The 57,671-nt window shown below is 33.1% G+C and carries 35 protein-coding genes (2 of these 35 cut by a window edge); 16 read left to right on the forward strand and 19 right to left on the reverse strand.

The genetic code is table 11. The annotated features are described in order from the left end of the window. From tgt to PG912_RS08175, 9 genes are all read right to left on the reverse strand, one after another. Positions 1-309, reverse strand: partial view of a tRNA guanosine(34) transglycosylase Tgt gene (tgt, locus tag PG912_RS08135; protein WP_275687135.1) — the start only. It extends 822 nt beyond the left edge of the window; 309 of the gene's 1,131 nt are visible here — the first part of the coding sequence; it begins with the start codon at positions 307-309; its stop codon lies beyond the left edge, outside the window. A gap of 124 nt (positions 310-433) precedes the next feature. Further along, complete coding sequence (gene rluF, locus PG912_RS08140; RefSeq protein ID WP_275687136.1) at positions 434-1,321, reverse strand: 23S rRNA pseudouridine(2604) synthase RluF; 888 nt, start codon at positions 1,319-1,321, stop codon at positions 434-436. A 65-nt stretch (positions 1,322-1,386) separates the two neighbouring features. Continuing rightward, the gene (locus PG912_RS08145; RefSeq protein WP_275687137.1) at positions 1,387-2,334 is read right to left on the reverse strand and encodes a PorP/SprF family type IX secretion system membrane protein; all 948 of its coding nucleotides are present in this window, start codon (positions 2,332-2,334) and stop codon (positions 1,387-1,389) included. Positions 2,335-2,336: 2 nt separating this feature from the next. Continuing rightward, positions 2,337-12,335: a T9SS type B sorting domain-containing protein gene (locus PG912_RS08150; RefSeq protein WP_275687138.1), complete on the reverse strand. Its 9,999-nt coding sequence runs from the start codon at positions 12,333-12,335 to the stop codon at positions 2,337-2,339. Beyond that, entirely contained in the window at positions 12,229-12,828 is a 600-nt protein-coding gene (locus tag PG912_RS08155) for a hypothetical protein (RefSeq protein WP_275687139.1), read from the reverse strand. Before PG912_RS08155 ends, PG912_RS08150 begins: the two co-directional genes overlap by 107 nt. 145 nt (positions 12,829-12,973) lie before the next feature. Further along, complete coding sequence (locus PG912_RS08160; RefSeq protein WP_275687140.1) at positions 12,974-22,843, reverse strand: hypothetical protein; 9,870 nt, start codon at positions 22,841-22,843, stop codon at positions 12,974-12,976. Beyond that, positions 22,828-23,985 (reverse strand): hypothetical protein, encoded by a 1,158-nt coding sequence (locus tag PG912_RS08165; protein WP_275687141.1) that lies wholly within the window; start codon positions 23,983-23,985, stop codon positions 22,828-22,830. The genes PG912_RS08160 and PG912_RS08165 overlap by 16 nt, the downstream gene beginning before the upstream one ends. A gap of 91 nt (positions 23,986-24,076) precedes the next feature. Continuing rightward, positions 24,077-25,903 carry a PorP/SprF family type IX secretion system membrane protein gene (locus PG912_RS08170; protein WP_275687142.1) on the reverse strand — a complete coding sequence of 609 codons (1,827 nt, stop codon included), beginning with the start codon at positions 25,901-25,903 and terminating at the stop codon, positions 24,077-24,079. A gap of 2 nt (positions 25,904-25,905) precedes the next feature. Further along, positions 25,906-28,014, reverse strand: a complete 2,109-nt coding sequence (locus PG912_RS08175) for a T9SS type B sorting domain-containing protein (protein WP_275687143.1) — start codon at positions 28,012-28,014, stop codon at positions 25,906-25,908. 314 nt (positions 28,015-28,328) lie between these two features. On the opposite strand from PG912_RS08175, the gene cmk reads away from it, so the two are divergent. Both cmk and PG912_RS08185 read left to right on the forward strand, forming a co-directional pair. Further along, positions 28,329-29,018: a (d)CMP kinase gene (gene cmk, locus PG912_RS08180; RefSeq protein ID WP_275687144.1), complete on the forward strand. Its 690-nt coding sequence runs from the start codon at positions 28,329-28,331 to the stop codon at positions 29,016-29,018. 36 nt (positions 29,019-29,054) lie between these two features. Then, positions 29,055-29,477: a thioredoxin family protein gene (locus PG912_RS08185; RefSeq protein WP_275687145.1), complete on the forward strand. Its 423-nt coding sequence runs from the start codon at positions 29,055-29,057 to the stop codon at positions 29,475-29,477. Between the two features lie 72 nt (positions 29,478-29,549). On the opposite strand, the gene PG912_RS08190 is transcribed toward PG912_RS08185, so the two are convergent. Then, a complete protein-coding gene (locus PG912_RS08190) occupies positions 29,550-30,587 on the reverse strand; it encodes an RluA family pseudouridine synthase (RefSeq protein ID WP_275687146.1) in 1,038 nt (345 codons plus the stop codon). 16 nt (positions 30,588-30,603) lie between these two features. Beyond that, complete coding sequence (locus PG912_RS08195) at positions 30,604-31,179, reverse strand: PASTA domain-containing protein (protein WP_275687147.1); 576 nt, start codon at positions 31,177-31,179, stop codon at positions 30,604-30,606. A 144-nt stretch (positions 31,180-31,323) separates the two neighbouring features. Between PG912_RS08195 and PG912_RS08200 the strand changes: the two genes are divergently transcribed. The 8 genes from PG912_RS08200 to PG912_RS08230 all read left to right on the forward strand — a co-directional run bounded on the left by PG912_RS08200 (position 31,324) and on the right by PG912_RS08230 (position 38,839). Next, complete coding sequence (locus tag PG912_RS08200; RefSeq protein WP_275687148.1) at positions 31,324-32,298, forward strand: D-alanine--D-alanine ligase; 975 nt, start codon at positions 31,324-31,326, stop codon at positions 32,296-32,298. Between the two features lies 1 nt (position 32,299). After that, entirely contained in the window at positions 32,300-32,644 is a 345-nt protein-coding gene (locus tag PG912_RS08205) for a DUF3024 domain-containing protein (protein ID WP_275687149.1), read from the forward strand. A gap of 36 nt (positions 32,645-32,680) precedes the next feature. Continuing rightward, the gene (gene coaD / locus PG912_RS08210) at positions 32,681-33,133 is read left to right on the forward strand and encodes a pantetheine-phosphate adenylyltransferase (RefSeq protein ID WP_275687150.1); all 453 of its coding nucleotides are present in this window, start codon (positions 32,681-32,683) and stop codon (positions 33,131-33,133) included. Between the two features lie 12 nt (positions 33,134-33,145). Continuing rightward, positions 33,146-34,156: a M14 family metallopeptidase gene (locus PG912_RS13685; protein WP_333780642.1), complete on the forward strand. Its 1,011-nt coding sequence runs from the start codon at positions 33,146-33,148 to the stop codon at positions 34,154-34,156. After that, a complete protein-coding gene (locus PG912_RS13690; protein WP_333780643.1) occupies positions 34,141-34,890 on the forward strand; it encodes a hypothetical protein in 750 nt (249 codons plus the stop codon). The genes PG912_RS13685 and PG912_RS13690 overlap by 16 nt, the downstream gene beginning before the upstream one ends. Before the next feature lie 73 nt (positions 34,891-34,963). Further along, complete coding sequence (locus PG912_RS08220) at positions 34,964-35,482, forward strand: RNA polymerase sigma factor (protein WP_275687151.1); 519 nt, start codon at positions 34,964-34,966, stop codon at positions 35,480-35,482. A gap of 70 nt (positions 35,483-35,552) precedes the next feature. After that, on the forward strand, positions 35,553-36,479 hold the full coding sequence (locus tag PG912_RS08225) for a FecR family protein (RefSeq protein WP_275687152.1): 927 nt from the start codon (positions 35,553-35,555) through the stop codon (positions 36,477-36,479). 368 nt (positions 36,480-36,847) lie between these two features. Continuing rightward, positions 36,848-38,839, forward strand: coding sequence for a TonB-dependent receptor plug domain-containing protein (locus tag PG912_RS08230; protein WP_275689030.1), 1,992 nt, complete (start codon positions 36,848-36,850; stop codon positions 38,837-38,839). Positions 38,840-38,874: 35 nt separating this feature from the next. Here the strand turns inward: PG912_RS08230 and PG912_RS08235 are convergent, their stop codons facing one another. Next, positions 38,875-40,050, reverse strand: coding sequence for a GlmU family protein (locus PG912_RS08235; protein WP_260585453.1), 1,176 nt, complete (start codon positions 40,048-40,050; stop codon positions 38,875-38,877). 222 nt (positions 40,051-40,272) lie between these two features. Here PG912_RS08235 and PG912_RS08240 point away from each other — a divergent pair, with 222 nt between their 5' ends. Genes PG912_RS08240 through PG912_RS08250 form a run of 3 tightly spaced genes read left to right on the forward strand, consistent with a single transcriptional unit; the run spans position 40,273 to position 41,893 of the window. Continuing rightward, a complete protein-coding gene (locus tag PG912_RS08240; RefSeq protein WP_260585452.1) occupies positions 40,273-40,659 on the forward strand; it encodes a 6-phosphogluconate dehydrogenase in 387 nt (128 codons plus the stop codon). Next, entirely contained in the window at positions 40,649-41,197 is a 549-nt protein-coding gene (locus PG912_RS08245; RefSeq protein WP_275687153.1) for an acyl-CoA thioesterase, read from the forward strand. Before PG912_RS08240 ends, PG912_RS08245 begins: the two co-directional genes overlap by 11 nt. 3 nt (positions 41,198-41,200) lie before the next feature. Then, the gene (locus tag PG912_RS08250; protein WP_275687154.1) at positions 41,201-41,893 is read left to right on the forward strand and encodes a cyclase family protein; all 693 of its coding nucleotides are present in this window, start codon (positions 41,201-41,203) and stop codon (positions 41,891-41,893) included. A gap of 58 nt (positions 41,894-41,951) precedes the next feature. Here the strand turns inward: PG912_RS08250 and PG912_RS08255 are convergent, their stop codons facing one another. The 6 genes from PG912_RS08255 to rpmH form a co-directional block, all read right to left on the reverse strand. Further along, positions 41,952-43,274: a TolC family protein gene (locus tag PG912_RS08255; protein ID WP_275687155.1), complete on the reverse strand. Its 1,323-nt coding sequence runs from the start codon at positions 43,272-43,274 to the stop codon at positions 41,952-41,954. Between the two features lie 15 nt (positions 43,275-43,289). Beyond that, positions 43,290-46,448, reverse strand: a complete 3,159-nt coding sequence (locus PG912_RS08260; RefSeq protein ID WP_275687156.1) for an efflux RND transporter permease subunit — start codon at positions 46,446-46,448, stop codon at positions 43,290-43,292. Between the two features lie 3 nt (positions 46,449-46,451). Then, on the reverse strand, positions 46,452-47,582 hold the full coding sequence (locus PG912_RS08265; protein ID WP_275687157.1) for an efflux RND transporter periplasmic adaptor subunit: 1,131 nt from the start codon (positions 47,580-47,582) through the stop codon (positions 46,452-46,454). A 30-nt stretch (positions 47,583-47,612) separates the two neighbouring features. Beyond that, positions 47,613-48,104 carry a MarR family winged helix-turn-helix transcriptional regulator gene (locus PG912_RS08270; protein WP_275687158.1) on the reverse strand — a complete coding sequence of 164 codons (492 nt, stop codon included), beginning with the start codon at positions 48,102-48,104 and terminating at the stop codon, positions 47,613-47,615. A gap of 78 nt (positions 48,105-48,182) precedes the next feature. Beyond that, a complete protein-coding gene (carB, locus tag PG912_RS08275; RefSeq protein WP_275687159.1) occupies positions 48,183-51,035 on the reverse strand; it encodes a carbamoyl-phosphate synthase large subunit in 2,853 nt (950 codons plus the stop codon). A 103-nt stretch (positions 51,036-51,138) separates the two neighbouring features. Further along, entirely contained in the window at positions 51,139-51,300 is a 162-nt protein-coding gene (rpmH, locus tag PG912_RS08280; protein ID WP_058884776.1) for a 50S ribosomal protein L34, read from the reverse strand. Positions 51,301-51,529: 229 nt separating this feature from the next. On the opposite strand from rpmH, the gene PG912_RS08285 reads away from it, so the two are divergent. Together PG912_RS08285 and yidC are read left to right on the forward strand one after the other, a co-directional pair. Beyond that, positions 51,530-53,143, forward strand: coding sequence for a CTP synthase (locus PG912_RS08285; RefSeq protein WP_275687160.1), 1,614 nt, complete (start codon positions 51,530-51,532; stop codon positions 53,141-53,143). Positions 53,144-53,367: 224 nt separating this feature from the next. Further along, positions 53,368-55,203, forward strand: coding sequence for a membrane protein insertase YidC (gene yidC, locus PG912_RS08290; protein WP_408648386.1), 1,836 nt, complete (start codon positions 53,368-53,370; stop codon positions 55,201-55,203). Positions 55,204-55,282: 79 nt separating this feature from the next. Here the strand turns inward: yidC and PG912_RS08295 are convergent, their stop codons facing one another. Next, the gene (locus tag PG912_RS08295; protein ID WP_275687161.1) at positions 55,283-56,290 is read right to left on the reverse strand and encodes an isoaspartyl peptidase/L-asparaginase family protein; all 1,008 of its coding nucleotides are present in this window, start codon (positions 56,288-56,290) and stop codon (positions 55,283-55,285) included. A gap of 224 nt (positions 56,291-56,514) precedes the next feature. On the opposite strand from PG912_RS08295, the gene PG912_RS08300 reads away from it, so the two are divergent. Beyond that, positions 56,515-57,671, forward strand: the beginning of a protein-coding gene (locus tag PG912_RS08300; protein WP_275687162.1) for a TonB-dependent receptor domain-containing protein. 1,285 nt of this gene lie beyond the right edge of the window; 1,157 of the gene's 2,442 nt are visible here — the first part of the coding sequence; the start codon lies at positions 56,515-56,517; its stop codon lies beyond the right edge, outside the window.

The raw sequence follows: 57,671 nt of genomic DNA on the forward strand, positions 1-57,671 counted from the left end.
TCCTGAAAGTGAATATACTTGATATCCACCACTATCTGTTAAAATATTTCGATCCCAGTTCATAAACTTATGCAAACCTCCTGCGGCTTCTAAAGTTTCTAATTTAGGGCGTAAGTATAAGTGATAGGTGTTTCCTAAAATTATATCTGGATTGATCTCGTTTTTTAACTCTGATTGATGCACACCTTTTACAGTACCTACTGTACCTACTGGCATGAATATTGGAGTTTCTATTGTTCCGTGATCGGTTGTAATAACACCAGCTCGTGCTTTACTTTTTGGGTCGGTTGTTTTTAAGTCGAATTGCATAAGTGGCAAAGATACGCTTATTTAAGAATTGGAAAAGTAAATAAAATCATAATAATTAGTAAGTAAATAGTTGTTGTGTAAATTTTACATTTATACTTACAGCAACTTTCTTTATACAGGCTTTTTATTTACGTTTACGTCCAAATTTTTGGTTAGAATTTCTTTTTGTTTTAGGAGAGTTTTTTCTAAAAGTTGCACTTTTTTTATTAAAGTCATCTTGTTTTTTTACTTCCTTTTTCTTTGGTTGTTTTGGCTTTTTTTTCTCAACAACTGTTGATGCTTCCTCTGTTTTAGATGAATTAGCAATCATCTCATTGATTTGCTTCATTTCATCTTCGGTTAGTTCACGCCAATCTCCCGTACTTAATTTACCCAAAGCTACATTCATAATACGCTCACGTTTTAACTTCGTTACTTCGTATTCTAAATATTCGCACATTCTACGTATTTGACGATTTAATCCTTGGGTTAAAATAATTTGAAACGTAAAATCGTTTATTTTTTTAACCTTACATTTTTGCGTTACGGTTCCTAAAATAGGAATTCCATTTCCCATTCTTGTAATAAAATCGTCTGTTATTTTTTTATTCACCGAAACAATGTATTCTTTTTCGTGATTGTTTCCGGCGCGTAAAATTTTATTAACAATATCACCGTCATTGGTTAAAAATATTAGTCCTTCAGATGGTTTATCTAAACGACCAATAGGAAATAACCTTTCTGGATGGCCTACAAATTTTACAATATTTTTTTTCTCTTTACTATCTGTTGTACAAACAATACCTACAGGTTTATTTAAAGCTATATATAAGGTTTTAGGTTTAGGTTCTAATAAACGACCATCTACTCGCACCTTATCTCCTTTAAAAACTCTATTACCCAATTGTGCAACATTTTTGTTAATTGTTACTCTACCTGCTTGAATAAATTTTTCGGCATCTCTACGAGAACAGATACCTGTACTACTAATAAATTTATTCAAATTGGTTGAAAGTTGATTCTTGTTTTCCATTACTGCAAAGAAAAAGAAAATCCTCAAGTTTTAGCTTGAGGATCTTATTATATTATTTTGTTTTTTTAAAAAATCATCATTTTTTGGGTACAACGTGCTAAACTAGGTCTTCTTTCATAATCAAAACCAAGTGTAATCATGTGTGTACCGTAATTAAAATCTTGTGTTTTATTCATGTTTACACTAAAACCGTATGACATGTATAAGTTATCTTTTTTTAACCCTACCAATGGTGCAATTGCATTGGGTACAAAAAACTGATCGTTTAAGAACGTATAACTTAAACCTGCCCAAACATAACCATCATTAATTCCTTTTCTTACTTTAACATTCATATCGGTTCTCGATCTTTGATCTGCCTCATAATATTCAATAAACATAGACGGTTCAATTTCTATTCTATTACTAAACTTTGCAATAACATATGAACTAAAAAGAGTAAACCTTCTTAAAGATTCTGGCTCATTGGTTGTTAAATTATCTACTTTTTTATTTAGTAAATTATTTGCATTTGCACTTATACTAAATCGTTCGTAACGATATAACAAACCTACATCAAAATTAGAATTTGTAACCGATCTGTTAGGAACTCCTTGCCCTGAGTTATTATCAGAAGTATCAATACCAAATTGAGTAAAATTATAACTAATACCGAATGATAAAAAACTATCATGAAAATTACTTAACGTTAAGTGACTTGCCAGCGATAACTTGACTCCTTTTTGAGTGGTGTATCCATTTTTATCATTAAAAAAAGTAATACCTCCTCCAAATCGATCTGCTAAACGTGCTTCTACCACTAACGATTGTGTATCAGGTGCATCTTCAACACCTATCCATTGGCTTACCCCATTTAATCTAATTTTTAAACCACTACCAATACCTGCATAACTTGGAGATATTAAAAACGGATTATCTGCCAGGTGACTTATATACTGAGGCAAATTAATTTCTTGAGCTGATAATTTTACGCTAAAAATTATGATGCTTATTGCTATTAATATCTTTCTCATTTTTATCTGTATAATGTAAAGTGACCCATTAGTTTTTTCTCTTCTCCTGATAATTCATTATAATAAATAGTATACCAGTAATCTCCTGCTGGTAATGGTTTACCATCGTAAGTACCATCCCATCCTTGTACAAAACCTTGATAACTTGTAATCTTACGAGCATACCTATCAAAAATTAACACTCTAATATTGTGATAAGGTTCTACGTCTAAAGGATACCAGTAATCGTTTATTCCATCACCATCAGGAGTAAATAAATTTAGTATCGTAATTGATACATAAACACCGTTAACCGTTAAGGTAACTTCACAACCTCTTGCGTCTCTTACTGTTATGGTATACACTTTTGTTTGTAAGATTAGGAACTCATTCTCTTCTCCATAATCAACACCATCTACAGTAAAGTTATAAGGTGGCAACCCAAAATTAACGTCTGCTATTAATTTATTCTTCTGAGAATCATCAATAGTCATTGTTAATGCTTGGATATTATTAATATCTATTGGATCACTCATCGAATTTTCTGAACATGTAGATCCTACAAGTCTTGCAGAAACATAGTAACCATTCCCTGCTGCAACATCTATAAACTCACCTGTGTTATTTGTTGCAACTGGATTACCTAATCCATCATATAACGTATAAGACATGTTATTCTTATATTGATCGGCAACAATTGCTTTAATTATATTTCCTGTCGGACAAGTATATTCAAAATCAACGGTTAATGCCAAGTCTACTGGAGTTCCTGTAGTTAACCTAATTGGTGCTGGTGCATTACAATTTGCACCACTATCTCTTACCGTAATATAATATGCTTCACCACCAATAATACCTTCAGCAGCTCCTAAAACAACTGTATTTGTATTATAAGGTGTTGCCAACTCTACATTATTAATACTTATAAAATAAGGTTGTAATCCCCCTTGTACATCCAAAGTAATAACTGGCGTTACGTCATTAATACATGCTTGTTCAGCTACAGATGTTAAAGTTGCAGTAAACTCTGCTGGTTCTGTAATTATTACAGGTATTATTTCTGTACATCCCAACTTATCTTTAACTGTAATTATATAAGAACCTGCTGCTAAATTACTAAATACATTATTGGTTACAAATTTAATTGCTGGGTCTGAACTAATATTATATTCATAGCCTGTTAAGTTTCCTCCTGACGCTAATACCGTAATCGTACCATCATTACCGCCATAACAAGTTACATTGGTATGTGTTTCAGCTACAGTTAATAGTGCTGGCTCTGCTATTGTAGCTGGGCTTGTTACCGCTGTACATACAACATTAAACCTATTAGTGCTTCTTACTCTAATATGATAATCACCGATTCCTAAACCTGTAAATGTATTTGAACTTTGCCAAGGTGATACTACAGTACTACTAGGGCTTTCCTCTAATTGATATTCATAATTACCAAAACCTCCGGTTACATCTGCAGATAAAACTCCGTTATTATCTCCATTACAAGTTACAAACCCTGATATTACATTTAATGTAGGTGTTAATGTTTCATAAGCATCAATACTAACCGCAACATCATCTACACAATTATTAGCATCACGTACATAGAAAACGTGATTTCCTGCGCTTACACTTGTAAACGTATTACTTGCTATATAAGTAACGCCGTCATCACTAAACATATAAGTACCTGTTCCACCTGCACCTGCTAATTCAACGGTTCCTGTTGAAACTGCACAAGTAATATCTGCAGTAATGTTTACAGAAGCTGCTACTTTTATAGGATCTATAATATCAACTATGTAATTTGGTGTTACACAACTATACTTGCTATCTACAACTCTTACTTGATAATTTAATCCTGCTGGCAAGTTTTCAAAAATGTTTGATGACTGATCTACTTGTGATCCATCAGGGTAAATTAAAATATACGTATAACTTCTTACAGAAGTATCTTGAGTTTGACCTCCTGATACATTGGTTATCTCAATACTTGCGGTGTATTCTCCTTCACATTGATTTTCTACTAAGTTTACATCAGCTACCATTGGAGTTGTAGCATTTAAATCGAAATTAAATGTAGCTAAACAACCTCCTGCATCTCTAACTGTAGCAGTATAACTACCCGCAACTAAACCTGTAATTCTAGGATTAGTACTAAAGTTTTGAATTGGTGTACCTGGTGTTGCATTGTTTATCAATTGATACTCATAACCAGAAAAACCATTGCTACCTGTTAAGATTACTTCTCCTGTACTTGTATTACAACTAATATATGTAACAGCTCCATTTAATGCTAATGCCGCAGTAGGTGTTCCAATAGTAAACTGATTTGTGCTTATCGTACAGAACGGTGTATCTGTCATTGTTACTGATACATAATAACTAAATCCTGTTGGGGTAGCTAATAAGCCTCCAATAGTTTCTGTTACATTTCCTACTCCTGTTCCATCTGCTATTGTTGTTGCAGTTATGTCATTATCATCTGCTACATTACCAGGAGTACCATTATCGTCCATTATAACATAAATGTAATTTCCTGCATATAATGTACTCGAATCAAAACTAACATCAATACTTCCGCCTGCTGCTCCAAAACATGTTGCTTGCGGGTTATTTGCAATTACCGTATAACTTGGTGCTGTACCTACAATGTATTCTTTTGTAAATACACAATCTGTATCTGGATGCGTTGCCGTTACCTCATACGTTCCTGTTGGTAAGTCTGTAAAGTTTGCAGAACCTGTTCCTAATGCTACTATTTGAGCTGCACGGGTTACTGGACCACTTATTATTTCATATGAAACACCATCAATATCTGTACTTGTTTTTACAACGATATCTTCGCCTGTTAAACAATCTATTTGTTTTAATGGTGATGTAATAAGTATATCTCCAATAGGATCGAATGCCTCAATTACGGTTGATCCTGATAATGTCATACAACTCGCACTATCTACTACTTCTAAATAATATGATCCGCCCGTAACATCTGTTATTGAAAATTCATACGTAGTACCTGTCACTGTTACTGTCGTAATTTCAATATCATCAGCTAAATTTACTGGCGTTCCATTATCATTATATAATTTAACACTTGAGTAAACAGTAGTTCCTCCTGATACTCCAAATGTATCTTCTGCTCTAATACTTAACGTGGCATTGTTTACATCATTTCCTGTTGTACATCCAAATTGAACTGCCGTTGGAGCATTTGCTGTTAATACTGGATTGTCATTTACTGTTTCTGTTTGTTCAGAAAAACACCCATTAGCTCCTGTTATTCTTACTGTATAGGTTCCTGCTGGCAAGTTAATAAATGAATTGCTTGATGCATCCCATATTCCTACTACAGGAGCTATACTATATGTTAACGGTGTTAAGCCTGCTGTTACTGAAACTGAGATACTTCCGTTCGATGATCCATCACAAGTAGCATCTGTTACTGATGTAGTGAATACTGGTACTACTGCTGGTGCAATATCTATTGTTCTTATTACTGGACACGTTGGTGTTGCTCCTGTATCTGTTACTGTTACCGTATACCTATCTGCTATTGTAGGGTTAAATGTGTATGGATCACTTGGTAAAGCAATTCCTACTCCACCTTCTACAACTGTATTTGTTCCACTATCATCTCTTGTAATCACATACGTATAACTTCCTGATCCTGAAACAATATCTATAACAACATCTGATGTTGTTGGTGCATTACAGGTTAACTTCTTTGGTTCGTTTAACGTAAATACTAAATCTTCATTTATAACAACTGCTGCTGGTGCTGGTGCAATACATCCGTTTGAATCAGTTACACTTACCGTGTATGTATCTGCTGGTAAATTACTAAACGTATAAGGTGTAGTAGTGGTTAAACCTGTATTTGCTACTTCGGTTCCGCCACTATTGGTTAATACATACGTATAAGTTCCCGTTCCGCCACCTGCTGTTACTTCAATACTTCCATTAATTGTAGTATCACATGAATTATCTATATGAGTGGTGATTGCTGTTACTGCTGATGGATTTGCTACTGGTACAACTACTGAAGTACCTTCACAATTATTTGCATCTCGCACCCTAATAGTATAATTTCCTGCTGATAAACCTGTAAATACATCATTGGTTCCGTTGGTTGCGAAATCATAACCTGCTACTACAGTACCTAATGGTAATTCTAACTGATACGTGTATCCGCTAAATCCTGCTATTCCGGTTGCTGTAATTGTTGCATCTGAATCATTTTCACAACTTACTTCTTTGGTTACTGCTCCTGTTACTGATAAAATAGCTGTTGGCTCATTTATTGTAAACTCATTCGTACTTATAGTACAGAACGGTGTATCTGTCATTGTTACTGATACATAATAACTAAATCCTGTTGGGGTAGCTAATAAGCCTCCAATAGTTTCTGTTACATTTCCTACTCCTATTCCATCTGCTGTTGTTGTTACTGTTATGTCATTATCATCTGCTACATTACCAGGTGTACCATTATCGTCCATTACAACATAAGTGTAATTTCCTGCATATAATGTACTCGAATCAAAACTAACATCAATACTTCCACCTGCTGCTCCAAAACATGTTGCTTGCGGGTTATTTGCAATTACCGTATAACTTGGTGCTGTACCTACAATGTATTCTTTTGTAAATACACAATCTGTATCTGGATGCGTTGCCGTTACCTCATACGTTCCTGTTGGTAAGTCTGTAAAGTTTGCAGAACCTGTTCCTAATGCTACTATTTGAGCTGCACGGGTTACTGGACCACTTATTATTTCATATGAAACACCATCAATATCTGTACTTGTTTTTACAACGATATCTTCGCCTGTTAAACAATCTATTTGTTTTAATGGTGATGTAATAAGTATATCTCCAATAGGATCGAATGCCTCAATTACGGTTGATCCTGATAATGTCATACAACTCGCACTATCTACTACTTCTAAATAATATGATCCGCCCGTAACATCTGTTATTGAAAATTCATACGTAGTACCTGTCACTGTTACTGTCGTAATTTCAATATCATCAGCTAAATTTACTGGCGTTCCATTATCATTATATAATTTAACACTTGAGTAAACAGTAGTTCCTCCTGATACTCCAAATGTATCTTCTGCTCTAATACTTAACGTGGCATTGTTTACATCATTTCCTGTTGTACATCCAAATTGAACTGCCGTTGGAGCATTTGCTGTTAATACTGGATTGTCATTTACTGTTTCTGTTTGTTCAGAAAAACACCCATTAGCTCCTGTTATTCTTACTGTATAGGTTCCTGCTGGCAAGTTAATAAATGAATTGCTTGATGCATCCCATATTCCTACTACAGGAGCTATACTATATGTTAACGGTGTTAAGCCTGCTGTTACTGAAACTGAGATACTTCCGTTCGATGATCCATCACAAGTAGCATCTGTTACTGATGTAGTGAATACTGGTACTACTGCTGGTGCAATATCTATTGTTCTTATTACTGGACACGTTGGTGTTGCTCCTGTATCTGTTACTGTTACCGTATACCTATCTGCTATTGTAGGGTTAAATGTGTATGGATCACTTGGTAAAGCAATTCCTACTCCACCTTCTACAACTGTATTTGTTCCACTATCATCTCTTGTAATCACATACGTATAACTTCCTGATCCTGAAACAATATCTATAACAACATCTGATGTTGTTGGTGCATTACAGGTTAACTTCTTTGGTTCGTTTAACGTAAATACTAAATCTTCATTTATAACAACTGCTGCTGGTGCTGGTGCAATACATCCGTTTGAATCAGTTACACTTACCGTGTATGTATCTGCTGGTAAATTACTAAACGTATAAGGTGTAGTAGTGGTTAAACCTGTATTTGCTACTTCGGTTCCGCCACTATTGGTTAATACATACGTATAAGTTCCCGTTCCGCCACCTGCTGTTACTTCAATACTTCCATTAATTGTAGTATCACATGAATTATCTATATGAGTGGTGATTGCTGTTACTGCTGATGGATTTGCTACTGGTACAACTACTGAAGTACCTTCACAATTATTTGCATCTCGCACCCTAATAGTATAATTTCCTGCTGATAAACCTGTAAATACATCATTGGTTCCGTTGGTTGCGAAATCATAACCTGCTACTACAGTACCTAATGGTAATTCTAACTGATACGTGTATCCGCTAAATCCTGCTATTCCGGTTGCTGTAATTGTTGCATCTGAATCATTTTCACAACTTACTTCTTTGGTTACTGCTCCTGTTACTGATAAAATAGCTGTTGGCTCATTTATTGTAAACTCATTCGTACTTATAGTACAGAACGGTGTATCTGTCATTGTTACTGATACATAATAACTAAATCCTGTTGGGGTAGCTAATAAGCCTCCAATAGTTTCTGTTACATTTCCTACTCCTATTCCATCTGCTGTTGTTGTTACTGTTATGTCATTATCATCTGCTACATTACCAGGTGTACCATTATCGTCCATTACAACATAAGTGTAATTTCCTGCATATAATGTACTCGAATCAAAACTAACATCAATACTTCCACCTGCTGCTCCAAAACATGTTGCTTGCGGGTTATTTGCAATTACCGTATAACTTGGTGCTGTACCTACAATGTATTCTTTTGTAAATACACAACCTGTATCTGGATGCGTTGCCGTTACCTCATACGTACCTGTTGGTAAGTCTGTAAAGTTTGCAGAACCTGTTCCTAATGCTACTATTTGAGCTGCACGGGTTACTGGACCACTTATTATTTCATATGAAACACCATCAATATCTGTACTTGTTTTTACAACGATATCTTCGCCTGTTAAACAATCTATTTGTTTTAATGGTGATGTAATAAGTATATCTCCAATAGGATCGAATGCCTCTATTACGGTTGATCCTGATAATGTCATACAACTCGCACTATCTACTACTTCTAAATAATATGATCCGCCCGTAACATCTGTTATTGAAAATTCATACGTAGTACCTGTTACTGTTACTGTCGTAATTTCAATATCATCAGCTAAATTTACTGGCGTTCCATTATCATTATATAATTTAACACTTGAGTAAACAGTAGTTCCTCCTGATACTCCAAATGTATCTTCTGCTCTAATACTTAACGTGGCATTGTTTACATCATTTCCTGTTGTACATCCAAATTGAACTGCCGTTGGAGCATTTGCTGTTAATACTGGATTGTCATTTACTGTTTCTGTTTGTTCAGAAAAACACCCATTAGCTCCTGTTATTCTTACTGTATAGGTTCCTGCTGGCAAGTTAATAAATGAATTGCTTGATGCATCCCATATTCCTACTACAGGAGCTATACTATATGTTAACGGTGTTAAGCCTGCTGTTACTGAAACTGAGATACTTCCGTTCGATGATCCATCACAAGTAGCATCTGTTACTGATGTAGTGAATACTGGTACTACTGCTGGTGCAATATCTATTGTTCTTATTACTGGACACGTTGGTGTTGCTCCTGTATCTGTTACTGTTACCGTATACCTATCTGCTATTGTAGGGTTAAATGTGTATGGATCACTTGGTAAAGCAATTCCTACTCCACCTTCTACAACTGTATTTGTTCCACTATCATCTCTTGTAATCACATACGTATAACTTCCTGATCCTGAAACAATATCTATAACAACATCTGATGTTGTTGGTGCATTACAGGTTAACTTCTTTGGTTCGTTTAACGTAAATACTAAATCTTCATTTATAACAACTGCTGCTGGTGCTGGTGCAATACATCCGTTTGAATCGGTTACACTTACCGTGTATGTATCTGCTGGTAAATTACTAAACGTATAAGGTGTAGTAGTGGTTAAACCTGTATTTGCTACTTCGGTTCCGCCACTATTGGTTAATACATACGTATAAGTTCCCGTTCCGCCACCTGCTGTTACTTCAATACTTCCATTAATTGTAGTATCACATGAATTATCTATATGAGTGGTGATTGCTGTTACTGCTGATGGATTTGCTACTGGTACAACTACTGAAGTACCTTCACAATTATTTGCATCTCGCACCCTAATAGTATAATTTCCTGCTGATAAACCTGTAAATACATCATTGGTTCCGTTGGTTGCGAAATCATAACCTGCTACTACAGTACCTAATGGTAATTCTAACTGATACGTGTATCCGCTAAATCCTGCTATTCCGGTTGCTGTAATTGTTGCATCTGAATCATTTTCACAACTTACTTCTTTGGTTACTGCTCCTGTTACTGATAAAATAGCTGTTGGCTCATTTATTGTAAACTCATTCGTACTTATCGTACAGAACGGTGTATCTGTCATTGTTACTGATACATAATAATTAAATCCTGTTGGGGTAGCTAATAAGCCTCCAATAGTTTCTGTTACATTTCCTACTCCTATTCCATCTGCTGTTGTTGTTACTGTTATGTCATTATCATCTGCTACATTACCAGGTGTACCATTATCGTCCATTACAACATAAGTGTAATCTCCTGCATATAATGTACTCGAATCAAAACTAACATCAATACTTCCACCTGCTGCTCCAAAACATGTTGCTTGCGGATTATTTGCAATTACCGTATAACTTGGTGCTGTACCTACAATGTATTCTTTTGTAAATACACAACCTGTATCTGGATGCGTTGCCGTTACCTCATACGTACCTGTTGGTAAGTCTGTAAAGTTTGCAGAACCTGTTCCTAATGCTACTATTTGAGCTGCACGCGTTACTGGACCACTTATTATTTCATATGAAACATTATCAATATCTGTACTTGTTTTTACAACGATATCTTCGCCTGTTAAACAATCTATTTGTTTTAATGGTGATGTAATAAGTATATCTCCAATAGGATCGAATGCCTCTATTACGGTTGATCCTGATAATGTCATACAACTCGCACTATCTACTACTTCTAAATAATATGATCCGCCCGTAACATCTGTTATTGAAAATTCATACGTAGTACCTATTACTGTTACTGTCGTAATTTCAATATCATCAGCTAAATTTACTGGCGTTCCATTATCATTATATAATTTAACACTTGAGTAAACAGTAGTTCCTCCTGATACTCCAAATGTATCTTCTGCTCTAATACTTAACGTGGCATTGTTTACATCATTTCCTGTTGTACATCCAAATTGAACTGCCGTTGGAGCGTTTACTGTTAATGGGTCGTTATCTCCTACTACAATATTTGGCACATCAGTTGAACATCCATTAGCTCCCGCAACTGTTACCGTATACGTTCCTGCTGGTACTCCTGTAAATGAATTGCTTGATGCATCCCATGTTCCTGCTACGGGAGCTATACTATATGTTAACGGTGTTAAGCCTGCGGTTACTGAAACTGAGATACTTCCGTTAGATGCTCCATCACAAGTAGCATCTGTTACTGATGTAGTGAATGCTGGTACTACTGCTGGTGCAACTGTAAACGTTTTTGTGTTTGTACAGTTTGGTGTTTCAGCTGTATCAGTAATTGTTATCGTATAATCATCTGCGATAGCTGTACTAAAAGTAAAAGGTGTTGCTGGTAAAGGTGTTCCTGCTGCAACTACTACTGTATTTGCTCCACTATCGTTTCTTGTAATTTCATAGGTATATGTTCCACTTCCAGTAACGTTATCTATTTCATACGTTGCTTCATCTGCTGGAGACGGGCTGTCACATGTTAAATTTTTAGTTAAATCAACTGTGTATTCTAAATTTGGTTGAATTACAACACCGGCTTGTGTTACTGAACATCCGTTTGCATCACTTACTACAACATCGTAATTACCTGGTGTTAATACGCCAGATGTATAACTAGTATTTGTAGTTGGTGCGGTAAAACTTACTCCATTATCTGTTGAATATCGATAAGGTGGTGTACCACTTGCTGCTATTATTGTAATTGTTTTGTTTATTCCACAACTACTTGGTGTAGAACTTGTTATTGTTGGTGATGGACTTAATACTAAATCTACAGATCCTAAAACTACCGAAGCCACAACCATTAATATCTTCAGCAGATACTTCAACAGTAATTGGTGTACCTGTTACTGTAGCTGAAGCTACGGTAATAACATTTCCGTTTAAAACACCTGTTCCATTTGTTACGGTAAACGTATAGGTATAGTTACCAAAACCACCTACAACATTTTCTATTCTTACCAAACCATCAACACTACAAGTAATGTCTCTTTCTTTGGTTACGGTACCTGTAATTTGGGTTCCTTCATTAATTAGTACATCTTGGCTACCAAAATCACATACAGATCCACTATTATTTGTAAGTATAATATAATAAGTACCTGATGCTAATCCTGTTACAACTATATCTGCTAATCCTGTTTGAGGCATATTTGTATATGCTGCCACTGCACTCCCTAAATTAGTTACAGGATCTCTTTCATATAAAGTCCACGTAAAATCATTAGATAAATCTAAACTTGTATTATCTATTGAGAATGTTATTTGACCTGCTGCTACGCCAAAACAAGATTGATTATCAACCACACTTGTAATAGGCACTGAAGGTGTATAATCAATATAAAGATCTTCATTATTTTGTTCAATACACCCAGTTATAGTATCTCTTACATAAAACTCGTAAGTTAACCCTGGAGTTAATCCTGTAAATGTAAATGTTCTATTTGGGTCTCCAGAAGTTCCGTTATTAAGAGCATCTGATCTCTACCCAACCTGAAGGTGAGCCTATAGCAAATTGAAAAGGTCCTGCACTGTTAAGAGCTTCAACTGTTACTGAGAAACCTACGGAACAGTTTCCTGGATTTGCAACTGGATCTACAATTAAACCTGTTACATTGTATAAAACTTCATAATCACCATAAGCAACTAAACAAAGTGGCGTACCACTGCCATCAACAGTTCTTAAAGTAGGTTGTACAATATCTCCTGAATTTAAGTTTCTTACTTGACCTGTTGTAAAAACAGTCCAAGTTGTACCATTATCAATACTGTACTCTAAAATGTTTGGTAAATAATTTGTAGGATCAATGTTAATAAAATCAAAACCTGTTAGTGAAGGGTTTATAGCACAACCTGGAGGTAAAACACCTGAAATATCCATTACAATAGCTGGTGGATTAGCTAAAGTTAATGGTGTTACTGTACTTATACATCCTAAAGCATCTGTAATTTCAACCGTATATGTTTCAGCTGGTAAATTATTAAAACTAAAAGTGTTTGCAGTGTAATTTGTTAATGTTTCAGCACCTATAATACCTCCACTATTTGCAAGGGTAATTGTATAAGGTGCTTGTCCTGTATTTGCTGTAACTACACCATCAACACTACCGGTATCACCATTACATGTTGGTTCATTTGCGGTAGCTGTAATAGCTATTGGTATTATTTGAGCAATTACTACATCTTGAACAATGTATTCACAACCTGCATCATCTCTTACATATACATCGTAGGTATTTGCTGTTAGGCCTGTAATTGGGTTTGTTGCAGCAAATGTTCCTGGTGCTGGTGCTGCCGCCCCGCTTGTTACAACAGAAAAAACATAACCTGTACCAGAACCACCAGTTGGTGTCACTAATATTTCGCCAGTTGGCGCTCCTGCTGGTGTACAACTTGCATTTGTTGGTGTTGCATTTGCTGTTATTACGGGATTTATAGTTACAGCATTACTAACAACACAATGATAAGAATTTCTAATATACACTGTATGTGCTATACTTGTTGATAAAGCTGCTGATGAAATACTAAAAGAAGTTGCTGTAGCTGGTGTGTTTGCTACCCAATTTGTACCGTCTAAACTATACTCATAAGTAACACTACCAGCTCCTGATGATGTTATGCTAACATCTACCACTCCGTTTCCTGAAGTATAACATTGTGGTGTTACTGTAAATGTAAATGTTTCTTTATCTGGTACATTTACTAAAACAGGGGCTGATGTACAACTGCTTGCATCGCTTGCTATTACCCAATAATTTCCTACGGTATCAATATCGGTAAATGGTGCACCTGTTTGAACCGAAGCTCCTGGTACGCCTGCGTTATCAGCAAATAATTCATACGTATATGATTCACCGTTTCCGCCTGATGTAGTTGGCGTTATCGTAATTGTTGCTCCATCTAAATTAGCATCGGCATTACAATCTATATCTTTGGTTACTGTTGCCACCACTGCTATTGGTGATGGATCTGATAAGTCTTGACTTAACGATACATTACACGCTGCTGGTGAGGTATTATCTGGTCGCACTAAAATAGTATGTGTTCCGTCTGCTAAATTTGGTACTGAAAACGGATTCGTTGCCGCTGGACTCCAACTTGTTCCTCCATCTGTAGAATACTCAAAACTTGTTGGTACTACCGATGGAAAAAAGGCTGTTATTTCTATTGCTCCATTAGTATTTCCAATACATGTTGGGTTGGTAATATCTGTAACTTGTGCTGTAAATTCTTGATTATCTAAAACACTAATGTTCGTTGTATCTAAACTACAATCACTTCCGTAATTTACTGTTACTGTATATGTTCCTACTGGTACATCGGTAAAAATATTGTTACCTGTTTGTACTATTGCTGTAGGTGTACTATTTAATGTATAAACATAAGTAGCATCTAATGGGCCTACTGTTATTACACCTCTTCCATCACAACTATACGTTACTGCACTTGTTAGGGTTGGTGTTGTTGGTAACGGTGCTATAGTAACTGCTGCTGTTGTTATTGTACAACTTTTTGCATCGCTTATGGTTACTGTATAAGTTCCGTCTTCTAATCCTGTAAAAGTATGATCGAAACTTACCGTGTTTGTAGTATGAGGAGCACTTGTTATTGTTCCATCACTTAATGTATAAGTATATGGTGCCGTTCCGCCAACTACATTTTCTACCGTAATCTCGCCTTGTTGCGCACAAGTATATACTTGTGATACATCTAAATTCCCTCCTAATACACCTGGTGCTGTTATTGTTATAGTACTTGCTGCCGTAGCACAAGTATTACCATCACTAGTAACAACATCATACGTTCCTGCTGCTAAATTAGTAAATGTAATATTTGTTCCTGCTCCTGGACCTGAAGTTTGTACTGTTCCTGGTGCTCCTTGTAATGTTATCGTTGTAGTATAATCTGCAGTTCCATCACTTATTACAACCAATGCTGAACCTTGACCTCCACTACAATCTGGTTGGGTTGGCGTTACATCTATTGTTGGATCTGTAATACGAGTTACTGTTACCGTAGTGGTAAATACACAACTATTTGCTCCAGCATTTTGATCTCTTACATACACATCCCACGTTCCTGCTGTAATAGCTGTTGGTGCTGTTGTACTAAAAGCTGTTAAAACTGGTGCGGCTGATCCTCCTGCTAAAACAGCATACTGATAAACTCCTGTTCCTCCACTTGGGGTAATTGTTATTGTTCCGTCATTACAAGTTTCATTGGTCGTTACAACTCCCGCTGTTAATTGTGGATTTATAGTAACGGTATCTGTCTCTGAACATCCAAAACCATCTGTTACAGTTACTGTATAACTACCATCAGTTAAATTGGTAAACATGTTTGTGTTTTGTGTAGTCGTTGTAGTTCCGTCATTTAAACTATACGTATATGGAACTCCATTCCCTGTAAGATTAGTTACGGTAATTGTTGCATCTGCTGCTCCACTATAACAAGTAGTTTCATCTAAATCAAAGGCTACAACTACTTTATCTGGTACATTTACTAAAACAGGGGCTGATGTACAACTGCTTGCATCGCTTGCTATTACCCAATAATTTCCTACGGTATCAATATCGGTAAATGGTGCACCTGTTTGAACCGAAGCTCCTGGTACGCCTGCGTTATCAGCAAATAATTCATACGTATATGATTCACCGTTTCCGCCTGATGTAGTTGGCGTTATCGTAATTGTTGCTCCATCTAAATTAGCATCGGCATTACAATCTATGTCTTTGGTTACTGTTGCCACCACTGCTATTGGTGATGGATCTGATAAGTCTTGACTTAACGATACATTACACGCTGCTGGTGAGGTATTATCTGGTCGCACTAAAATAGTATGTGTTCCGTCTGCTAAATTTGGTACTGAAAACGGATTCGTTGCCGCTGGACTCCAACTTGTTCCTCCATCTGTAGAATACTCAAAACTTGTTGGTACTACCGATGGAAAAAAGGCTGTTATTTCTATTGCTCCATTAGTATTTCCAATACATGTTGGGTTGGTAATATCTGTAACTTGTGCTGTAAATTCTTGATTATCTAAAACACTAATGTTCGTTGTATCTAAACTACAATCACTTCCGTAATTTACTGTTACTGTATATGTTCCTACTGGTACATCGGTAAAAATATTGTTACCTGTTTGTACTATTGCTGTAGGTGTACTATTTAATGTATAAACATAAGTAGCATCTAATGGGCCTACTGTTATTACACCTCTTCCATCACAACTATACGTTACTGCACTTGTTAGGGTTGGTGTTGTTGGTAACGGTGCTATAGTAACTGCTGCTGTTGTTATTGTACAACTTTTTGCATCGCTTATGGTTACTGTATAAGTTCCGTCTTCTAATCCTGTAAAAGTATGATCGAAACTTACCGTGTTTGTAGTATGAGGAGCACTTGTTATTGTTCCATCACTTAATGTATAAGTATATGGTGCCGTTCCGCCAACTACATTTTCTACCGTAATCTCGCCTTGTTGCGCACAAGTATATACTTGTGATACATCTAAATTCCCTCCTAATACACCTGGTGCTGTTATTGTTATAGTACTTGCTGCCGTAGCACAAGTATTACCATCACTAGTAACAACATCATACGTTCCTGCTGCTAAATTAGTAAATGTAATATTTGTTCCTGCTCCTGGACCTGAAGTTTGTACTGTTCCTGGTGCTCCTTGTAATGTTATCGTTGTAGTATAATCTGCAGTTCCATCACTTATTACAACCAATGCTGAACCTTGACCTCCACTACAATCTGGTTGGGTTGGCGTTACATCTATTGTTGGATCTGTAATACGAGTTACTGTTACCGTAGTGGTAAATACACAACTATTTGCTCCAGCATTTTGATCTCTTACATACACATCCCACGTTCCTGCTGTAATAGCTGTTGGTGCTGTTGTACTAAAAGCTGTTAAAACTGGTGCGGCTGATCCTCCTGCTAAAACAGCATACTGATAAACTCCTGTTCCTCCACTTGGGGTAATTGTTATTGTTCCGTCATTACAAGTTTCATTGGTCGTTACAACTCCCGCTGTTAATTGTGGATTTATAGTAACGGTATCTGTCTCTGAACATCCAAAACCATCTGTTACAGTTACTGTATAACTACCATCAGTTAAATTGGTAAACATGTTTGTGTTTTGTGTAGTCGTTGTAGTTCCGTCATTTAAACTATACGTATATGGAACTCCATTCCCTGTAAGATTAGTTACGGTAATTGTTGCATCTGCTGCTCCACTATAACAAGTAGTTTCATCTAAATCAAAGGCTACAACTACTTTATCTGGTACATTTACTAAAACAGGGGCTGATGTACAACTGCTTGCATCGCTTGCTATTACCCAATAATTTCCTACGGTATCAATATCGGTAAATGGTGCACCTGTTTGAACCGAAGCTCCTGGTACGCCTGCGTTATCAGCAAATAATTCATACGTATATGGTCCACCGTTTCCGCCTGATGTAGTTGGCGTTATCGTAATTGTTGCTCCATCTAAATTAGCATCGGCATTACAATCTATGTCTTTGGTTACTGTTGCCACCACTGCTATTGGTGATGGATCTGATAAGTCTTGACTTAACGATACATTACACGCTGCTGGTGAGGTATTATCTGGTCGCACTAAAATAGTATGTGTTCCGTCTGCTAAATTTGGTACTGAAAACGGATTCGTTGCCGCTGGACTCCAACTTGTTCCTCCATCTGTTGAGTACTCAAAACTTGTTGGTACTACCGATGGAAAAAAGGCTGTTATTTCTATTGCTCCATTAGTATTTCCAATACATGTTGGGTTGGTAATATCTGTAACTTGTGCTGTAAATTCTTGATTATCTAAAACACTAATGTTCGTTGTATCTAAACTACAATCACTTCCGTAATTTACTGTTACTGTATATGTTCCTACTGGTACATCGGTAAAAATATTGTTACCTGTTTGTACTATTGCTGTAGGTGTACTATTTAATGTATAAACATAAGTAGCATCTAATGGGCCTACTGTTATTACACCTCTTCCATCACAACTATACGTTACTGCACTTGTTAGGGTTGGTGTTGTTGGTAACGGTGCTATAGTAACTGCTGCTGTTGTTATTGTACAACTTTTTGCATCGCTTATGGTTACTGTATAAGTTCCGTCTTCTAATCCTGTAAAAGTATGATCGAAACTTACCGTGTTTGTAGTATGAGGAGCACTTGTTATTGTTCCATCACTTAATGTATAAGTATATGGTGCCGTTCCGCCAACTACATTTTCTACCGTAATCTCGCCTTGTTGCGCACAAGTATATACTTGTGATAATCTTGTTTCTCCAGCAAGAGTATTTGGCGCAGTGATGGTTATCGTTGAAGGAAATATTATACTACAATTATTAGCATCGGTAGTAACAATATCATACGTTCCTTCTACTAAATTATTAAACGTAATATTGGTTCCTGCTCCTGATCCTGAAGTTTGTACTGTTCCTGGTGCTCCTTGTAATGTTATCGTTGTAGTATAATCTGCAGTTCCATCACTTATTACAACCAATGCTGAACCTTGACCTCCACTACAATCTGGTTGGGTTGGCGTTACATCTATTGTTGGATCTGTAATACGAGTTACTGTTACCGTAGTGGTAAATACACAACTATTTGCTCCAGCATTTTGATCTCTTACATACACATCCCACGTTCCTGCTGTAATAGCTGTTGGTGCTGTTGTACTAAAAGCTGTTAAAACTGGTGCGGCTGATCCTCCTGCTAAAACAGCATACTGATAAACTCCTGTTCCTCCACTTGGGGTAATTGTTATTGTTCCGTCATTACAAGTTTCATTGGTCGTTACAACTCCCGCTGTTAATTGTGGATTTATAGTAACGGTATCTGTCTCTGAACATCCAAAACCATCTGTTACAGTTACTGTATAACTACCATCAGTTAAATTGGTAAACATGTTTGTGTTTTGTGTAGTCGTTGTAGTTCCGTCATTTAAACTATACGTATATGGAACTCCATTCCCTGTAAGATTAGTTACGGTAATTGTTGCATCTGCTGCTCCACTATAACAAGTAGTTTCATCTAAATCAAAGGCTACAACTACTTTATCTGGCACATTTACTAAAACAGGGGCTGATGTACAACTGCTTGCATCGCTTGCTATTACCCAATAATTTCCTACGGTATCAATATCGGTAAATGGTGCACCTGTTTGAACCGAAGCTCCTGGTACGCCTGCGTTATCAGCAAATAATTCATACGTATATGGTCCACCGTTTCCGCCTGATGTAGTTGGCGTTATCGTAATTGTTGCTCCATCTAAATTAGCATCGGCATTACAATCTATGCCTTTGGTTACTGTTGCCACCACTGCTATTGGTGATGGATCTGATAAGTCTTGACTTAATGATACATTACACGCTGCTGGTGAGGTATTATCTGGTCGCACTAAAATAGCATGTGTTCCGTCTGCTAAATTTGGTACTGAAAACGGATTCGTTGCCGCTGGACTCCAACTTGTTCCTCCATCTGTAGAATACTCAAAACTTGTTGGTACTACCGATGGAAAAAAGGCTGTTATTTCTATTGCTCCATTAGTATTTCCAATACATGTTGGGTTGGTAATATCTGTAACTTGTGCTGTAAATTCTTGATTATCTAAAACACTAATGTTCGTTGTATCTAAACTACAATCACTTCCGTAATTTACTGTTACTGTATATGTTCCTACTGGTACATCGGTAAAAATATTGTTACCTGTTTGTACTATTGCTGTAGGTGTACTATTTAATGTATAAACATAAGTAGCATCTAATGGGCCTACTGTTATTACACCTCTTCCATCACAACTATACGTTACTGCACTTGTTAGGGTTGGTGTTGTTGGTAACGGTGCTATAGTAACTGCTGCTGTTGTTATTGTACAACTTTTTGCATCGCTTATGGTTACTGTATAAGTTCCGTCTTCTAATCCTGTAAAAGTATGATCGAAACTTACCGTGTTTGTAGTATGAGGAGCACTTGTTATTGTTCCATCACTTAATGTATAAGTATATGGTGCCGTTCCGCCAACTACATTTTCTACCGTAATCTCGCCTTGTTGCGCACAAGTATATACTTGTGATACATCTAAATTCCCTCCTAATACACCCAGTTCCGTAATTTCAATATCTATAACCTCATAATTACATTGATAAGATGTTTTAGTTGCACGGATGTACACTGTATGAGTACCTGGAGTTAAACTGTCGAAATATCCTGTAGCAAACCAATTGGTATTATCAATACTGTACTGTATAGCATAACCTAAATCATCAACTACTTGAACATTTGTTGTTCCATCATTTTGACCATTACAACTAACGTTAACATCTGTGTGTGTAAATGTTAATGGAGCTTCTCTTATCACAGTAATTGGTGCTGAAATTGAATAACAACCATTATCGTCAAAAACGATGAAACGATATTCCCCTTCATTACCAACAGGAATATTGTAAGTATATGGATTTGTAGATGGTGTTAAAAGTGCTGAAAAAGGAACATCTGAAGGTTGTGTATATAAATCGGTTCCTTGACTTGTCCATACAGCCATATTATAGTTATTTCCTGAAACTGTATCAACAGTACCTCCTGTTGCTGTTAATCGAATAATTCCGTCAGAACTACCGTTTTCACAGCTAATGTCTTTTAATTTTAATGCTGCTAAATTTATTGGATCTGGTTTATTAATAACAACTGTTTCTGAAGCCGTACACTGAGCCGTAGTTACCGTTACGGTATACGAACCACCATCTATTAAACCATCAAATAAATGACTACTATTGGCTGTTGGCCCTTCTGTTGCAACTACACCTACTGTACTATGTGTTAACGTGTAGGTATAATCTCCTATTACATTATTCACTTGTGCATTAATACTTGCTGTACTATCTGAGCATTCCATATCGCTAGTAGTTACTACAAAATCGATATCACTTTCTTGAATATTAATTGATGGAAATGAATACACACATGAAGCAGCGGTAGAATTATTTAACCTAATTGTTAAATCGTAATCCCCTGCTGTTGTTAAATTATTAAAAACATTATTATTTTGAAAAGGAGCGTTGTATCCACCAGGCCCAGATAAACTATATTGATAGTTTGATGGTATATTATTTACTGTTATTGAACCATTTGATCCACAAAAAATATCAAGTTCTACAATATCAGGATTTAAGGTTGCTTTAAATACATTAAAGTAGTAACTTTTAGGACATTGCCCATCATACTCTACATCTAAACGATATTCACCTGCATCGGCTACATTTAAAGAGAAATTTGTTGATAATGGAGCCCCCCAATCACATCCTGTATCTACATTCGGACATCCTGCTCCAGTTTCATCATTACACGATGCTTCATCTAATTTATACCATTCAACCGTAGTTGCTGAAGCTGGATCGAAAGGTAAATTAATAGCTCTTGTACTTCCAACACCACATAAATACATTTCAGCTAAATCTAAACTATTATTAGCACATACTAACATTTGATCAGCAAAAGGAACCAATGGGTTTGGTTCTGAATTATACCCTACAACATGTACCGTTTCTACAGTATCTATACAACCTACTGGTGCTGTTGTTCTTACAGTATAGGTTCCTGTACTGGTTACTGTTACAGTTCTTGAAGTACCAATTATAGTATTAGAACTGTCTCTCCATTCATAAGCAGAAAAGCCTGCTCCTGCTATTAAATCAGTCGTGTTACCACAAATTACTTCTGTTCTTTCATAAACACAACCACTTGTGTCTACTAAAAAGTTAGAAGTACCAACAATACCGAAATTACAATCGTTTAAACCTGCAAAACTTTCTTCGTTATTAATTGGCAATGCGCCTCCTCTATCACTCTCATAATTCGCAAAAGCCTGATTTGAAATAAGATTAGAACATACATCTCTTAACTGACTACAATCACTAACTACTTGCACTTTTATCTTGATATCAAAATATCCATCATTTTCTTCTACAAGAGCATCTGGGATGTTGAATATTAGTTTACCTCTAAAAAGATTAGCTGCTGTTGGAGGCTCATAATCACTTAATATCTGAGCTCTGGTATGTTCTAATTCTAGTGGTAATATTAAATCGTTTGGTAAAAAATCAACATTTTTTGGAAGAATATCTATAATTCTTGTGTTCTTTGCATTATCTGTACCTACATTTTGAAAACGTACATTATAAAACAACTCGCTTCCTAAACCTACTGTTTGCCCAGAAATATCATCTCCTGCAGCATTTTGTATTGTTTTAATTAACTGTACCTTAGGTTCAATTACTTCAACCGACATACCTAATAAAAAGGCCAATAAGAATCTCCTGAGGTTGTAAATCGTAACGTAGTATTTGTTTGACCGTTATTTAAAATTGATTTTGTTCCGTTATTTAACGTAAACATATCAACATCAAAACCTAATGTATTTTGACTGTTAGGGTCTCTTCCTGGCAAATATGTATTGTTATCAGTTATAGAACCGTTAAAAAAATTATTTATTCCATTTAAACCCCCAGTAGTTAAGGTTTCAAAATTTCCTGAGTTTCTTCTTTCAATTTGGAAAGCATCTCCTGTAATTGACCTATCTCCTTCTAAAGCGGCAACCAATAAATTTGCTCTTACGGGACCAGAAGGTACTGTTTGAAAACCACTTACCGGTACATCTGTATAAGGGTTTGTTGAAGCTTTAATCGTTGAAAACCCATCAAACAAATAAAACTTTTTATTTTTTTGAGTTTCATTTTCATAAATAATTACCATTACCCAACCTGCTGACGATCCTAATTGCGAACCTGTATTATCCTGACCAAGGGTTGCTTTAATATTTGCTCCATAATAATCTCCATCTGCATCAGGATCACCAGCTACATTTGTTAAGCTTTGTACCATTGCTGTAACATCTTTGTAACATACGTATGGTTTTTCTGTTGCTATTCCATCATCAAATATTAATTCTCTTTTTGTTACATCAAATTTATCGGCTGTTAAATCGACATAATTACCTCCTGGCACTTTAAACTTCATGGTATTAAAATCAGCATCACGTGTATTTACTCCTGCCGATTCTTCACTCCAATTGTCATATGGGTAAATTCCTGCCCAATATAAACCTGCATATACAACTCTAGAACAATCTGGCAAGTCTAATGATGATTTTGAAGATGAAAATGTATCGTCAATTCCATCACCATTTTCATCTATAAAATTATCTGTATCAATATATTGTAAATAAAAAGAATGGTTACCTCCATAACCATTGTATCCTATATTTGGAGAAGTTCGAGTACAGTTTCCCCACCAATCCCAACGATAACAAGTTTCCTTATTTAAAATATTATTAGCTACAAAAGTCATATTTCCTCTTACTCTTGTATTATAACGTTCTTGAAAAGGAACATCGGCTCTTCTTTCTGCTGCAGTTAAATATCCTTCAACATGTTTTTTCTGTGCAAACAAATTGGTTATTTGCAGTAAAAAAATTGAGATTATTAGTAATTTTTTAATCATCATTTTTGGGGAATTAATTGTTTGGGGGCTTACAATTTAATTATTTTATACGTACTATCGTTTTACGATCGTAAAACGCGCCGTTTAAATTAGTATTATACAACTTAATAGCTTCTTCTCTACTATCAGTTTTTGCTATATACACATGCATATAGCCCGTCGTTGGATTTATAAAATATCCTGCTTCAATATCATCATTTCTTAATTCATCAACATTTCTATCAGCTAATGCTTTTTTAGAGTTTACATATACTTGTAAATAATAACCAGGTGCTACACCTTGCATATTAGCAGACATTGTTCTTACTCTTGCTGGTGGCTGTGTTTTAGGTTCTTTATAACTATCGCCACTTGTACCAATTGTTAATTTAACAACATATACAGGATCTTTACCTCCTTTTTTTATTTTTATAGACGAAGCATCGTTTTTATCGTCGTTTTCAAATAAACGTGTTTTATCTGTTAGTTCTTCTACTTTATCTTCAGCATCTACTTCTTTTGCAAATCTATCAATATATACATAATACCATTTCTTTTTAGGTTCATAAATGTATTTTGCTTCCATATCTAATCGTTTAAACTTTGCGATTAAAGGCTCTGTATTTTCTTTATCTCTAAATCGGTCTGCTACAATATAATACATGGTACCACCACCACCTGCATAGGTAATTGAACTCTCACGCCAAGGTGTGTTAGAACTTCTTTTTAATGTTGTATCTTTTTCTGCTGCTGTTTTCTCTACAGTCGTATTTACAGGTACTACTTTTGGTGCTGGTTGATTTTTTAACAAACGCAATACTTCATCAACCTTTTTATTTAAAATATCTATTGAGTCTTGCGCCATTTGAATCTCATCTGATAAATCATTATGTTCTTCATTTTTATAATCATTTTTAGGCGCTCTTTCAGGCAATGTTACTTGTACATTTCCTGTTCTGCGTGTTGGTCTATCTCTTATGTATGATTTTTTACCAAAATTATAGATTAATCCTATTTCATTGGTTGCAGCGAAAGTACTTTTCTCATAACTAAATCCAACGGCAAGGTTTTCAGAAATATTTACTCCTAAACCTGCTGAAATTCCGTACGTTTTATCGTAACCAGCTTTTATCCAACCTGCTTTTGGTAAATCCAAAATAACATTAGCGCCTACACTAAAATCGTTTTCACCTGGCTTTCGAGCCATCACTAGGGTTCTTAAATCGGCTCCTTCTAAAAGTCCCGAAGCATAGGTAAATTCATGAGAATACATTCCGTGTACCGAAAATGTTTTTTCGCCAAAAGAAGTAGCCATTTCGCTACTCTTTAAATTAAAATCTAATAAGTTTTCAAAAAAGACACCTACATCAAACTTGCCAAACGATAAAGTTACCGCTGGTTGTAACATTACCATTGGTATGTCTTGAAAGTTTGCTACCTGCGGATCTGGAACCGTAGAGTTTACCTTTAATGCATTCGCACTTCTTCGGCTATATAAAAAATTGAATCCGAAGGTTAAATCCATTGTTTCATTTAACTGTAATCGTTGTGCATAATTTAGTAAAGCACCAAAATCTTTAAAAACACCTACTTCTTGTTGATAAATAGCAAAACCTGCACCAACATTTTCACGCATTTTACCTGAATAAGTTCCTAAATACAATCTCGGATTGTCCTCAAAATCAACATTACTATTACGTACAGTAGCAGTGATTGAAGTTTTATTTTCTTTTAATGCCGAAAATGTTGGTACTGTTAAAAAACGATTAAACTTCATGAAATTTCGTGAAGTAAAACTGTTGTACTGCTGTGCGCTATCAAATGTTTGTGCTTGTAATGAAAACACACTTATTAATATCGCTATATATAATGTAACTTTTTTTATCATATTTAATCTAATATAGATATTGTTCCTGCTTTAATTAAAGCATCGTCTTTTATGATTTTGTAATAAAATACTTTCTGATTGCCTAAATTATCTGCTGGCCAATCATTTTTATAATCGGTTACTTTTAAAATTTCTTTTCCGTTTGAATTGTACAACTCAATGGTTACTGATGGTTGAAATGCATATGCATTTGACAACTTCCAGGTATCATTAATTCCATCTTGATTAGGAGACACAATATTAGGTACGATTACCTGATCGTCTGGCTCCACAACTTCAATTGTTCTTACCAATTCACAAGCTCCCACTTTTACAAGTACCGTATAAAAACCTAAAGTATTTACAGTTAACTCTTCTGTTGTAGATAATAATGCTCCCAAAACATCTTCACCTTCATACCATTCATACGAATCACCACCTGCAGCGATTACAGTTGCTACGCCTCCATCTTCCATTACTACTTTTTCTGAAGGAGTTATTGTTACTGCTGAATCGTCAAACAAAACAACATCAATTGCTGCCAACTCATTCGTACAACCAAAACCTGAATATTCTAATACATACTCCCCAATTTCGGTAACTTCAAGCACACTAGGGTCTGCAGCTGTTACGTCATCTGCCCCATCTTTAATCCATTTATATGTATATCCTGCAGTTACATTATCGATCGTATAAGTAATTGAGCCTCCTGCACATAGTGAATTTGATATGGTTGTTGACGAAACTTCTGGTACTTCTACTAATTTAACATCTAATTCATTTGATAATCCGTTTTTACTACCAACATTAATTGATAATGTATATAGATCGCTTTCTAAATATGAGTTTACAGATAATTCATCTTGAGTGGCTCCCGCAATAGGAACACCTCCTTTATTCCATTGATAATTTAACATCGCTATTTGGTCGGTTGATAAATTATATTTCTCACCATCTTCTCCTGTTACTTCCACACCAACAATACTTAATTTTGTTACAGCATTACTACAATCTCTATAATCAGTTTCTGTCCTTATTTCTACATCAAAAGCTCCTACACCTATTAATTCATATTTATCTGAATCAACTACTATATTACACGATCCTGAAGTGCTTTTAGTTACTCTTATAAAGTACTCTCCTGCCTCCGTTGCATTTGTACATAATTGTGTTCTTGCAGCTAAAGGTGCTGTATCTTTATACCATTGCATTGTAGCTGAAGAAGCATCATGTGTTATACACAGTTCTCTTGTTTCTCCTGGTAACAAAATTGTTTTTAAACTACCTACTGTATTTACATTAAAATCTGCAGTTGTTATTTGTTTCAACTCTACATTATCTGAAGTTGTTACACAGCTACCTGTATCTACCTCTAAATGGTACGTTCCTAACTGACCTGCTGTTGGTGTTGTATAGGTTGCTAAGTTTGAAGATTGTACCAAGTTATTATTAAAGTACCAATCATAAGTAAAAGAGGTATCATTTACATTCGCTTCAAAAGTATGCGCTTCATCTCCACATATTTGAACTGTTAATGATCCTTTTATTTGTCCATCTGCTTCATTGAAAACAACAACATTTATTAACGTTGATTCTTTAAACCCACAAGTACCATAATCAATTTTCACTTGATATTCCCCTTCTTCTGAAACTTCAAGCATTGGCTCCGTAGTCGTTGCAATTATAGTTCCATCCTTATACCATCTGTATTGCCCTTCTTGAGTGGTATTTAATGTTAATTCTTCAGACTCCCCTTCACATAATACTACATTCTCAAAATTATTTAAGATAAAAGTTCCGTTAACAATCTTATATGCTTGAAAAGCATCAGAATCGGGACTCGTCATAGCTGGTGAAGAAGCTACTAATCGTATTTTATAATTCGTACCAAAAGTATCATCTGGTAATTGAAAAGATCTATCAAAAGTAAAAGAGGTGTTTTCTGTCGTAATAGTACCAACATTTGTAGGGTTTCCCCATGTTCCGTCTCCAGCAGACAACTCAATAGTGAATTGATTATCAGAAGGAAATGTTGTTGTAGAAAACTTAAATCGAACAATAAAGTCTGTAGTACTACCATCATCACACGCTGATGAAAACTGAATTTCAGGTTTCAATAACGTCTGAGACATCACATTAGTACTAACACAAAAGAGAAATATCCCTAAAAGTCTTAGTATGCTTTTAGTATTTTTCTTCATTGATTAAAGGGTCTTTTAATAAACATCAAATGTATACTTTTTATGTAACAAATAAAATCTAATATATAAAATCTATCTCACTAACACAAGACAACATTAACAAAACCTTATAAAAACCTAACTACAAACACATTAAGATCTTAACAAACAATTCTAATTCGCTAAAAAAACAAAATTATTACATAGTCCTTCTAATAAAAAACAGGAGATTCTGACGTATATTTGTTCTTCTAATTTTTTAAAGTATGAAACAGAAAATTATTATTGCTATTGACGGATTTTCATCAACAGGAAAAAGTACTATCGCTAAACAATTAGCAAAGCAACTCGAATATATTTATGTTGATACTGGCGCCATGTACAGAGCTGTTACCCTATATGCAATGCAACAAAATTATATTTCCGATACGCATTTTAATGCTGATGATTTAATTGCTGACTTACATAAAATTTCTCTTTCTTTTGTTTTTAATGAAAACGTAGGTTTTGGGGAAGTTTATTTAAATAATACCAATGTTGAAAAAGAAATTAGAACTATTGAAGTTTCTAGATTGGTAAGTAAAGTTGCTACGATTTCTGAAATCCGCAAAAAATTGGTGAGCGAACAACAAGAAATGGGTAAAAATAAAGGTATTGTAATGGATGGACGTGATATAGGTACTGTTGTTTTTCCTGATGCTGAATTAAAATTATTTATGACCGCTTCTGCTGATAAACGTGCTACTCGTCGTTACAAAGAACTACTAGATCGTGGAGACAATGTAAATTATGAAGAAATATTACACAACGTTCAAGAACGTGACAGAATAGATTCTACACGAGAAGATTCACCGCTAATTCTTTGTGAAGATGCAGTAGAGTTTGATAATTCTGACATGGGATTAAAAGAACAATTTGAACGTATTATGAGTTTAGTAAACATGCGATTACAATAATTTACCTATTTTTATAGAAAAATAAATTTTATGAAAATGAAAAAAATTATATTTATTATTACTTTTTTTACCTGTCTTCAAACTTTTTCTCAAGGTATTAATTGGCGCACAGATATTGACAGCGCCATTGCTTACGGTAAAGAAAACAATAAAGATGTTTTTATATACTTAGGAGAGAAGAAATGTGTGCCTTGCAGAACTGTTCAGAAATATGCCTATGACACTAAAAAATTTCAAGATTTTTCTAAAAAATTTGTAATGGTAAAAGTTTACAACGATTTAGATAAAAGTAAAAAAGAAGCGCTTGCCTATTTTAATAAAGCCAAAAAACGATTTAACACAAAGATGGTTCCTCGTTTTATTTTAATACGCAATGAAAAAGAAATTGCTAACTTTTTTGCCTATGTAAAATCACCTGAAGATTTAATTGATAAAATTACTCCTTATCTAAAAAAATAATTTTCTTAAACAGAAAACAAAAAAAACAGCTTTATAAAGCTGTTTTTTTTGTTTCATTTTCTAATAAGAGCTCTATTCTTCTTCGAATTTAGAATTTTCTGAATAGGTGCGCCATTTTGTTAAACACGCCTCAATATCAGCAGGAATTTCAGTATTAAACTGCATAAACTCTCCTGTTGTTGGATGCGTAAAACCTAATGTTTTTGCGTGTAATGCTTGTCTTGGCAAGGTTTTAAAACAGTTTTGTACAAATTGCTTATACTTTGTAAACGTTGTTCCTTTTAAAACACCATCACCTCCATAACGTTCGTCGTTAAAAAGTGTGTGTCCAATATATTTAAAGTGTGCTCTAATTTGATGCGTTCTTCCAGTTTCTAACTTACATTGTACTAAAGTAACATACGTAAGACGTTCTAAAACTTTGTAGTGAGTTACCGCATGCTTACCATGATCTCCATCAGGAAAAACAGCCATCTGTAAACGGTTATTAAAACTACGTCCTATATTACCTTCAATGGTTCCGGTATCTTCTTTTACATCTCCCCAAACTAATGCGTAATATAAACGCTCGGTAGTTCTATCAAAAAATTGCTTCGACAAATGTGCCATTGCAAATTCTGTTTTAGCAACCACCAACAATCCACTTGTATCTTTATCTATACGGTGTACTAAACCAGGACGCTCGTTTGAGTTTTTAGGTAAGTTTTCGATGTGATGAATTAATCCATTCACCAAAGTTCCTGAATAATTTCCATGTCCAGGATGCACTACCATTCCTGGAGCTTTATTTACCACGATTACATCATCGTCTTCATAAACGATATCGATAGGTAAATCTTCAGCTACTAATAAATTTTCAGCTGGTGGATACGCTAAAACTACACGAACTACATCTTTTGGTTTTACTTTATGATTTGGTTTTACAGCCACTTCATTTACTAAAACATTTCCTGCCTTAGCTGCTTGCTGAATTTTATTTCTTGTTGAACCCTCAATAAAGTTCATTAAAAACTTATCTACCCTTAAAGGCTCTTGTCCTTCTGTTGCAACAAACCTATGATGCTCGTATAAATCGTCGTTTTCTATTGCTAAATTTGTATCTTCCTGCATGAATCAATTATATAAATTAGTTACCGTCTCCTAAAACAAGGTTAATAGTCGTTTTCTTTGGCAATTTTGTTCCGGGTTCAATTAGTTTTCCTTTATATTTTAAACCTCTAACAACATTTTCACCAATATCTTTTACCCAAGTAATCTCTTTTCCTACAATAAATCCTTGAGATCTTAAGTGTGTAGTCGCTTGTCTTTTTGTACGTCCGTTTAAATCTGAAATTTCAATATCTCTATATTTAGACGGATTTAAAGTTAAATATAACTTACGTTTTTCTTTTACAAAATCACCTACTTCCGGATTTTGTTCTATCACCGATTTCTTCGGGTAATTAGGATTATAAGTAGCACTATCTATTATAATAAAATCTAAATTAAGTTCGTTTAACTTCTTTTCAACTTCTGCCAATGACATTTTATGCAAATTAGGTACTTGTATTTTCTGACCGTGATTCGTTGTGGTTCCTAACCACCATTGCATTATAAACACAAATAAAAATAACGATACAATCGCAATTCCAATTTGTACTAGAAACGTTTTACTCTTTATAAATTGAAATAACCCTTTCAGGTTTTTAGAAAAATTACTCATATTATTTTTTTGTAAGGTGGCGCAAATTTACAGCAAAAATATTACTATTTTTAACTCCTGAACTCATAAACGAGTTTTTTTGGTAAGTTTGTATAATTATTGGCAAACTATTTTACAAAATATTACAAATCTTAAAGTATTAAAGTGAAAAAAAATATAGCTATTATTATGGGAGGCTACTCATCTGAAGTAGAAATTTCCTTAAAAAGTGGTGCTATTGTTTACAAGCATCTTGACCCCCAAAAATATACTGCTTATAAAATTCATATTTTAAAAGATAAATGGGTTTTAGTAAGTGAAAACAATGCGGAATATCCTATTAACAAGCATGATTTCTCTGCGGAGGTAAATGGAGAAAAAATTATTTTCGATGGTGTTTTTAATGCAATTCATGGTGCTCCAGGTGAAAACGGAACTATTTTGGCTTATTTCGACTTAATCGGATTAAAACATACTTCTGCCCCATTTTATCAAATGGCATTAACCTTTAATAAGCGTGATACATTAAGTGTGGTAAAACAATACGGAATTCCCGCTGCTACTTCAGTCTATTTAAATCAAGGTGATCAAATAAATACTGCTGAAATTATTGCTAAAGTTGGTTTACCCTGTTTCGTAAAACCTAACAATGCGGGTTCTAGCTTCGGAATTTCGAAAGTACATACCGAACAAGAACTAATACCTGCTTTAGAGGTTGCCTATAAAGAAGATTCAGAAATATTAATTGAAAGTTTTTTAGATGGTACAGAGGTTTCTGTTGGTGTAATACAATACAAAGGAACAACAACTGTTTTACCAATTACAGAAATTGTTTCAGAAAATGACTTCTTTGATTACGAAGCCAAATACGAAGGAAAATCAAAAGAAATAACTCCTGCACGCATCTCTAAATTACAAGAAAAAAACGTTATTAAAGTAGCAAAACGCGTATATGAAGTTTTAAATATGAGTGGATTCTCACGCGCGGAATATATTTTTATAAATGACGAACCACATTTCCTAGAAATAAATACCGTTCCAGGATTAACAGAAGCAAGTATTTTACCACAACAAGCAAATTGCGCAGGTATTTCTTTATCGGAATTATTTGGCAATGCTATTGAAACAGCTTTAAAATAAAATGAAAAACACGACTATAAATATTAATGAGGCTACAATTAAAAATTTTGTAGAATCTATTCGACCTGAAGATCTTGAAATTAGAGAACAATTAGATTTTGGATATTCTTTTGAAAAAAACATCGCTATTCTTTACGAAATTAGCCCCAATTGGTTAGATCCTAAAGAAAAAAATCATATCGAGTTTGCTAAAATCCGATTTTATAAATCTAAATTAGAATGGAATTTATATTGGATGCGAGCTAATGAAAAATGGGAATTGTATAAACCTTTTCCTAAATCGACACATTTAGATGAAATTATTCAAATAATTAAAAAAGATATAAATGGTTGTTTTTTTGGCTAATCATAACCAAAAAACACCTTTTAAACACCTATTTTTATGAAAAAAGCAGTATTTCCTGGTTCTTTTGACCCAATTACTTTGGGACATGTAGATATTATTGAACGTAGCGTTACTTTATTTGACGAATTAGTAATTGCAATTGGTATAAATGCCGATAAAAAATACATGTTTTCTTTAGATGAACGCAAACGTTTTATTGAAGAAACTTTTAAGCATCAACCAAAAATTAAAGTAGTAACTTACAGCGGATTAACAGTGATTTTTTGTAAAGAACAAAATGCCGAATTTATTTTAAGAGGTTTACGAAATCCTGCTGATTTTGAGTTTGAAAAAGCCATTGCACATACTAACAGAAAACTATCAGAAATAGAAACCGTTTTTTTACTAACTTCTTCTGGTAAAAGCTACATCTCATCGTCAATTGTACGCGATGTTATTAGAAATAATGGTGATTACACTGGTTTGGTTCCTGATTCCGTAAAAATTTAATTCTAGATTATTTTGAAAAAAACACTCCTACTTTTATTGTTGATTTCCTTCGGATGCAAACAAAAAACAGTAAAAGAAACCTACAATTTCACAACATTATTTGAAACCTCAAACGGAACTGAAACTCCTGAATACGAAGATGTAATTTCTTTTTACGAGAACTTAGCACAAACCTATACTGAAATATCTTTATTTGAAATAGGCACTACAGACTCTGGGAAACCGCTTCATTTAATCGTTTATAATAATGATGGAAAAATCAATTTAAAAGATTTGAAAAACTCCTCAAAAAATAGGGTTTTAATCAACAATGGTATTCACCCAGGTGAATCTGATGGAATTGACGCTTCTATGTTACTTTTACGAGATATTGTTCAGAATGATTCTTTAAAACAAGTTTATAAGAATTCATTAATATGTGTAATTCCTGTTTATAATATTGGCGGTGCTTTAAATAGAAACTCACATACAAGAGCCAATCAAAATGGTTCAAAAGAATATGGATTTAGAGGAAATGCACGTAATTTCGATTTAAATCGTGATTTTATAAAGCAAGACACTAAAAATTCCGCTGCTTTTTCGGAGATTTTTCACACTGTAAATCCGGATGTTTTTATAGATAACCATGTAAGTAACGGTGCCGATTACCAATATGCTATTACGCATTTATTTACCCAACACAATAAATTAGGTGGTAAACTTGGTCATTTTCTAGAAACTGAAATGCGCCCATATATTGAACATTCTTTAACTAAAAAACAAATACCAATTACACCTTATGTAAACGTATGGGGAAACACTCCTGAAAAAGGATGGTCTCAATTTTACGATTCTCCAAGATATTCAACTGGCTACACAACCTTGTTTAACACTTTAGGATTAATGGTAGAAACACACATGTTAAAGCCTTATAAAATTAGAGTAACACAAACCTATGAGTTACTATTATCTACCTTAGATTTCACAGAAAATAACTCTTTAAAAATTAAAGAATTACGAAAAAAAATTTGGAAGACTTATTAATAAAAAAAACATATCCAATTGTTTTTACTGCGGATAAAGAAAGTCCTACAACATTAAATTTTAAAGGTTACGAAGGCACCTATATTGATAGCAAAGTAACCAACGGAAAACGATTGTTTTATGATAAAAATAAGCCATACACTAAAAAAACAACTTATTACAATAATTTTAAAGCTACCAAAACAATAAACATTCCAAAAGCTTATATTTTACAACAAGGTTGGCATAAAATTATAGAGAGGTTAAAAAATAACAGCATTAAATTTACTCGATTTAAGAGCGACACACTTATAAATGTTGCAACTCAACACATTGCTAATTTTGATACTAGAAAATCAGCTTACGAAGGACATTACTTGCATTATAATACCACTGTTAAAGAAACCTTAGCTGTTGTTAAATTTAAAAAAGGAGATATTTATATTTCTACACAGCAAAAAGGAATTCGATACATTATTGAAACTTTAGAAGCAGCTGCTACAGATTCGTTTTTTAACTGGAACTTTTTTGACACCATTTTACAGCAAAAAGAAGGTTTTTCATCTTATGTTTTTGAGGATGTTGCTGAACAATTTTTAAAAGACAATCCGAAGATTAAAAACGAGTTTGACGATAAAATTAAAAATGATATAAATTTTGCTAAAAACACTTACGCTCAATTATATTATATCTATAAAAAAACACCACATTATGAAAAATCTCATCTAAAACTACCAATCTATAAAAAATACTAATGTAGTTATCTGTTTTTTTTGGCAATTCTTAATTTCAATTTTATACTTTTGCCTTTATCAGTAAAAAAACTTTGTGAATAAAATTCCCCTAAAATCTGTTTGTGAGCAAAAAAAATTTGAAGAAATTTTTAACAAACATTCTCAATCCCTAAGAAATTACATTTATTACAAATGTGGTAGTAGGCAACAGGCGGAAGATATTGCTCAAGAAGCTTATATAAAACTTTGGAACAACTGTAATAAAGTAATATTCGAAAAAGCTAAATCATTTTTATACACCGTTGCAAACAATCGGTTTTTAAACGAAGTTGCTCATAAAAAAGTAGTTTTAGAACATCAAAGAAGAAGCCTTACTCCTGACAGAACAATAGAAACTCCACAATTTATTTTAGAAGAAGAAGAATTTTATCAAAAACTAAAAAAAACAATAGCAGATTTGCCAGAAAAACAACGCGAAGTTTTTCTTTTAAGTCGTATTGATAAAAAAAAATATACTGAAATCGCTGAAATAACAGGCATATCGGTAAAAGCTGTAGAAAAAAGAATGAGTAAAGCTTTACTAATTCTAAAAGAACAAATAGGCAAAATTTAATAAATAGTAACAGTAAGTAGGGTAATTAACTTTTTAGTTGTTCTTATAGTACTAGCGTGAAAAATATAACATGAAAAAAGAATATTATACAGATGAGACTTTTTTAGCTCGATGGATCGAAAACGATTTATCTGTTGAAGAGTTAAAACAGTTTAAAAATTCTGAAGAATATCATCAATTTAAAAAAATTAATGATGCTACTGAACTACTAATTGCTCCAGATTATAATAAAAAGGATGTCTTTAATGCTATTTCAGTAAAAATAAAACAACAAAAGAAATCAACAAAAATTATAAAACTTACTCCAGCATGGTTTTATAGTGCAGCCGCTTCAGTTGTTTTACTTTTAACTATCTTTTATTTAAATAATGATAGTCCTTCTAGTTTTTCAACAACTTATGGAGAGCAAACAGTTGTTCAGTTACCTGATAATTCTATCGTACACCTTTTTCCTTCTTCTAATTTAAAATTTCATAAAAATAATTGGAACAAGGATAGGTCATTGTCATTAGTTGGAACTGCTTATTTTGAAGTTGAAAAAGGAAAACATTTCACAGTAAACACAAACGAAGGAAATGTTGTTGTACTGGGTACTAAATTTACAGTAAACACTTCAAAAAACTTCTTTGAAATACAGTGTTTTGAAGGAAAAGTAAAAGTAACTTCTAAAAACAATGACACCATTTTTTTAACTAAAGGAAAAGCTTTTAGAAGCTATAAAAACAAAAAAGAAAATTGGAATTTTCACAAAGAAAAACCTTCATGGTTAAATAATGAAAGTAGCTTTAATAACACGCCTCTTAATAAAGTAATTTTAGCTTTAGAAAAACAATATAACTTAAAAATTAATACCAATAAAGTAGATACTAATAAACGTTTTACAGGTACCTTTACACACAATAATGTTAATATCGCATTGAAAACTGTTTTTGCTCCTATGAAAATTTCATTTAAATTAGCAGATAATAGTTCAGTCGTATTAATATCTAATGAATAAAAAATTAAGTATTTTTTTTATATGCTTAGCAATGTCTGTTTTTTCTCAAAAAAAATAGACATTGCTTTTTATAATACCCCAATATTAACTGCATTAAAAAAAGCAGAAACCAACTTTAATGTTAAGTTTTCTTTTGATGCTTATATTACAGGAAACATACTATTTTCATTCAATAAAAAAACGTGTACACTTAAAAATTTTATTGAAGAAATAGAAGATAAAACACTTCTTAAATTCAACAAAATAACAGACAAGTACTACTTTATCACCCTCTTAGAAAAAAAGAAAACTTCAACCTTTTAAAAGAAGTTTTAATTGACAACTATGTTACCTCTGGTATTAATAAAAACAAAAACGGTTCCATCACAATTTTACCTCAACAACTTGGAGTATTACCAGGCTTAACAGAACCAGATGTTTTAGAAAGTTTAAAAATAATACCAGGCGTACAAAGCCCAGATGAAACTGCTGCTGGTATTTATATAAGAGGTGGTACTCCTGATCAGAATTTAATTTTCTGGGACGGTATAAAAATGTACTATTCTGGGCATTTTTTCGGAATGCTTTCTGCCTTTAATCCATATACAGCAAAAAAAATAACGCTCTCAAAAAGTGGTACACAGGCTCGTTACGGAAATAAAATAGCAGGTGTAATAGATATTAAAACAGAAAATAACATCCCAAAGAAAACAACAGGAGGATTCGGTTTTAACATGACACATGCTGATGCTTACATTAGCGTTCCTTTTTCTAATAAATTAGCGTTAACAACTTCATTTAGGCGTTCTTTTACTGATGTTTTTGATACCTTTACTTTTAATAAACTATCAAATAGAGTTTTTCAGACAATTGATGCGAATCAAGAAAGAAATATATTAACTAAAAATATTTCTTTCGATAGAGATAACCATTTTTATTTTTCTGATTACTCAACTAAACTAATATACAAGCCTTCCGTTAAAGAAACTTTATCTTTAAGCTTTTTACATACTACAAATAAATTATCATATAGTTTCAAAATTCCTCTTTACAAGGATCTTTATAAAGATGATTTAAGTATTAAAAATAATGGACTAAGTTTTTTATGGGAAAAAGAGTTGAATCCTAAATTAACTCAAAATTTCAAAACTTATTTTTCTAGCTTTAACTTGAGTTATTATGGTAATTATAATTATATAGATAACTACCTGATTCAACAATCAATAAAAAACAATTCAGTAAATGATTTTGGTTTTTCTTACAGCTTAAATTACCAAAGAAATGAACGAACCAATTTTTTGTTTGGTTATGATTTTTTATCAAATGAAACTGAATATTTATTAGAACACAATACTAATTTAGAAGGTAACAACATTACAAATGCTGTTCAAAAAGATAAAGGGACTAACAATACTCATTCTCTTTTTACAGAATACATCTATGATACGAATGAGTGGAAAATAAACACTGGTGTACGATTCAATTATTTTGATAAGATAAACAAACTAGTTGTAGAGCCTCGTTTATACCTCGAAAAAAAAATTACTACTGACTTAAATTTTAAAGCATCATTAGAACAAAAGCATCAAACATTAGGGCAAATTATAGAATTTCAAACTTCTAGTTTAGGTTTTGATTTAGAAAATCAGATATGGGCTCAAGTAAACAACGATGATATCCCGCTTCAAAAAAGTTTTCAAATTTCTTCTGGAATACTTTTTAGTAAAAACAAATGGAAGATAGATCTTGATACTTATGTTAAAAGCGTAAGCGGTATGACTTCACAAACGAGAGGTTATAATGATCAGACTACAGATTTCTCTAACGGAGAAGGTAAAATTTTTGGTATCGATTTACTTATCAATAAAAAGTTTAAAAATTACAGAACTTGGATAAATTATTCATATACCAAAAATCAATTTAAATTTCTAGATTTAGAAAACACCTTTTTTCCTGCAAACCATGATATTACCAATTATTTTTCATGGTCACATGCTTTTAAGTATAAAAATTATGAGTTTTCATTAGGATGGAGCCACAGATCAGGAAACCCGTATACGAAAGCCTTAGAGTTGAAAACGGATACTAATACAGGAAGTCTTCTGATTGTTTTAGATACTGACCATATAAACTCAAACCGTTTACCAAAATATCACCGTTTAGATGGATCGATTACTTACTCGTTTAGTTTCTCTGAGAAATGGAAAGGAAAACTTGGCTTCTCCATCCTAAACATCTATAATCAAAAAAATATTATTAGTAGATCCTACACTGCAATACCTATTCTTAATAATGACAATACAATAACTTTTGAATTAGGGAAGATTGATAAACTTTCTTTGGGAATCAATCCAAACCTAGTTTTTAGAGTTTCTTTTTAAATAAAAAAAAGACCACAATATTGTGATCCTTTTTACTAGTAGTTTCTATATTTTTTTGTTTCTTCAAAAACATGTTCAAGAATTTTCTTTTCTTTTTCATCGAACTCTATATTTCTCCTTTTCATTACTACCTCGGCTACTTCAAAAACTTTATTTGTTTTATATTCTGTAAAACCAGCTGCTCCTCCCCAACTATAAGAAGGTACAAAGTTCCTTGGAAAACCAGTACCAAAGATGTTCGCTGACACTCCTATAACTGTTCCTGTATTAAACATGGTATTGATTCCGCATTTAGAATGGTCTCCCATCATTAATCCACAAAATTGCAATCCTGTTTTAGCAAAACGTTCCGTTTCATAACTCCATAATTTTACTTCAGCATAATTATTTTTCAAATTAGAATTGTTAGTATCAGCACCTATATTACACCATTCACCAATCACTGAATTCCCTAAATACCCTTCATGCCCTTTACTAGAGTATCCCATTAAAACAGAGTTATTAACCTCACCTCCTATTTTACAATATGGTCCTAAAGTAGTTGCTCCGTAAACTTTTGCTCCCATTTTTAGCACTGATTTTTCACACATAGCTAATGCTCCTCTAACAAGAACACCTTCCATAATTTCAGCATCTTTACCTATATATATTGGTCCATTAGTAGCGTTTAAGGTTGCAAACGACAACTTTACTCCTTCTTCAATAAATATATCCTTTTTATTTATACAGTTAACTGTTTCTGGAATAGGCTCTGATGTTCTTCCTTCAGTAATTAAATCAAAATCAGCTCTAATTGCTTTATCATTTAATGAAAAAATATCCCATGTGTTTGTTATTTGAATTACTTCTCCCTCAAACTCTAATTGCTCATAAGATGCAAAATCTACCTTTTCTTGTGAATCAACCGTATAAAAAGCAATCACATCTTCGCCTTTAAAAATTGCTTGATTTTTAGTTAAACTTCTTACCATTTCAATTAATGGTTCAGTAGGTAAAAAAGAGGCATTTAACAACACGTTTTTTTCCATTTCAACCATCGGATATTTTTCTTCTAAATATTCTTCAGTTACAGTAGTGGTTGTTAAACCTAAGTGTTTTTCCCATTTTTCTCTAATTGTTAAAATACCTACTCTAATATCGGCAACAGGCTTAGTATATGTAAATGGTAATAATGCATTACGTACATCTCCATCAAATAAAATGTAATTCATCTTATGCTTTTAATTTTTACAAATATAAAATATTGCTATTTAATTATACACAGAACAAACGGCTATTATTTCATATTAAAACAGCTAAAAAACAATACAAATAGTATAAACGACTTAAAAACCCTCACAAACAACATTTAAATATATAACTTGCTTATACTTTTAACGCTTAACTATATACTATTTTTCTGCAAGTTTAAATATTAATATTACTTTTGTTTTATGAAAAAAATATTAGCATTTATTATTGGCGTTATCTTATTAATCGCTAGCTTATATTACGCATTTATATATTATGTTCCTTATAGCGAAGGTGTTCGTTCTGGTGAATTGATAAAAATTAGTTATAAAGGCGTACTTATAAAAACATGGGAAGGTGAAATTAGTCAAGGTATTTCTGGCTCGCAAATTTTTTCTTTTTCAGTTGAAGATCAAAAACAACAAGTAATTACCGATTTACAAAAATTTCAAGGTCGTTACGTAAAAGTTACCTACAAAGAACGTTACGACACTTTACTTTGGTTAGGAGATACCAAATATTTTATAACAAAGGTAGAAGAAGAGGTTTCACCACATTTTAGAGGATTAAAATCAGCAGATGAGCACTAAAAAACACAAACACGTAGCAGAAACATATATTACAATTTCTGAATTAATGCTTCCTTCGCATGCCAATTTTAGTGGTAAAATTCACGGAGGTTATATCTTATCATTATTAGATCAAATCGCTTTTGCTTGTGCTTCTAAACATTCTGGCGAGTATTGTGTTACTGCTTCGGTTGATACAGTAGATTTTTTGAGTCCGATTGAAGTTGGCGAATTAGTTACAATGAAAGCTTCTGTAAATTATACCGGACGAACTTCTATGGTTGTTGGTGTTCGTGTTGATGCCGAAAATATTAGAACAGGAGAAAAAAAACATTGTAATTCTTCTTACTTTACCATGGTTGCCAAAGATGATGAAGGAAAAAGTATTGAAGTTCCTGGTTTAATTGTAAAAAATGATATTGAGGTGAGTCGTTTTTTAAAAGCGATAAAACGTATTGAAATGAAAAATAAACGTCAAGATGAATTTGATAGTAAAGATTTTACCCCACATAACTATGTTAAAGAATTAGAAAATTATAATGTAAAAATTGAATTATAGTTTATGCCTGAAATTATTGATTTAAGTCAAGAAATATTTGAAGGAATGCCAGTTTATAAAAGTCTTCCTCAAGTAAAAATGACAGTTCATAACACGCACGAAGAATGGGACGGAATTAAAAACCCAACAACAAAAACTCCTGCGGTTTATAAACTAGAAATGGGCGAACATACCGGAACTCACGTAGATGCTTTAAACCATATGGAAGCCAAACATATTGGTAAATCTATTGACACAATGCCACTTTCTATGTTTTATACGGAAGGGATTTGTTTAGATTTCTCTCATAAAAACTTACAAGAGTTAATAACTTCAACTGAAGTAATAGACAAACTAAAAGAAAGTAATTTAACTATTAAAAAAGGTGATACCGTTCTTTTGTGTACCAACCATTATCAAAAACATTTTAATACTGAAAACTGGGGTAAAGGTCCAGGAATTACAGTAGAATGTGCTACTTGGTTAGGTGAACAAAAAATTGCCGCATTTGGTGTAGAAACAATGTCGCCAGGTATACCCAAGATATCAAATAAAGAAGTGCATCATATTTGTGGAAACATGGGGTTTACACATTATGAAAATATGATAAACCTTGATAAATTAATCGGAAGAGGACGATTTAGATTTATTGGTTTACCACTAAAAATAAGAGGTGGAACAGGTTCTCCTGTAAGAGCCATTGCTGTTTTTGAGTAATAAAAATCCGAAGTTAGCTAACTTCGGATTTTCATCTATTTATGTTAAAATTCTATTTCTAAAAGTTCTTATTGTCTAATAAACTTCCTGCTAATTGCAACAATTGTAATTCGGCATTTTTTGCAGTATATTTTGCATTACTTACACTTAATTCAGCATTTATTAAATTTACTTGTGCCTGACGAAAATCAATCGAAGTAACTTGTCCTAATTTATAACGTTCATTAGTTCTATCAAAATTAAGCTTATTAGTTATTACATTTTTTTCTTGAACTTGTAACGAAAATAAGGCATTTTGATAGGTTTCCCATGCATTGTTTACATCTCTTTCTAAACGCTCTTCTTGTTGTAATTTCTGAATTTCTTGTGTTTCTAACGCTATTTTAGCATTGGTAACATTGGTTTTGGTACGTCCACTATCAAAAATATTCCAAGACAAATTTACACCTGCATTTAATCCTTTTCTTGTATTAGAAATCGGACTAAAATCATTTACTGCATCGTTGTTACTTTTACTCCAAGCATACGAACTTGTTAAACCTACATTTGGCATCCAGCCCGCTTTATTAATCTTAATATCTAATTGTCGTAACTCAATGTTCTTTTTTGCTTGCAATAAATTCGCATTATTTGTTTTTGATTTTGCTAATACATCTGTTAAATTTAAATCAACCGTATAAGTAACATTTGTATTTACAATTACTGGCGTATTTACACTTCTACCTAAAACCACATTTAAATCTCTTTTTGAGTTTGCTAATTGTCTTTTTACATTTATGTAAGTAATGCTATCATTATTAACATCAACTTCAGCATTTAAAACATCTAATTTTGTGTTTTGACCGTAATCAAAACTATAAATAGCTCTTTGTAAACGTCTTTTAGAAATTGCTAACGTTTCTTTTTGCGCTGTTTCATTTTCTGTCAATCTACCTACTTCATAATACGCCAAAAATAATGTGGTTAAGGTGTTTTCAATTACTTGTCGTGCTTGTAATTCTGTTAAATTATACGATTCCTTTAAGCGTTTAAACGTGTTTTGCCTGTTAAATCCATTAAAAATAGTATAATTTAATCCTACAGATGCATTGTATCCTTTAGATTCTGCTCCGGTAACCGAGTTTATCGTTCCGTTTTTAAATTCATTATCAGAATCGTTGTTACTATAGGTGGCACCGGCGTTTCCTACTACCGTTGGCAAATAACCACTATTATAGATACTCTTATTATTTTTAGCTGTTTCTAAGTTGTTTTTAGTAACTCGTATGTCGTAATTATTTTCTAAGGTAATTTCTACCGCTTTTTCTTTTGATAATATCTCTTGTCCATAAAAAGAAACATTTACAAACAGGAATCCAATAATTAAATAGGTTGTTTTCATCTTTATTTTCTTTTACTACGCTTCTTCAGCATTTTCTGATTCTAGTTCTTTTATAGCTCTTTCTACCGATTCTCTTTTTGGCTTCTTACCTTCCCATAACCATTTTGTATATACTTTCGAATAATTAGCAATTGATAACAATACGGGTAAAGTTAATAAGGTTAAAAAAGTAGCAATCATAATTCCGTATGCGATAGAAATTGCCATCGGAATTAAAAATTGTGCTTGACGACTTGTTTCTAAAATTAAAGGCGCCAAACCAGCAACTGTAGTAATTGTTGTTAAGAAAATAGCTCTAAATCTAGATTTTCCTGCTGCAAATAAAGCTTCTTCAAACTCCATTCCTTCTTTTAGATAACTATTAAATTTACTTATTAGTACCAAGCCATCATTTACCATAATTCCTACCAAAGCTATAATTCCTAAAAGAGATAATATATTTACCGCAAAACCATGAAACCAATGCCCCCATGCAACTCCTATTAAACTAAAAGGCACCATAATTAGTAACATAAATGGCTGTCCGTACGATCTAAATGTAAATACAATTACAATATAAATCAGCAATAAAATTACAGGTCCTACCAATGCTGCCGAACTTGAAACTTTTGATGCTTCTCTATTCTGCCCTTCATACAATGCTGTTACCGATGGGTATTTTGCATTGATTTCAGGCATTATTCGAGCTTTAATATCATCTAAAACATCTGTAGCGCTTCCTTGCGCATCTTTCATATCAGCATCTACTTTAATTTCTCGTTGCCCTGCTATGTGGTTGATCGATATTTCTCCACGTTCAATTTTATAAGTTGCTATTTCCGATAATGGAATTCTATTACCAGTAGGTGTAGAGATTCGCATATCATCTAAATTTTTTATTGATGATCGTTCATTTTTATCATAACGAACCCAAACTTTAATTTCGTCTTGTCCTCTTTGGAAACGCTGCGCTTGTCTACCAAAAAAACCACTTCTAATTTGCGACATTACCTCATTTAAATTCAAGCCTAATAAATAAGCATTGTCTTTTAATTGTATATTAATTTCTTTGATTCCTTGCGGATCATTATCAGTTACATCTTTTAAATTTTGATTTTTATTTAACTCTGATTTTAATTCGGTTTTAGCCGCTTTTAACTCAGCGATATTGTTACTTAATAATGATACTGAAACCGGACTTCCACCAAAATTACCTCCCGAACCAAAAGTTAACGACTCTACACCATATATAGTTCCTACTCTTTTACGAATTTCGTTAGTAATTTCTCTAGAAGTAAAGGTTCTTGTTTCACCTGGTAATAAGTTTATTCTTAGTGATGCTTTTGCCGAACCTGGTCCAATTTGTTTCAAAACATTTTCAATTACGGGTTCCTCTGTAATTGCATATTTTTCTGTAAATTCTTTTTCAACTTCCCATGTTTTTTCTTCAATTACAGAAATAATACTATCTGTAATTTTTTCATTAGTTCCTTGTGGCATGGTTAAATTTACCGATACTCGATCACTCGCTATCGACGGAAAAAAAGTTCCTTTTATAATTCCTCCCTGAAATGCACCTATGGTAATCATAAATAAAGCAACCGGAATTACCAATCCAAAGAACTTATTATCTAAAACAAATCGTAATGCTGGTGCATATAATTTATCACGCATAAAATCCATAAAATCTTCTGCATATTTATTAAATGCATACAATTTCTGATTTCTATCTAATGCTTTTGAATGTGCAACGTGTGCTGGTAAAATAATTAATGCTTCTACCAACGAAAGGATTAAGGTAAGTGCAACCACAGTAGCTACTTCTCCAAAAAACTCTCCTATATTTCCTTCTAAGAAAAAGAATACCGAAAAGGCTAAAACCGTAGTGGTTATTGCCGATATAATTGGTGGCACCACTTCCATCGTACCGTCAATCGCAGCTCTAATCGGGTTTTTTCCTTTTTCATAATGATGATAAATATTTTCAGCAATTACAATTCCGTCATCTACTAAAATACCGATAACGATAATCATACCAAACAATGACAATACGTTTATAGTGATGTTAAAATATCCCGCCAACATAAACATTCCGAAAAATGCTACAGGCAAACCTGCTGCTACCCAAAATGCTAATCTCGGACGTAAAAACAACGATAAAAATAACATTACCAACAACATTCCTTGCCATGCATTTTTAAACAATAACTCGGTACGCTGATTTAAGGTTATTGATGAATCTCTTGTGATTTCAATCTTTATATTTTCATGTTCTTTATTAAACTTCTCTATATAAGTATTTATTTTTTTAGCTGAAGTTAATAAATCCTCGTTATTGGTGTTACTTACTTGTATTCGTACCGCTAAATTTCCGTTATAAAAATTCCTGTTCGGTGTTTCATTCCAAATATCTCTTACTGTAGCAACATCTTTTAACCTAATTATTGTTCCTGAAGCATCAGCTTTTACTACCAAATTATCTAACTCATCACCATAATACGAACGATTATTTGCACGGATTAAATACTCTTCTGCAACAGTTTTTACAGAACCACCTGATGTTAAAATATTTGCTGTAGAAACTGCTCTTGCAACATCATTAAATGTTAAATTGTATGCTCTTAAATCATTTTCTTTAACAGCTATTTCAATTTCTTCTGCTGGATATCCTGAAACCGAAATTTGAGAAATTCCGTCTATCCTACGGATATCATTTTCTATATCTCTTGCAATATTTTTTAATGATTTTAAAGGAACCTTATCTCCTGTAACCACAAAACTAATCGTTTCTGCAATTTTTTCAATTTTAGCAACTACCGCGGGCTCCATTCCCGACGGAAAATTAGGCACTTTATCTACTGCGTTTTTAACATCTGCTAAAACCACATTAATATCATAACCCTTTAATATTTCTACTGAAATGCTAGCTGAATTTTCTGATGATGTAGAAGTAACTCGATCTACCCCAACCAATCCTTTTAAATTATCTTCAATTTTTAACACCACTCCTTCTTCCATTTCTTGAGGAGAAGCTCCCGGATATGCTACGTTTATATTGATGAATTTAGCATCCGTTAACGGAAAAAAAGACGATTTTAAAGAAGAGAATCCAAAAGTTCCTAATACTACAAAGGCAATAATAATGATATTTACCGCCACTGGGTATTTTATAAAATATGCGATTACTTTTTTCATATCCTATTTTTTTGCAGTGTTAGTTGTTTCAGAAAATATTTTAACAGGCATCCCTACATACGCACCTGCAACCGGTTTGTAAACCAATTTCATACCATTATCTAAACCTTTTATTATGACCGTATTTTCGTTAAAATGCACAGTGTTAATTGCTATTAAATCTAATACATTATCTTTTATAACATATACGGCTTTGTTTTCAATCAATAATTTTCTATTTATTTCAATAGCCTCAGACATTTTTTTTACAGGCACATTTGCTTCCAAATACATTCCTTCTCTTAAATCCTTTCCTTTTACTTCTATAAAAACTTGAACGGTTTGGGTAGTTTGGTCTATTTTCCCGTTAATTCTAGCTACTTTTCCTGACCAATTTTTATTTTTCTCTAAATTTTGAAGCGTAACTATTTTTCCAACTTGTAAAATATCAGCAAAACCACCATTAACAGATAAAGCCAATTCGAAAACTGAAGTATCTATAAATTCTCCCATTTTCTGTCCAACTCTTACTAAAGTTCCGTTAGTTACCAAAGCTTCAGTAATTACACCACTAAAAGGAGCTCTAAGATTGTATTTTCCTAATCTCGCTTCTAAATTTTTTAAATTATAAAACGAGGTAAATATATTTTTACCCGTTATAAAATACTTTTCTTTGTCTGAGCTTGTTTTAGGAAGTGGTTGTACCGTTTTATTTATATCGTAGTTTTTTAAGTATGTATTCCATTTTTCAAAAGAAGCTGGATAATCCAATCGTAAATCTGGCATAATCGATGCTATCAAATTTTGTAATGAGCTTCTTTGAGATTGAATTGATGCATAAAACTCTTGACTATTAACACGTAACAATGTTTGCCCTTTTTTATAAGATACACCTGCTTTAAAAGCCTTTGATGTAGGACGTAAAACCCCCTGAACCTCTGAGTAGATATCTACTTTATTTTTAGCTTGCAAATTTCCGTTCGCAGTAATAGTAATAGCAACATCACCATTTTTAACTTCTTTAACAAAGACCGTTTTTTCTACTTTTGTAACCTTCTGTACAGGAATCTCTTTACTATCTTTTAAAAGATTAGAGATTACAAATGATAATCCAAGTACAACAACTCCAGCTCCTACAATGATTAATTTTCTCATGACTTATATATTTAGTTGCAATTACAACTTTTAACTAGTTTTAGTTTTTAAATTTTCTTGTATTTTTTTGATAACACTTATTGTTTGTGTAATTTCTTCTTCGGATATATTTTCTTGTAATGATGTTACAAATTGCTCCATTAACGGCAGTGTTTCTTTAAATAAACTCTCCCCTTTTTTAGTAATATGAATATTATTAATTCGCCTATCTAATTTAGACGGAATTCTAGCTACTAAAGCTTTTTTTTCCATCGTATTTACCAACCTAGTCAACGATGTCTTATCCCTGCCTGTTAAAAATGCTAATTCCTGTTGTGCTACACCGTCTTTTTCTTGTACTTTTTTTAAAAAAACCCATTGTATTTTTGTCAAACAAATATTATGTTCATAAAACAGGTCGTGAACATGATTTTCAATCATTTTCATAGTTTTTCCCAACCAAGGTGCTATTGTATTTTCAATCCCCATATTTATCTTTACTATTGAATACAAAATTAACGTAAAAACATTATTTAGTTGCATATACAACTGGTTAATTTCTTGTTAAAAAAAAGCCTATCAATAATTATTGATAGGCTTTTAAATTTATTTTGACAAAACTTACTTTGTTAAATACATTTTACGTCTTGAATACAAATCGTAAAACTGATCATCTTTTAAATCATCAATAAACAGAATACTTTCTCCTGTCGATTTCATTTCAGGTCCTAATTGTTTGTTTACATTCGGAAATTTATTGAATGAAAATACAGGTTGTTTTATTGCATAACCATCTAACTGAGGATTAAAATCAAAATCTGTTACTTTCTTTTCTCCTAACATTACCTTAGTCGCATAATTTACATAAGGCTGTTTATAAGCTTTTGCTATAAAAGGAACTGTACGTGATGCTCTTGGATTTGCTTCAATAATATAAACAATATCGTTTTTAATTGCAAACTGAACGTTAATCAAACCAACTGTTTTCAATTCTAAAGCGATTGTTTTTGTATGATCTTTTATTTGCTGCAATACTAAATCACCTAAATTAAAGGCTGGTAATGTTGCATTTGAATCTCCAGAGTGCACTCCACAAGGCTCAATATGCTCCATAATCCCGATAATTTGCACGTTTTCACCATCACAAATTGCATCTGCTTCTGCCTCAATGGCTCCATCTAAATAATGGTCTAATAATAATTTATTACCAGGCATTCTTCTTAATAAATCAACAACATGCTCTATTAATTCTTCTTTGTTGATAACAATTTTCATTCCTTGTCCTCCTAAAACATAAGAAGGTCTTACTAAAATCGGAAAATCTAATTCATCTGCCAAAGCCAAAGCTTCATCCGCAGTTTCTGCAATTCCGAATTCTGGATACGGAATATTATTGTTTTTTAACAAGTCTGAAAAACTTCCTCTATCTTCTGCTAAATCTAAGGCTTCAAAAGAGGTTCCTAAAATTTTAATTCCGTATTTCGTTAACTTTTCTGCTAACTTTAAAGCAGTTTGCCCTCCTAATTGAACAATAACTCCTTCTGGTTTTTCATGTTTGATGATATCATAAATATGCTCCCAAAAAACAGGTTCGAAGTATAATTTATCTGCGGTATCAAAATCGGTAGAGACCGTTTCTGGATTACAGTTAATCATAATCGTTTCGTAACCACATTCTGCAGCTGCTAAAATACCATGAACACAACAATAATCAAATTCAATTCCTTGTCCGATTCGGTTTGGTCCTGAACCTAAAACTATAATTTTCTTTTTTGGTGTAACTTCACTTTCGTTAGCTATAACTGTTTCACCTTCTTTAGTTACAATATCACTTTCGAAAGTTGAATAATAATACGGAGTTTTTGCTTTAAATTCTGCCGCACAAGTATCTACTAACTTATAAACTCTATTAATATTTAACTCTTCTCTTTTCTTATATACTTCACTTTCTAAACATTGTAACATATGTGCAATCTGACGATCTCCATATCCTTTCTGTTTTGCTTCTAATAACAAATCTCTATCAAGTGTATCAACACTGAATTTAGATATTTCTTTTTCTATTTCGTGTAATTCTTCATATTGTTTTAAGAACCACATATCAATCTGCGTAATTTCGTGGATTTTACTCAACGGAATTCCCATTTTAATAGCATCATAAATAATAAAAACACGATCCCAAGATGCGTAAGTTAATTTCTCTATAATTTCTTCGTAATTCTTATTTTCTTTTCCATCAGCACCTAAACCATTACGTTTAATTTCAAGAGATTGTGTTGCTTTATGTAATGCTTCTTGAAACGAACGTCCAATTCCCATTACTTCACCAACAGATTTCATTTGTAAACCTAAAGTTCTGTCTGAACCTTCGAATTTATCGAAGTTCCAACGTGGAATCTTTACAATAACGTAATCTAACGTTGGCTCAAATAATGCTGATGTAGATTTTGTAATTTGATTATCTAATTCATCTAAATGATAACCCAAAGCTAATTTAGCGGCAATTTTCGCAATCGGATATCCAGTTGCTTTACTTGCTAAAGCAGAAGAACGCGATACACGTGGATTAATTTCAATTGCTATTATGTCTTCTTTTTCATCAGGAGAAATCGCAAATTGAACGTTACATCCACCAGCAAAATCACCAATATTACGCATCATATGAATTGCCATATCACGCATTTTTTGGAATGTTTTATCAGAAAGTGTCATTGCTGGAGCTACCGTAATAGAATCTCCTGTGTGAATTCCGATCGGATCCATATTTTCAATAGAACAAATAATAACTACATTATCATTCGCGTCTCTTAATAATTCTAACTCGTATTCTTTCCAACCGATAAGTGCTTTATCAATCATTACCTCATGAATAGGAGAAACTTCTAATCCGCGAGTTAACAAAGCATCAAAGTCTTCTTCTTTATAAACAAAAGAAGCTCCTTCACCACCTAAAGTAAAGGATGCTCTAATAATTAAAGGAAATCCAAATTCTTGTGCAATTTCTTTTCCTTTTAAGAAAGAAGTAGCTGTCGCTTGAGGTGCCATTGGAATACCAATATCTATCATCAAGTTTCTAAACTTCTCACGATCTTCTGTAATATTAATAGCATCAATATTAACACCAATAATTTCTACTCCAAAATCTTTCCAAATTCCTTTTTCGTCAGCTTCAATACATAAATTTAATGCTGTTTGACCACCCATTGTTGGTAAAACGGCATCAATTTCTGGATGCTCTTTTAAAATTTGAATTAACGATTTTGTATTTAAAGGCAAAAGATAAACATGATCGGCCATTGTAGGGTCGGTCATGATTGTTGCTGGGTTCGAATTGATTAAAACAGTTTCAATTCCGTCTTCGCGTAAAGAACGCAAAGCTTGCGTTCCAGAATAATCAAACTCACAGGCTTGTCCAATAACAATTGGTCCTGATCCGATTATTAAAATAGATTTAAGGTTTTGATTTTTAGGCATCTTAATTGTTGTGTTGTGTTGTTGTCAAAAATAAAAAAAGTATATATAAAAAAAGGTGTTACTAAAAAATAGTAACACCTAATATATTAACAATTGTTAATCATTATTTTTTTGGTCTTGGAGCTGAAGATACACTTAAGTTCTTTCTTCCTTTAGCTCTTCTTCTTGCTAGTACTTTACGTCCATTAGCAGATGCCATTCTTTCTCTGAAACCGTGTTTGTTTCTTCTTTTTCTTTTCGATGGTTGGTAAGTTCTTTTCGGCATTATTTATATTTTTAAAAATGGTCTTTAATTATACGTTGCTTTTATGAAATTCCGTCTGCTAAAAGCGTGGGCAAATATACAACAGTTTTTTTGTTTAACAAATACTAGTTTTACTTTTTTCTAATATTTTTTTACGTGGCAAAAATAGTAAATTTTTATATATCTTTTTTCACTTTTTTATTTGTTCGAATAGCTAGACTTCTTATTTTTGCCCAAACCTAACAATACCATGAACAACACTAAATACGTTTTTGTAACAGGAGGCGTAACTTCATCACTAGGAAAAGGAATTATTGCTGCATCTTTAGCTAAACTATTACAGCAAAGAGGTTTTTCTGTGACCATTCAAAAATTAGACCCATATATAAATATAGATCCAGGAACATTAAACCCGTATGAACACGGTGAATGTTATGTTACTGATGATGGTGCTGAAACCGATTTAGATTTGGGGCATTACGAGCGTTTTTTAAACATACCTACTTCACAGGCTAATAATGTTACTACTGGTAAAATTTATCAATCTGTAATAAACAAAGAGCGTAAAGGAGAATTCTTGGGGAAAACGGTACAAGTAATACCACATATTACTGATGAAATTAAAGAACGAATTCAAATTCTAGGGAAAACTGGAGATTATGATATCGTACTAACTGAAATTGGTGGTACTGTTGGAGATATAGAATCACTACCTTACGTAGAGGCTGTACGTCAATTAAAATGGGAACTAGGAGATGATAACGTTATTGTTATTCATTTAACTTTAGTACCTTATTTAGCTGCTGCTGGTGAATTAAAAACAAAACCTACACAACATTCTGTTAAAATGTTAATGCAAAGTGGTGTAAGCCCTGACATTCTTGTATGTCGTTCTGAGCATGAAATTAACGATACTATTAAACGTAAACTGGCTTTGTTTTGCAACGTTAAAAAACAAGACGTAATTCAGTCTTTAGACGCAGAAACAATTTACGATGTACCTAATTTAATGTTTAAAGAAGGTTTAGACTATGTGGTTTTAGATAAACTAAATTTATCTACCCGTAAACAACCTAAATTAAAAGCATGGAATCAATTTTTAGAGCGTCATAAAAACCCTACCGCTACTATTGAAATTGGTTTGGTTGGTAAATATGTAGAATTACACGATTCTTATAAATCAATTACCGAAGCATTTATTCATGCTGGTGCTACAAATAAAGCAAAAGTAAATGTTCGTTGGATTCACTCAGAGGAATTAACACCCGAAAATGCTGCTTCAAAACTAGAAGGCTTAAACGGTGTTTTAGTTGCTCCTGGGTTTGGAGACCGTGGTATTGAAGGTAAAATAGCAGCTGTACAATATGTACGTGAAAATAACATTCCTTTTTTAGGAATTTGTTTAGGAATGCAAATGGCAGTTATTGAATATTCACGTAATGTTTTAGGTTTAAAAGAAGCTATTTCAACTGAAATGAATGAAAAAACAGCGCACCCTGTTATTAATTTAATGGAAGAGCAAAAAGACGTTACCGAAAAAGGTGGAACCATGCGATTGGGTGCTTGGGATTGCCAATTAACAAAAGAGTCTCGAGTTTTTGAAGCTTATAAAAAAGAGTTAATTAGCGAACGTCACCGTCATAGATACGAATATAATAATGAATATAAGGAGCAATTAGAAAATGCTGGATTAAAAGCTACGGGTATTAACCCAAAAACAGGATTGGTTGAAATCGTTGAGATTGATACGCATCCTTGGTTTGTTGGTGTACAATATCACCCAGAATATAAAAGTACTGTGCTAAATCCACATCCTTTATTTGTAAGTTTTATAAAAGCTTCATTAAAACAATCTAAAAAATAAATTTAAAATCCTGTAATTTTTAATTACAGGATTTTTTATAAAGTTGGAACACTGTTTGAGCTATCATACTTATCAAAACTAATCACAGTAAAACATCATAAATAACATAGGATTTTACTACATTTGTCGGGTTTTTCAATTGACTGAAAAACAAAAAATGACAAGTTGACATTATAACACATATCAATGGAACAAAAAAATTTGATTTAAATTCCTTTATAGGAATGCTATTATTAGGAGGTATTTTACTTTGGTGGATGAATACTCGTAAACCAGAAGTAACTCCTGAAAACACTACACAAACCGAACAAGTTTCTAAAACAACAGCTACACAAAACGACGTAACTGAAACACCAATATTAAACGATTCGTTACAGCAAATTGCTTTAAAAAACAAGCTAGGTGCTTTTGCTTACGGAGCAGCAACTAGTAAAGAAGGTGTTACTTCTATAGAGAATGACCTTGTTAAATTAACTATTGATAATAAAGGTGGGCAAATTACTGAAGCTTTACTTAAAAACTTCAAAACCTACGATTCACTTCCTTTATATTTAGTAAAAGATAAAAACGCGTCTTTTAATATTAATTTCGGAACTACCGATAATCGTATTTTAAATACTAAAGATTTATTATTTACACCTACTTTAACTAAAAACGGAGACATTCAAGTACTTTCTATGAAACTGAAAGTGTCTGAAAATCAATTTTTAGAATATCGTTACGAAATTAAAAAAGACGATTACCGTGTAGCTTTTGCTGTTCGTTCTCAAGGATTAAATTCGGTAATAAACAGCTCTCAAGCAATTAATTTAGATTGGAACTTAAAAGGGTTTAGACATGAAAAAAGTTTAAAAACCGAAAATCAATATTCAACATATTATTATAAAGCTGATGGCGATGTTGATTATTTACAAATGAATGATGACGAAGCTGTAAGTGATGTAAATTGGGTTGCTTATAAGCAACATTTCTTTTCAACAATTTTATCTTCAGACACACCTTTTAACGGAGCAAGTTTAAAATCGGTTGATTTTGCAGGTGAAGAAAAAGATACTGTTTTTACAAAAACCTATAGTTTAAAAACACCTTTAACTTTAACAAATGGTGAGTTAAATTATAATATGGAATGGTTTTACGGATCAACAGATTACAATTTATTAAAATCGTATGAAGGAACTAGTTTAGATGAGATTTCTGATTTAGGTTGGGGAATTTTCGGATTCTTAAACCGTACTGTATTCTACCCTGTATTTAACCTGTTAAAAGGTTTTATTGGTAACTACGGATTGATTATCATATTTATGACGATCGTTGTTCGTATTATCATGTCGCCAGTACTTTATAAATCGTATTTATCGAGTGCTAAGATGAAAGTTATTCGTCCAGAAATGGAAGAAATCAACAAAAAATATCCTGGTAAAGAAAATGCAATGAAGCGTCAGCAAGAAACAATGGCGGTGCAACGAAAAGCTGGAGTAAACATGATGTCGGGTTGTATCCCTGCATTAATGCAAATGCCTGTATTCTTTGCTTTATTTAAGTTTTTTCCTACCAATATAGAGTTCAGACAAAAAAGCTTTTTATGGGCAAATGATTTATCATCTTACGATATGGTATATCAATTACCTTTTAGTATTCCTTTTTATGGAGATCATGTAAGTTTATTCCCAATATTAGCCTCAGTTGCTATTTTCTTTTACATGAAAATGAATCAAAGTCAACAAGCAAACATGCAAGCTCCTACACAAGAAGGAATGCCTGACATGGGTAAAATGATGAAATATATGATTTACTTCTCTCCTATTATGATGTTGTTTTTCTTTAACAACTACGCAAGTGGATTAAGTTTATATTATTTTATATCTAACTTATTAACCATCGTAATTATGTTGATTATTAAAAATTACGTAATTGATGAAGCTAAGATTCACGCTAAAATTGAAGAAAATAAAAAGAAGCCTGAAAAAGCTAAAAGTAAGTTTCGTGAGCGTTTAGATAGTGCTATGAAACAAGCACAAGAACAACAAGCTGCACAACAAAAAGCAAAAAAGAAAAAATAAGTAGGCTCTAGGCAAAAATTAAAAAAGACGCAATTTTAAAAATTGCGTCTTTTTTTGTCTTCTCTCTTCTCTAAAAAAACTAGCTTCTCACTTTATTAAAATAATCTGACTTAATGTTTTTATTATTGCCTTCTTTATACAAATTATAGCTAAACCATTCGTGAATTGAATACGCACCTGTTTCTCCTTGCTTATTTACAGCAATATAACCTACTTGAAAATTCTTAAACTCTTTCCCAGGTTTATTCACAATTCTTCCAATGGCAATTTCACAGGCTTCTTGTGGTGATTTTCCTTGACGCATTAATTCAACTATTAAAAAACTACCGACAGTTTTTAAAACCTCTTCTCCTAAACCAGTAGCAGATGCCCCTCCAATTTCATTATCAATAAATATACCACCACCAATAATTGGAGAATCTCCTACTCTACCAGCCATTTTATATGCCAATCCACTTGTGGTACAAGCTCCAGAAATATTTCCGCTTTTATCAATTGCTAACATCCCAATAGTATCGTGATTTTCGATATTGATAATCGGTTTATATTCTGATTTTACTTTCCATTGTTCCCATGCTTTTTTAGAGGCATCCGTCAATAAATCTTCCCGTTCAAAACCTTTTGAAACTGCAAATTGTTCAGCTCCTTCCCCAACCAACATTACATGTGGTGTATCTTCCATTACTTTTCTTGCTACAGAAATTACATGTTTTATATTTTTAACACCTAAAACAGCTCCGTAATTTCCCTTTTCATCCATAATACAGGCATCCAAAGTTACATTTCCATCTCTATCAGGCAAACCGCCTTTTCCTACTGATTTCCCTTTTTCATTCGCTTCTTCAACTCTACAACCTTGTTCAACAGCATCTAATGCCGATCCTCCTTTTTTCAAAATTACTGCTGCGGTTTCAACCGCCAGTGGCGTATTCCATGTTGCAATAACAACAGGACGTACAGATTTTGAAATGAAACTAATTTCTTTTTCTTCTTTCACTGTTTCTTTACAGGCTAAAACTGTTGATGATACTGTAACTAAACCTAAGCCAGTAACAGATAATTTCCTTATAAATTTTCTACGTTTCATTTCTACCTATTTTAATTTTATGCCGTCAAAAAATTACAATCTCACCATAGATAAACATTCATTTTTATCTTTTAAATGAAAATTACAATTTTCCGCAACTAATGTACAAAACTCAAACTATTCCTTTTTTAAACTTTAATTTTTCTTTAACACAATTTTAACGCAACCCTACTAAACCTTAAGAGACCTTTGTTGTCTTAGTATAAAAAATATTATTTAATTCAATGAAAAAATTAACTCTTATAATTGCTTGCATTTTTAGCTTATCAATGTTTGCGCAAAAACCGCAGGGTGCAAGTGTTTCTATCTCAGGTAAAGTAATAGAAACCAACACCAAACAACCTTTAGAATACGCTACCATAGTTTTAACAAACCTTAAAACAAAAAATATTAGTGGAGGAATTACAGATACAAAAGGGAACTTTAATATTTCTGTTCCTAAAGGAGATTACGCTGTAAAAGCTGAATTTATTGGTTTTAAAACTAAAAATTTAGGAACTCAAAACTTAACAGTAAACAAAAACATAGGTACTATTTCTTTAACAGAAGATGCTGAAACCTTAAATGAGGTAGAAATCATTGCCGAAAAATCGACTGTTGAAATTCGTTTAGATAAAAAGATTTACAACGTAGGTAAAGACATGACCGTAAAAGGTGGTACTGCTTCTGATGTATTAGACAATGTACCATCAGTAAATGTAGATGCTATAGGTGCAGTTAGTTTAAGAGGTAATGAAAATGTACGCATTTTAATTGATGGTAAACCATCTGCTTTAGTTGGTTTAACTGGTACCGATGCTTTAAGAAACCTTCCTGCGGATGCTATTGAAAAAGTAGAAGTTATTACGTCTCCATCGGCGCGTTATGATGCTGAAGGAACTGCCGGAATTTTAAATATTATCCTTAGAAAAGGAAAAATTACAGGTTTTAATGGTTCTATAAATCTTACTGCTGGTAACCCAGATATGCTAAGAGTAGCACCAAATTTAAATTACCGTACTAAAAAAATAAACTTATTTTCTAACATTGGTTATTCTTACAGAAAAGGACCAGGAAACTCTCAAACTAGTTTCACAAATTTTAATAGTGACAATACTATTAAAGACTATAGAGATGAAGACAGAACTTTTGATCGAAAAAACAAAAATTTCAACGCTTCTATCGGAATGGAATATTACCTAAACGACAATAGCTCTGTTACCGGTAATTTTGTTTACAGAAAATCTAATGGAAATGACATTGCGACTAACATTTCAACTTTTTTTGATGAAAATAAAGTTTTAACTACCACTGAAGATAGGATTGAAAATGAAGATGAAGATGGTGTAGACAAACAATATTCTATAAATTACACCAACAGATTAAATGATGATGGACAAAA

The organism is Tenacibaculum retecalamus, assembly GCF_027941755.1.
In the GTDB taxonomy this organism is placed as follows: Bacteria; Bacteroidota; Bacteroidia; order Flavobacteriales; family Flavobacteriaceae; genus Polaribacter; species Polaribacter haliotis_B.

Excerpts from the sequence above, each read along its gene's own strand:
- rluF (WP_275687136.1), bottom strand. The coding sequence starts at position 1,321 with ATGGAAAACAAGAATCAACTTTCAACCAATTTGAATAAATTTATTAGT.
- PG912_RS08145 (WP_275687137.1), bottom strand. The coding sequence starts at position 2,334 with ATGAGAAAGATATTAATAGCAATAAGCATCATAATTTTTAGCGTAAAA.
- PG912_RS08170 (WP_275687142.1), bottom strand. The coding sequence starts at position 25,903 with ATGATAAAAAAAGTTACATTATATATAGCGATATTAATAAGTGTGTTT.
- PG912_RS08175 (WP_275687143.1), bottom strand. The coding sequence starts at position 28,014 with ATGTCTCAGACGTTATTGAAACCTGAAATTCAGTTTTCATCAGCGTGT.
- cmk (WP_275687144.1), top strand. The coding sequence starts at position 28,329 with ATGAAACAGAAAATTATTATTGCTATTGACGGATTTTCATCAACAGGA.
- PG912_RS08185 (WP_275687145.1), top strand. The coding sequence starts at position 29,055 with ATGAAAAAAATTATATTTATTATTACTTTTTTTACCTGTCTTCAAACT.
- PG912_RS08190 (WP_275687146.1), bottom strand. The coding sequence starts at position 30,587 with ATGCAGGAAGATACAAATTTAGCAATAGAAAACGACGATTTATACGAG.
- PG912_RS08195 (WP_275687147.1), bottom strand. The coding sequence starts at position 31,179 with ATGAGTAATTTTTCTAAAAACCTGAAAGGGTTATTTCAATTTATAAAG.
- PG912_RS08205 (WP_275687149.1), top strand. The coding sequence starts at position 32,300 with ATGAAAAACACGACTATAAATATTAATGAGGCTACAATTAAAAATTTT.
- coaD (WP_275687150.1), top strand. The coding sequence starts at position 32,681 with ATGAAAAAAGCAGTATTTCCTGGTTCTTTTGACCCAATTACTTTGGGA.
- PG912_RS08225 (WP_275687152.1), top strand. The coding sequence starts at position 35,553 with ATGAAAAAAGAATATTATACAGATGAGACTTTTTTAGCTCGATGGATC.
- PG912_RS08235 (WP_260585453.1), bottom strand. The coding sequence starts at position 40,050 with ATGAATTACATTTTATTTGATGGAGATGTACGTAATGCATTATTACCA.
- PG912_RS08240 (WP_260585452.1), top strand. The coding sequence starts at position 40,273 with ATGAAAAAAATATTAGCATTTATTATTGGCGTTATCTTATTAATCGCT.
- PG912_RS08245 (WP_275687153.1), top strand. The coding sequence starts at position 40,649 with ATGAGCACTAAAAAACACAAACACGTAGCAGAAACATATATTACAATT.
- PG912_RS08250 (WP_275687154.1), top strand. The coding sequence starts at position 41,201 with ATGCCTGAAATTATTGATTTAAGTCAAGAAATATTTGAAGGAATGCCA.
- PG912_RS08255 (WP_275687155.1), bottom strand. The coding sequence starts at position 43,274 with ATGAAAACAACCTATTTAATTATTGGATTCCTGTTTGTAAATGTTTCT.
- PG912_RS08260 (WP_275687156.1), bottom strand. The coding sequence starts at position 46,448 with ATGAAAAAAGTAATCGCATATTTTATAAAATACCCAGTGGCGGTAAAT.
- PG912_RS08265 (WP_275687157.1), bottom strand. The coding sequence starts at position 47,582 with ATGAGAAAATTAATCATTGTAGGAGCTGGAGTTGTTGTACTTGGATTA.
- PG912_RS08270 (WP_275687158.1), bottom strand. The coding sequence starts at position 48,104 with ATGCAACTAAATAATGTTTTTACGTTAATTTTGTATTCAATAGTAAAG.
- carB (WP_275687159.1), bottom strand. The coding sequence starts at position 51,035 with ATGCCTAAAAATCAAAACCTTAAATCTATTTTAATAATCGGATCAGGA.
- rpmH (WP_058884776.1), bottom strand. The coding sequence starts at position 51,300 with ATGCCGAAAAGAACTTACCAACCATCGAAAAGAAAAAGAAGAAACAAA.
- PG912_RS08285 (WP_275687160.1), top strand. The coding sequence starts at position 51,530 with ATGAACAACACTAAATACGTTTTTGTAACAGGAGGCGTAACTTCATCA.
- yidC (WP_408648386.1), top strand. The coding sequence starts at position 53,368 with ATGCTATTATTAGGAGGTATTTTACTTTGGTGGATGAATACTCGTAAA.
- PG912_RS08295 (WP_275687161.1), bottom strand. The coding sequence starts at position 56,290 with ATGAAACGTAGAAAATTTATAAGGAAATTATCTGTTACTGGCTTAGGT.